Origin of the sequence: Alteromonas sp. Cnat3-28, assembly GCF_022348265.1 — a bacterium.
GTDB classification, from domain to species: Bacteria; Pseudomonadota; Gammaproteobacteria; order Enterobacterales; family Alteromonadaceae; genus Alteromonas; species Alteromonas macleodii.
Genome location: NZ_JAKREY010000012.1, coordinates 1 through 57671, shown reverse-complemented (window position 1 = coordinate 57671; position 57671 = coordinate 1). Strand labels below are relative to the sequence as shown.

Genomic DNA, 57671 nt, shown 5'->3' with positions numbered 1-57671 from the left:
CCTATTATTTTACCCATTTTTTTCGTCCCTACACTGGCGCAAGGCTGATTGCCTGTTGGAATGGTCATCAGCCCGCCTTAAATATGAATTTATTAAAACGGGCTCACTGTACAACATTCAATAGAAATGTCGAGATAAGCAGAGATGGCTAGACCTTTTGTACAGCTTGTACAGCGTACCTAAAGATAAACACTCGCTAATGACTCGCTGTGCTTCACAGTGCACTTTTCCACGCAGCCTCTGGTAGCAAGTACAAGCCTTTTTCGCTTTTTGCGCCTTCATTTACGATATAGCCGATACCCGCCGCCATAACGGCCAAAGTTACGTCGAAGGCATTGATGCTGTCACCATAGCCCGCAGTTAAGTTAAACATAGAGCCATCGGCTAGAAGATACAGTGTTTTATCGCCCAGTTTATAGGCATTTACATAAGGCATTGGCTCACTGTGAGTAGCGTTGTTTTTAAGATAAGGCACATCAATTTCTTGGGCTACATGGCCTACATTTAAAATAAATGTTCCGTCTTTCATGTTGTCTAGATGACTCGAATTCACCACGCCATACGCGCCAGTTGCAGTGGTAATAACGTCAGCTTGACTAGCCGCTTCATTTAAATCAACCACTGGCCAGCCGTCGTATTTCGCTTGAAGCGCTCTTGCTGGATCAAGTTCTGCAACTTGAACCTGTGCCCCAAACGCTTTAGCCGAGGCGGCAACGCCCTGCCCAACCAAGCCATAACCAATAACAACCACTACTTTTTCGTGCAGGGTTAGATGAGTGGTTTGGAAGAAGGTTTGCCATGCGCTTAAGCCCACCATGTGCCTGTTGTGAAGCCCTTCTTTTACCGGCAAATCATCCCAGTTAAATATTGGATAGTTTGGCGCCATACCATTTAAACGGTTAATGCCAGAGCCCGTTGCTTCTAAGCCCGATACAATGCTCGGTACTGGTTTATTTGCTTTTATATTTTCGTGAAGTCGAGTTGTCAGATCTGCGCCCATTTCACACAAATGGGTAGGCTGCCACGCCAGCGCTTTATCGAATGACTCAGACCAGTCAGCCTCGCTCATATCACGCCATGCATGGGCCGTTGCGCCTTTATCAACAAGGTAAGACACCACGTCATCTTGCACCGTAGTGGGGTTACACGTGGTAAGAAAAATGTCGCATCCTCGTGAAAGTAGCCCTTCAACCAAAGGCGCCATTTTCAAATCTAAATGCATGTTGCAAGCAAGTTTAACGTTCGACAGATTGGGAAGTGATGCAATGGCATTACGAGTGCGCGGCATATGAAGGCTAGCCCACGCCAACTCTGCTTGAAAATCTTGGTACATGAAAAGGATACTCTGAGAAAATGAAAAGCAGAATCATACGTGAGAATGCTGTATTTATAAATCAGCTAGATACTTCCCTTTATTTATCCTCTTGGTTATTTCCTCTTATTCTGAATCTTCCTCCCAAAGCACCACTTTGTTGCGACCTTTTGCTTTCGCTAGGTATAAGGCTTGGTCTGACTGTTTAATGAGAACATTTATATCCTCTTCGCCTGGCGAGGTTCCTGCCACACCTATACTTACTGTCACTCGTATGAATTTGTTAATGTCGTGGGTGAAAAGGTGTACGCGGAGATTCTCGGCAATTTGCTTGGCGTAATGCACCCGAGTATTGGGCAAAAATACCAAAAACTCTTCGCCGCCCCAGCGAAAGGTAATGTCAGAGCCCCTAACTTGCCCTTTAATTTCTTCAGCGACTTTTTTCAGCACCTTGTCACCCATGTCGTGACCATATTTATCGTTGATACCTTTAAACCAATCAATATCAATGAGCATAACCGACATGAACTTATTACTGCGCTTTCCCATCTCCCAAATAGGATAAACCAAGTCTTCAAAAGCTCGCCGATTATAAAGCGACGTAAGTGGATCGAGCCTTGCGTCACGCTCGGCGTTTCTGCGCGCTTGCTGTACTTGTTTGTAGTTAAATGCCAGTGAGATAGATAGTAAAGACATTTCCAACACCATGCCGATTTCAATGCCTCTAAATGCCCATTTCGAGTATGGAATAAGCCCCCATGTGGCTAGACTCGACACCATCGCACCGCCGGTTCCGCATAAAATGGCTGGAAGGAAAAATTTAGCTAATGTGTCGCCATTACGGTAGGCAAAAATTCCTATCAACAACATCCAAATCGCTATTGTTGTTAAAACGGCAAGCTGCGACATCACCGCGAAAGAGCGACTTCCAATCAACACAATGATGACAGCGAGTGCGCCCAATGCGCCATAGATATACTTCCGACACCGATAGAGCTTTGGTAGATAGAGTTGGGTATTAAGAAACTCGATGGTGAATCTTACCGCACTGAACAAATACAAAAACATTAGCGCGGGCAAAAGCCACTGTTGAAGGAATATCGATTCTGACCAAAGCCACCAGAAACCATGACCGGTATAAGTGAAGTTAAATAGCAAAAACGAGAGAAGGTATAAGGAATAAAGCAGGTAGCGCCGTTCTTTGAGATAGGAGTATAGAACCAAGTTGTAGACCAATAAAATAACGAGTGCGCCGTACAACGCGCCATAAAAATACGCATTTTCCGTTGTCTTGTTTTTGGCAACTACTGGTGGCCCTACATATATGGGGATCGTCATAGGATCTTCAGAGGAAAATCGAAAAACCACCAGCGTTTCAGGTTGGGTAAATCGATAGAATACGGAAGGCATTCTTGCGTCGTCAAAGCGAGCACTATGCACCTGATTATCACCAAGTTTTACATGACGCTTTCTTTGACCGTTTTCGAAAAAATAGAGGTCGATATCGTCTAGCCACGCATTATCTATTTCTATTTTCAGAGGAAGAAAAGGTACGTTTATTGGGCTATTTTTAGCAATACGAGTAACAAGAACACCATATGTATCTAATTCAACAGCCAACACACCCCAAACCGTGTTACCAGTGAACCCATAACTAACGCGCCCTTTAGTATTTTTTATAAGTGTATTCTGCTGATATTTAGTCAGGATGTCTTCAGCAGTAAGCTGACTACCTTCCTCGTAATACATCCACAGCTTGTCGTTAACTAACTGCATTTTATCTAAAGACGCAGTACTTTTAGCGTAAGCGTGAGAGAGCCCGCCCCACAAGCAATTAACTATTACAAAACCAATAAATAAAAGAAGTGCTTTCATACATCAATTCTTTTGAATAGGGGCTTTTGAACACAGGGCTAGCTTTTGTATCGGCACCCCTTTCTTATATAAATATTAAGTTACGCTTATCAAAACCGTTTGTGAATAGGTTAAATTCATCAATATTCTACAAATGCGTTTTTATGTTGTTTCGTTTCCACATGTAAAGGCTTACGTATCTTTTATGCTTAGTTTTATTACCAGCACGCTGATTCCTGTTTTGATCCTTCTGTTAATGGGATGGCTATTTTTTCGCATTAAATGGCTCAATGAAGGGTTTATAGAAGCTGGATCTAAACTGGTATTTAACGTTGCGCTCCCTGCGCTGTTATTTCTATCGATAGCGCGAGCAGACTTTTCTAAAGCCGCCAACCTATCGCTGATAGGCGTTGGGGTTATGGGCACGCTCATTGTTTTTGCCGCTCTGATGATTACCTCTCATCTGACCGTACATCCGTACAAAGCCAGAGGTGTGGTTGTACAAGGCGGTTTCAGAGCCAATATGGGCATTATTGGCCTTGCTTATTGTGCCAATACCTATGGGCAAGAAGGGCTTGCTGTAGCCTCGGTCTATATGGGGTGTATTACTATATTGTTTAACGTATTGTCTGTCTTTGTTCTTAATTTTTATCAAGGCACGTCGCGTTCTTTATTGGGTCAAGTTACTGGCATGGCGAAAAACCCGCTGATTCTTTCTATCGCGGCAGCGCTCCCCTTTTCTTACTTCGAATGGCAATTGCCCACCACCTTGATAAAAACCGGTGAATACTTTGCGCAGCTAACACTGCCACTTGCACTTATTTGTACCGGTGCTTCCCTACAGTTCCGCTCATTCTCCAGTGACTGGTTTAACATTGTGCTTAGCACAACCAGTAAATGCGTGGTTTATCCCACCATATTAGTCGCGTTTGCCTATGCTTTTGGATTTAGAGGTATGGAACTGGGCATTGTTCTTCTTCTCGCCATTTCACCTACTGCTGCAGCAAGCTATGTCATGGTTAGAAACTTAGGCGGTGATTATCGTTTGGCGGCAAGTATCATCGCAGTGAGCACATTGGCATCTCTGCCTATTACCGCCCTCGCCTTTGGAATATTAAGTAAACTACAGCTGGTGTGATGAAAATACGTCTTTGTTAAGCGCATTTTAAGTTTATAAACAGTGAAGAGTGAAGCTATTGATGTGTTGTTAGACGGTATTGGAAACTAAAAGCGCCGGGTAACTCGACGTTAACCCGGCGAAAAAGGCGTAACAGACGTCGCCCTAATCTGCTTCGATCTCACCCTCTTCAATGGCCACAACGCGACGTGCTTCAACGTAGGTTTTAATAGCCCAAAGTGTCTCTTGGTCTAAGATAGGATCGGTTTGACCTTCAGGAATACCGCCAAGTGCAGGCATGCCTTTCGCCGAGCCAAAACGCAAGCGCTCAACGAACCATTCGTCGTCTTCAAAACTTTCTGGGTCGAGTTCACGAAGGTCTGGGTTTATTCCGCCAGACTGCGCGTGCAAGCCGTGACAACCTGCACAGTTATTTGCATAAGCTGACTCACCAAACTTGATGACCTTCGTTTTGGTTTCTTCATCAAGGCTTCGATATGGGTTTTCAAACACCCAGCCATTTTCAGACTCATCGCCATCAGTGATTGGCGGCATAGCTGAGCTATCTGCTCCTTGAGGGATAACATTTCCATGTGCAAGCACGTGGCCAGACAAGCCAGTTACCACGAGTGCCGCAAACAACATCGATATTTTTGTTTTCATAATTCATACATCCTCAAAAGACTATGAATTAAGTATACGTACGAGGAAATAAGGGGTAACTCTACTTTGGTTTTGAAAGGCTCCTCCTTTGGTAGGAGGCCACAATGATAGCCACTGAAAGCGCAAGCTTTACAATTGCTGCTTCAACGTTAGTGCTAAAGTCAGAGTCGAAATAACGCCCATAAGAATGATGAAGACTTACCTTGCTAACAGGTAAATGAATAGGTGAAGAAAAAAAGGCCAGCGCACCTAGGCGCTGGCCATGTATTAATCACTATTTACTGCTCAGCTAAGGTTAGTTTTTTGCCACCTGCTGATAGCGCTTAGGCAATTTAAACGTCCACACGGTGCCGCCTTGGTTGAAGTGCTTCACGCGTTTTGCAACTTCACCGCCCCATAATGGCACTGCGCCGCCCCATCCAGATAGTACAGAGATGTACTGCTCACCATCCATCTCCCATGTCACTGGAGAGCCAACAATACCTGAGCCAGTTTGGAACTTGTAAACCATTTCGCCAGTTTTGTCGTCAAAGGCCATAAGATAACCTTCAGGGTTACCGGTCCAAACCAAACCACCACCTGTAGTTAACACGCCGCCCCAAAGTGGAGAGAAGTTGTTGTAGCGCCAAACGGTTTTACCTGTTTTAGGGTCAATCGCTTTAAGTACGCCGATAAAGTCCTCATTCACTGATTTGATGGTGAAACCCGCACCAAGGTACGCTGCACCTTTTTTGTAAGAGGTAGGCTCGTTCCAGATATCCATTTCCCATTCGTTTGAAGGCACATAGAAGAGTTCAGTATCCTTTGAATAGGCCATTGGCATCCAGTTTTTACCGCCTAAGAACGCAGGGCGAGCAACAACCTGTGCGCCTTGTTTACCATCAGCTGATTGCGCTGGGCTTCCTGGGCGATTTTCTTCAATGTAGATAGGTCGACCTTTTTCATCCAGTCCCTTTGCCCAGTTTAATTTATCAACAAACGGGAAGCCGCGGATAAAGTCACCGTTTTCGCGGTTAAGGACGTAGAAAAAGCCGTTTCTGTCGGCGGTTGCCGCCGCTTTCACTGTCTTGCCGTTTTCCTGGTAATCAAACGAGATAAGCTCGTTTACGCCATCGAAGTCCCAGCCATCGTGCGGCGTGGTTTGGAAGTGCCACACAATTTTTCCTGTATTAGGGTCGATAGCTAAGCGCGACGACGAGAAGTAGTTATCGCCCGGACGTAGGTGAGAGTTCCACGGTGCAGGGTTACCCGTACCGAAAAATAGCAAGCCTGTATCTGAGTCGTAAGTACCACCTAGCCACGTTGCTGCACCACCGGTTTTCCATAAATCAGCAGGCCATGTTTTACCTGGCGCGCCACCTGAAATACCATTTTCGGTTTTCTTACCGTCTTTCCATAAGTACCCCATGTGCCCTTCAACGGTAGGTCTAACCCATAGCTGTTTGCCAGACTTCGCGTCGTAAGCATACACTTTACCGACGATACCGAATTCACCACCGGAAATCCCTGTAATGACTTTTCCATCAACTACAATAGGCGCTGCAGTAATGGCGTAGCCCGCTCGATAGTCTTCAACCTTTTTCTTCCAAACGGTTTTGCCCGTGTCTTTATCCAGTGCTACTAACTTGGCATCCAAGGTGCCAAATATGACCAGATTATCGTAGAGCGCAACGCCACGGTTTATCACGTCACAGCAAGGCATAATGCCGTCTGGCAAACGCGCTTCATATTGCCATAGCTCTTCACCAGTTCTCGCATCAATGGCCCACACACGAGAGTAAGATCCGGTTACATACATCACACCATCTTTTACCAGAGGCTGCGATTCTTGACCCCGCTGCTTTTCACCACCTAATGAGAACGCCCACACAGGACGTACTTCTTCTACTGTATCGCGGTTAATGGCGGTTAGCGGGCTATAGCGCTGAGCTTTCAAGCCCATTCCATACGTCACTACGTCGTCAGTGGTAACGTGGTCATTTTGAATATCTTTGTCGGTGACAACAGCATGGACAGGAGTTAACGCACTTGCACAAACCAGCATAGATAAGGCAAGTTTTTTAATTGGCATATTATTATTCATAACGGTTCCTAGTTGCATGTAGGCCATAAATGGTCTGTTTCAGACTATTCGTTAGGATTAGCATAGCTAGGGGGGATGTCGATGCCTATGCAACAGCGGAGTGATTTGACTCCTCCTTTAGGAGGAGGAATGAAGGGCTATTTTCCCTTTTGTTTAACACCTTTACGCTTTCACGTCTTTTTAAACTAATGCGTGACTGATAACGGCGCTAGAGGTAAAAAGGCAATTGGCCATAGAGTTATTGCCTAATGTACTATCGCTCTGAACGCTATTGGTCACATGCTTTTATACTGAATTATCTTATTCTGAACTTTCATTCCCCGCAAAATAAGGCGGCATCTCGTAAATAGTTTTGTATTTCTCAAATAACCGTTGCATATCACCCTCTACCACCATTCGCGTAATTACATCACCAATTTCATAGCCAAGCGCGCGATAATTAGTATGAACAGCAAGTCCTATATCCCACTTTTGCTTTCCAATGAGCGGAAACGCGTTGCTTGCAAGGCGATATTGCTCATTATCAACAAACTGACTGAGGTAGGATATTTGCGAGCGCAATCCCATTACCGCTTCGACGGTTCCTGCTTTCATTGCGTCAAACGCTTCTGCGTTTGAGCCATAGTGCGATGTTTTTTCTCGCAATCGGCCGCCAAACGCTGACGTTAAGTAAAAGTGGGGAATGCTGTCTATTTCCGCACCAATCGTGTGATACTGAAACATGCCCATGGTTTCCACTTCGGGCAAAGTGTGCGTGTTGTGAATGATTTGCCAGCTTTCACGCTGATAAGGGGCAAACATATGAACAAGCTCATTAACCAACAAGCCCACATCGTCACGTTTTTGAGAAAAGCTTGGGTCGTAAGGCGCGCGCATCATCACATCAGCCTTAATGCGATGAATTATATGGCCCTTCCATAGGTAATTTCTGAAATCGTCCTCTGTCGTTTCACCTGGTGTCATCCATATCAGTTCTAGCTCAACACCAAGGGCGCTCGCGATTTCACGGGCGATATCAATATCAATACCTGTGGGGTTGTCGTTTTCAATAAATGAAAATGGAGGATAGTCGGTGTACACCGCAATTCTAATTAAACCGCTGTCTTTAATATCGTCTAACGATCTTGCTTCCCCGAACGCAGAAAGCGCAGAACCCGTTATCAGGCAGAGTAAAATGAAAATAACTCGAAAAGGTTTAACTAACTGCACAGCTTACCCGCTTATTCAATCGAACTTCTTAAGCATACTAAGGGGTTAGCGTGATTTTACTAATGCTACTTTAGCGCCATAGCATTCCTCCTTTAGGAGGATGTTCTTCGGGAAAATTGCCATATACCCTTATGTCAGACAAACAGATATCAGCAAAAGCATGCAGCTGAGCTCGGGGTGGTATATGGCAAAGGGTGTAAAAAGCACGGTTGAAAGACGATTAACCGGTAAGCGTTATCAAAAGTGTGTAGCGTCACTTTTTTGCTGCGTTCTGTTGTCGTTATTTAACAGCGCGCTCGCATTTAATGAAGCGCAATCTTCACAGGCTCAACAAGCTGCACCTCAGGCCTCTTTTGCCACTATTGTGGTCATTTACATAAAAGTTGCAGGCACATCTCCACCAGGCACACCAGACTATTTAAAGTCCCCCAGCAATGAGGGGACAGCTGGCGCAAGTGTGGCGATAGAAGATGCCAATATCACGGGAAAATTTCTTGGTTATCAGTTTGAGTTAACTGAAATCAGTGTGCCTTCTATCGGCGAACTGCAAGCTTCTTTAGCTAAAACACGCCAGCACTCTGGTTTAAGTGCTAACACAAATCACAAAGAAATAAGCAGCAATCGGCAAGGCAACATTGCACCCGTTGTACTACTGGACATGCGAAGCAGTGATAAGGTAAAGGCTGCCTCAATTGAGCCGTTGATTGCCACTATACAAAGCACGCTTCCTAATGCCGTATTTTTTAACGTAGCTAATAGCGATGATTTGCTGAGACAAAATTCATGTCGCCTGCCCTTGTTTCATACAATCCCCAGTTATCAGATGAAAGCCGACGCGCTAGCCCAGTGGTTTCGCACTAAGCGTATTGACGAGATATTTGCAGTTTACGGAAAAACCGCTGACGATGCTGCATACCTAGCCGCGTTCAAACGCAGCGCTAAGAAATTCAAGCTTTCACTTGTTGAAACTAAACAGTGGCAGGACAGTTTTGATTTACGCAGGGCTGCCTTTGCTGAAATTCCTCAATTTACGCGAACAACAGAAACCTATCAGGCTGTTTTTACCGCCGATAGCGCGGCGCAATTCGCGTATAGCCTACCCTTTAACACCTATTATCCCGTACCTGTGGTAGGCGCTGCCGGCCTAAAAGCACTAGGTTGGCACTTTACCCACGAACAATGGGGCGCACGTCAGCTTCAAAGCCGTTTTAACGATACGTTTAACAGACACATGAATGAAGTCGACTTCGCCGCGTATCTTGCGGTAACGGCGGTGGCAAATGCTGCGCAACAGGGAAGCAATTTAACGCAGCAGGGAATACTTAAAACCTTGCTTAGCGACCACTACACGCTGGGTGCCTATAAAGGTCGCCCTCTTTCTATTCGCCCCTACACCCACCAATTTCGTCAGCCTATTGCGCTGGCCCACGAAGACGCACTGGTGACTCATGCGCCCCTTGAAGGCTTTCTGCACCAAACCAACGAACTGGACACATTAGGCGCAACACACACTACCTGTAAGGACAAGTTATGAGCTATCGCTTTGCACTCTTGCTTGGCAGTTCAATGGCAGCCTTTGCCTTAGCACTTCCTCAAGCCTTTGCATTTCCTCAGGCGTATGTCACTAACGAAAAAGACAACACGCTATCTGTCATTGATATGACGACATTTGATGTGATTGAAACTATCGAGGTTGGAGAGCGCCCCCGAGGGTTTATTTTAAGTGCAGACCAGTCCCACGCGTATATTTGTGCCTCTGATGCTGATCGCATTCAAATTATGGATTTGTCTACCCATTCCATAGTCGGCGATCTTCCCTCAGGTGCAGATCCTGAAACCATAGCATTACATCCTAACGGCACCACTATTTACACAGCTAATGAAGACGATGCCCTTCTTACTGTTATCGACATTCCAACGGCTCAGGTCATTTCTCAGATAGATGTGGGCGTAGAGCCTGAGGGGCTGGCAGTGAGTCACGACGGCAGCATAATGGTCGTCACATCAGAAACCACTAACATGGTGCACTGGATAGATACCAAAACGCACGAAAATATTGCAAATAGCTTGGTTGATGCAAGACCCAGAGATGCTCACTTTACCAGAGATGACAAGTACCTTTGGGTAAGCTCTGAAATAGGTGGCACCGTCAGTATTTTCGATACTGCTACTAAGCAAAAAGTGAAGACCCTTTCCTTTGCCATTAAAGGCGTTTATCGCGACAAGGTTCAGCCAGTGGGTATTGTGCTTATGAAAGATAAGCCCTACGCCTTCGTGGCGCTTGGCCCAGCGAATCGCATAGCGGTCATCAATACCGATACCTTTGAAGTGGAAGACTACATTTTGGTTGGGCGACGAGTGTGGCAACTAGCGTTTAATCAAGATCAGTCCTTATTGCTGACCACTAACGGTGTGAGCGGTGATGTTTCTGTCATCAATACCCACACGTTAAACGTAGAGCATACGGTAAAAGTGGGGCGTTACCCTTGGGGCGTGGCGGTTAAATGGAAATAGCAGTTCAGGCGGTTTCACATCAGTACGGCGGCCATCACGCGCTGGACAATATAAGCCTTTGCCTAAAACCAGGCTTAACCATGCTGCTTGGGCCAAATGGCGCAGGCAAAAGTACCTTATTTGCGCTTATTACGGGCCTTCAAAAACTCACGCAAGGCAGCATTACCTTTGATGGTGCTACACTGTCTCAATCTCGCACAAGTATTATGGCGAAAATGGGCGTGGTATTTCAGCAAAGTACCTTAGATATCGACCTGTCGGTAAAACAAAATTTGTCCTACTTTGCTTCGCTCCACGGCATAACTACCACTAGCGCGCTATCTCATATTCAAGGCCTGCTCGACGAGCTCGATCTTACGAGTAAGCTCAACACAAAAATTAGAAACTTAAATGGCGGGCACAGACGTCGGGTCGAGTTAGCTCGCTGCCTTATTCACAAGCCATCCTTGCTGCTACTAGACGAGCCTACCGTTGGCTTAGACATAGAATCCCGTCATCTTATTTTGCGGGTAGTACAAGCACTCGCTCATTCCCAAAACGTAAGTGTACTATGGGCCACGCATTTATTTGAAGAAGTGAAGCACAACAACAACTTGATAGTCTTATCAAAAGGACGAGTGTTAGCCCACGACCAATGTGAAGCCTTGTTAGCCAAGTATCATCAACAAGATATTGAGCACCTTTGGCAGCATTTGATGCAGGAAGGCTCCTGATGTATTGGCGCTGTTTTGTGGGTGTACTTACCCGAGAGATGCTGAAGTTCTGGCAGCAACGTACACGCCTGTTAAGTGCATTGGTGCGCCCGCTGCTTTGGCTATTTGTTTTTGCCGCAGGGTTTCGTTCGGCCCTCGGTCTTTCAATGACCGAGCCTTACGAGAGTTATATTTTGTACGAAGAGTACATTGTACCTGGGCTTGCCGCCATGATTGTGCTTTTTAATAGTATGCAAAGTTCATTGTCCATGGTGTACGACAGAGAAATGGGCAGCATGAAAGTACTGCTGTTAAGCCCGTTTCCCCGCCCTTTTCTGCTAGGCAGCAAGCTTATAGCCAACACCTTGGTAAGCGCTATTCAGGTGTACATCTTCTTTGCCTTTGCGCTTTTACTGGATGTACGTCTATCTGTGTTGGGATACGTTTATGCGTTGCCTGTTATTGCGCTACTGTCATTGTTTTTAGGTTCGTTAGGATTATTACTGGCAAACTATATTAAGCAGCTAGAGAACTTTGCCGGGGTCATGAACTTTGTCATTTTCCCATTGTTCTTTCTATCAAGCGCCCTATACCCGCTTTGGAAAATGCGTGAGGCCAGCGAATGGCTGTATCAGATTTGCGCCTTTAACCCCTTTAGTAGCGGCGTAGAATTACTGCGATTTGCGCTCTATGAAAAACTCGAACACAACGCGCTAGCCGTTGTACTTTGTCTTACGGCTATCACTTTTATTTTCGCTGTGAGAAGCTTTCGCCCCAAAGCCTCAAAAGGGCGCTTCTCGTGATAAAATCAAACCTAATCTGGGCTAATGAAAGCAATAAAGTTAAAACGTTAGACGATAGTGACTGCTTACTTATTTTAACTACGCCCGAGTTATTAGCGAGCCAACTATTTCACTTTTCAACACCCGCTAAGACATACATTGAGCAGGTTTTTGACGATGAAGGTTTTGCAGGAAATAAAGGCCAATGTGTATTCGTACAAGGCCTTAAGGCGTTTAAAACAAGTTACATCCCAGACACTGAAAACAGCGGACAAAACAAAGTTAGCCAACAATTAGCTGAAGTAAAACGGGTGCTGTTTTATGGTGTCGATTTTGCGTTTTTTGAAGCGTCAGATGCACCCAACGTCTCTAGCCGTGCCTCGACTTTATCTAAAACTAATGACCCCTCCATGGTTAACCGCTCAAGCTACGCTAGCGATTCAAACTCCGCGTTTAATTCAAAAGGCACTAGTGACTTGAACCAAACTAACGCGCCAGCATTTCGCTACTTAGAACAGCAGTTCGATGCATTGTTTAAAAAGCTTAAAAGCGTGTCGGGAACCTTGGAAAAACTGTCGTTTATGGCGCTTTCTACCACTGAAACAGCAAGCAATGACCCTGTTAACACCATTGCAAGCCACTCACCATTTCTGAGTGCGCTACTTAGAAGCTATTTCAAGCACGGTTATCACTTTAAGGGCTATAAGACGAATAACCGTTCGGTTTCTAGCAGTCGAGCCCGCGATGGCAACAACAACGCAACTAGTGTTGAAAAAAACGCCGCAACTAATGAAGCAATTAACCAAGCAACTGATATTAGGGGCACGCTGTCTCTTGCATTAGATGCCAAGCATTTTAATAACGCGCAAAAGCGTCTCGTTTCACACACTATAAGCTATGAAACGGCCCTGAATGACGCGATGACCTGGACTAAAGATCTCGCCCACATGCCAGCCAACTTGTGTACGCCAAATTATCTGGCCGAACAAGCTCAGCATCTGGCGCAAACCTTTAGTACGGTGTCTTGCGATATTCTTAATGAAAATACGCTGAAGCAGCTAGGTATGAACGGCTATTTAGCGGTAAACGCAGGTTCACAGTTCGCTGCCACCATGCCTATTCTTCGCTACACAGCCAAAGGTTTAGAGAATTCACCGCCGGTCGTGTTAATCGGCAAAGGCGTAACGTTTGATAGCGGCGGCGTAACGTTAAAACGCAGCCCTGATATGCGCCATATGATTTACGACATGGCAGGCGCTGGCTGTGTATTGGGCGTCATTCAGGCGGTTGCCACACTGGGGTTAAATATAAATATTGTTGGTATTGTGGCGAGCGCTGATAATGCGATTGATGGCAAAGCCTATCGCCCGGGTGACATCATTACTATGCACTCAGGAAAAACCGTGGAAGTCATGAGCACCGATGCAGAAGGGCGTATGCTTATGGCCGATGCAATCAGCTACGCGAAACAGTTCTCCCCCTCGGTTATTATTGATATTGCAACCTTAACCGGCGCGGCTATTAGCGCACTGGGGCACAAAGCCACTGCACTTTTTAGCAACGCTCCAGCGCTTGAAAGTGCGTTAGTTGAAGCGGGTGAACAAGCTAACGACAGGTGCTGGCCTTTCCCACTTTGGCCAGAATATCAAGACGCTATTACCTCTCAGCACGCGGATATGATGAATACGGGTATAAACTCTCCCGGTGCTATTTCGGCAAGCTGCTTTCTCTCTCGCTTTGCTGACGGCACGCCGTGGGCTCACCTCGATGTGGCAGGAACCGCTTTTACCTACACCAAATCGTTATCGGCAACCGGCCGCCCTATTCCTTTGCTGTTATCTTACTTAAGCAGCTGCGCTATAAAAAATAATCAATAAATCATCAAAATTCATGACAGTTCTCCTCCCTTAGGAGGATATCTGTTAACACATATTCAACATATACTCAGTCATGCGTTTAATCATAAAGAAGAGGAACAATTATGTGGACTAAACCCCAATACACAGAAATGCGCCTTGGTTTTGAAGTAACTCTTTACATCAATAACCGCTAGGCAACGCCCTCTGGGATGATGAACAAAAAGGCTGCCAATGCAGCCTTTTTTTACTTGTAGTATGGAGTTGTTATGCACGTATTGATTCTTGGTGCTGCCGCCGGGGGTGGATTTCCGCAATGGAACTGCCACTGCCCAAATTGTAAGGGTTTACGCGAAGGTAAAATAAAGGCGAAAGGCAGAACACAGTCGAGCATTGCTGTCAGTAGCGATGGTAAAAATTGGGTGCTCATTAATGCCTCCCCCGATTTACGGGAGCAGATAAACAGCCACCCGCAGCTGTGGCCCGACGCCCATGTGTCTCGCGGCACACGCATAAGCGCAATTGTGCTTACCGACAGTCAAATAGACCATACTACAGGCCTGCTAACATTGCGCGAAGGCTTACCCCTACCCGTTTATTGTACCGATGTTGTGGCCGAAGACCTAACCTCCAGCTTCCCGCTTTTTACCGTATTAAAACACTGGCACGGCGGACTACAGCAGCATTCAATTATTACCGATTATCATCAACGCTTTGTACCAAAAGGGGCAGAAGGCCTGACTTTCCAACCGGTGGTATTAGAGTCTAATGCGCCCCCTTATTCGACGTATCGCGACAACATTGTGCCGGGTAACAATATCGGCCTGAAGATAACTGACGACACCACGGGCAACGTGCTTTTTTACGCGCCGGGATGTATGCAGGCAAACGACACAGTAAAACAGGTGATGCGCGAATCTCACTGCGTTCTATTTGACGGTACGCTGTGGGCCAATGAAGAAATGATAGATCACGGCTTTAGCAACAAGCTGGGCACTGATATGGGGCACATGCCGGTTAATGGAAAGGGCGGAGCCATTGCGCTGCTAAATGAATTTAACGTTGAGCGTAAAGTACTTATTCATATCAACAACACAAATCGCGTGCTTGACGAAGACTCCAGTGCTTATCACAGCCTGTGTGAGCAAGGTATTGAATTGGCTTACGACGGTATGGAAATTGAGGTGTAGTAATGACAGAACACGCATGGTCTAGACAAGAATTCGAACAAAAACTGAGAGAAAAAGGCGCTTACTACCATATTCATCACCCCTTTCATAAACGCATGAATGAAGGACACTGCAGCGTTGATGAGATTCAGGGCTGGGTGGCCAACCGACTGTATTATCAAATGGCGATACCGGTTAAAGACGCGGCAATTTTAGCGAATTGCGAAGATCAATCGGTACGCAGAACTTGGATCCAACGAATAATCGATCACGATGGACGGGAAGGTGAAGACGGACTGGGCGGCATAGAAGCCTGGCTGCGGTTGGGCGAAGCGGTAGGCTTGAACCGCAGTGAATTACTTGATGAAACCCACCTGTTGCCAGCGGTTAAGTTTGCAGTAAATGCCTATGTGAATTTTGCCCGCCGTGCGTCGTGGGAAGAGGCTGCCTGCTCATCGTTAACTGAAATGTTTGCCCCTGAAATACATCAAAGCCGATTAGATACTTGGCCTGGGCACTATACATGGATTGATAGTGAAGGCTTTACCTACTTTCAAATGCGGTTAAGTCAGGCGCGCCGTGATGTAGAGCATGGCCTGCAGATTACCCTTGACCACTTTGTTACCCGACAACAGCAAGAACATGCGCTCAATATACTGCAGTTCAAAATTGATATTTTGTGGAGCATTGCTGATGCCATTTGCTTTGCCTATGAATACAAGAGAAAGCCGTTTGACGGTATTGCCGACCAGCGGGTGTGCCATAAAGGGAGGTTTTAATGATGTCGAATTTACAATCGCAAACCGAACACCACTTAGATGCTGATAGCGTCGGTGCTGATAACGTGGAAGGTAACATTGAAAATAGCAGCAGTCACAACAACGAGGGTGGCCGCACAAGAGACAAAATAGCTTCTTTAAATCCGCTTTTTCGCATGCAGTACGAGAAAGCTCAGGGTTGTTATGTGTTGTTGTTCCCCGAAGGAATGATCAAACTTAATCCTTCTGCGGCAGAAATTCTTAAGCGAGTAGATGGCAGCAATACGGAAAATGCCATTTGTGCTGAGCTTCGCCAAGCGTTCCCTGATGCACCTGAAGATTTAGAAGAAGATGTTCATGCATTTCTACTTCATGCCGAGCAAAAGAAGTGGATCCGCTATGACGAATAATACAGACGTTGATTTACAAGCCGACGTACCAAATAGCATTTCGCCCCCGCTGTGGCTGCTAGCCGAAATTACTTATCAGTGCCCATTGCATTGCCCCTATTGCTCAAACCCAGTAAACATGGAAGAAACATTTAATGAGCTCTCTACTGAGCACTGGGAGCGTGTGCTGCGTGAAGCGAGGGAAATGGGCGCCGTGCAATTGGGCTTTTCTGGCGGAGAGCCATTGCTTCGAAAAGACTTAGAGCATTTAGTTGCTTATGCGCGAGCTTTGGGTTTTTACACCAACTTGATCACCTCTGGTATTGGCATGACAGAAAAACGTATTGCCAAACTCAAAGAAGCCGGCCTTGACCACATTCAGCTGAGCTTTCAGGCAGCCAATGCTGAAGTAAACGACTTAATAGGCAACAAGCGTCACTCATTTGAACAAAAACTTAAAATTGCGAAGCTGGTAAAACAATACAACTACCCTATGGTGCTTAACTTCTGTATTACCGCGCAGAACATTCACGAAATAGAAGACGTGATGGCGCTCAGCGAGCAGCTGAACGCTGATTTTGTCGAGCTAGCTACCGTGCAGTATTACGGCTGGGCCTATGAAAATAGAGACCATTTGCTGCCTACGTCACAGCAGCTACAGGAAGCTGAGGCCGCAGTGAACCGCTACCGCGCGCAACAAAACGGTAAAGGCCCAACCTTCATATTTGTGTCGCCCGACTACTACGAATCTCGCCCTAAGGCATGCATGAATGGCTGGGGCACAACGTTTTTAACCGTAACGCCAGATGGCAGTGCCCTTCCGTGTCACAGTGCAAAGATATTACCCCTTCGTTTTCCTAATGTGAAAGAACGCTCGTTGCACGATATTTGGCACCAAGACTTTAGCTTTAATCATTTCCGTGGCGATAGTTGGATGCCGTCGCCCTGTAGGGACTGCGATGAAAAAGACAAAGACTTTGGCGGCTGCCGATGTCAGGCCTACCTGCTAACAGGTGATATGTATAAGACGGATCCGGTTTGCAGCAAGTCGCCCGACCACCATTTGATGAAAGGCATTACCGATAAAGCAGGTACTGCACCGTCGAAGGCACTACAGTATCGGAAGGTGGAAAAGCCGATTCCCATCCTAGAAGTAAGTGCTACGAGGTAAGTACTAGGAAGTAAATGGGCTGCAATAAGTACGAAACAAAAAGAGATACCGTTAACCCGTAAAGATAAAAGTGTATGTCTGAATTTCATTTCATTGATGCCGGCTCTGGGTCAAAAGTGCATAGCGTTGTTTTTGCGCTAAAAACCCCTGCAGCAGGCCACACTGGGTTGTCTCATTTAGCAGAGCACATGAGCTTTCGACGCTCTCACCAATACCCTGCTGCCCACGAACTTTTTACGGCCAATACACTTCTGCCCGTCACTATTAACGCTACCACACTCGCCGAGTACACCTTCTTTTTCGCTTCGTCTGAAAAAGCGAACGTGCTGCTTGATGCTGTAAATTACCTGTACTGTGGCCTGCTTAACCGGGATTACGGTACCGATGAGGTTATCTTAGAGCGTGACGGGGTTATTTTTAACGAGCTCGCCATGCTAGAGGCAAACAGCGCCTATGCATTAAACGCCGCTATTCGATTAACTGATACCAATAAAAATGCCTATCAACACGCGGGTGGTTTTACACAAACCATAGGCAGCAACAGCATTCAAGCGCTTCAAGACTACAAACGCCAGTGGTATCAGCCAAGCAATATCACCACGCTGGTTTATAGTAATTCAGCCCACTTTTTTGAGCAGTGCAAGGAGGTTGTTACAGCCCTGTGCGAAAAAGAAGCCGTGAGCGCAATGAAAGCGCAGAGCGTGGAAACAGCCTTGAGCGCTGAAAAAACCTTGAGCGCGGAAACAGCCCTGAGCGAGAAAGCAGCTTTGAGCGAAGAATCAACACTGAACAGAAACGCCTCTCTGAGTCAGCACGCATCTCAACGCGAACACTCTCAATTAAGCAAAGAAGCCACTCTTGATGCGCAAACGACAAAAGGCAAGAACGAATCAATAAGGCATGTATTAACCTGGTGGTTTCCTCAGTGCTTTTTAAATGGTTTACTACAGCAAGAAGCAACACTTAGCACCGTAGTAGGCCTTGAAAACACTTTATTTATCGACCCCGAAATCAATCAACAAGGCAATTTTGCAATTCGCCTCGTCACAAACGAAGCGATGAAGGAAACAGCAAGCGAGCTTTCGATAGAAGCACTTCCAAAGCTTTCAAAAAAACTGACACACAAGCTCGTGAGCGATGATAATGATAAAAGGTTGCGACAACTAAAACATGTGGTATCCGCGTGTCTCGCCTCATTTGATATTAGGCCTTCAAAGTCGATGCCAGACACTGCTAAACACGCAGAAGGTGTGGGAGCGGCTATTCGCTATTTTGCGCAACTAAAAGATGCGTTGGACTCGAACAAGTGTACCGCCAAAGATTGTGCCACCAAAAGCGCTTATGTGGCGAGTGCTAATAAGGTATCACACTCCTATTTGCGTCCTCTACCTTCACCTGAAAAGTCAGTCGCTCGCGAGCGGATTAGAAAGACACGTAAGGGATTTTCCGCGCAGGCCAGCGCCTCCAATAGCGAACAGTTACGTTTAATGCCGCGTCTTACCTCTAAATACCGACATTTTATTGCGTTAGAGCACTTGCCTGCACTTCCACGTTTATTACGGCCTCTAGCCAACAATACCACCAATTTAAAACGCTTTAACGCTGAACACATTGCTTTGCACTTTACGCCGTTTTCCATCCAATCGCCCTCAAAAACTCTAGAGTCGGCTTCTCTAAATTCTGATTCTGGTTATTTGGCCTCGCACTGGGTGTATCGCATCGCGTTCTATCAACAGTCAAGACTACAAGCGGTGCTGGCACACCACCTTTTCTGGCAACCAAGAACCTCGGGAGAATGCTACGCACTAGGCGCTGCAACCTATGAAAATAATCTTTTTCTATTTGGTGCCAGCGATACAAATATCACAGAGCGTGAAAACTGGTGTCATAAGGTTTTATCGATTCTCTCGTAGGGAATTCGGGAAAAAACACTGCTACCAATTTATGATACTTCCTCCCACTTAAGGAGGATATTTTTAGGGAATGGTTAAGGCAATACTGAAAGTACAAATGATAACGAAGCAGTCAAGACCATGCCTACGCGAATTTCTACGAAAAGCTCAAGCCAAAACGTTGCACAATCCCCAACACATCAACTTGCCCGTTCACCATTTGCTCTTGCGATTATTGCAAGCGCTGTAACCTATGCGTTTAGCTCTGCTGCAGAAGCTAACGATGCAATGGACCACTACGAGGTCATAGAGGTACAAGGAGTCACCTCCCTTAATGCCAATGGCAATAACTCTGCCGTATTTGGTAACGTTCAGACACTCACTCAAGATGACATTGAAGGGAGCGTCAACCGTTCACTACCGGAGCTACTCAAAACTCAGCTGGCAAGCGTGAACCTAAACGATGTTCAAAACAATCCGTTCCAACCCGATCTGCAATACCGCGGGTTTACTGCCTCTCCGCTGCTTGGTCTACCTCAGGGCATTTCGGTGTACTTAAACGGCGGTCGGGTTAATGAAGCGTTTGGCGATACTGTGCATTGGGACCTAATGCCTCTAGATGCTATAGATACCGTTTCTTTGTACTCTGGTTCAAACCCTCTGTTTGGCCAAAACACGCTAGGCGGTGCCCTTGCGCTAAGAACGAAAACAGGGTTTAGCTTCAACGCCAATGAAATAGATTTACAGGCTGGACAATTCGGCCAGAAAGCCGCGTCTGTGGAATCGGGTGGTCATAACGATCATTGGTCGTATTATGTAAACCTGAATCACTATGAGGAAGATGGCTGGCGCGACTATTCGCCATCTGAAGTGCAGCAAGTATTTACATCGCTTGCCTATAAAAGTGACAAAATGCATATCGACATGAACCTGTTTATGGCCGATAACGAGTTACTCGGCAATGGTGCATCACCTATTGAACTGCTGGATATTGAAGGAAGAGAAGCGGTCTACACCCACCCCGATCAGACCAACAACGAACTTACGCACGTTAATATAACCGGTGATTTCGTTTTAACTGACACCTTATCGTTAACCGCCAATATGTTTTATCGCGACACACAAACTCAATCGATCAACGGCGATGACAGTGATTTTGGTGCCTGCCAGTTCGCTGATGGACGCGTAACACTGTGTGAATTTGAAGATGATGACGACGATGATGATGATGATGCTCCGCTTGATAGTGATGATGATGGCGACGACGATGATGACGATGATTTGCCTGTTGTAGGCGAAGGCGACGATATAGAAGCGGTTGAATTTATTGGCTTTGATGACGACACCGCACTTGCCGAAATATCAGATGTGGACGCAGATGAACTTGATGGAACATACAATACGGGCCGGACAGACGCCAAAGCTACTGGGTTATCTTTTCAGCTAGCAAAACAATATGCCTTAAGCGGCTTCAGTTCAGAGTTAATTGTTGGTGCCAGCTACACCAAGGGAGATGTTAACTACGCCGCTGATACTACATTTGGTATTTTGGAAAACGAATCTGCACAAGACTCACGCACCGTTTTACCCATCGACGGGCTCATGGCACAAGAAGCTAGGGTTAGTTTAGATGTAGACACCACCGCATGGTCGCTATTTTTCATGAATAGTACACAGCTCTCTTCAGCCGTATCACTCAATCTTGGTGGACGTTTTAACCGAGACCATATTGTTATGGAAGACCTGATTGATGACGGTGAAGGTTCATTGGACGGCAATCACCGTTTTACCCAATTTAACCCAGCGGTAGGGGTAGACATTACTATTGATGAGCAAAGCCAGTTGAATCTTGCAATCAGCCAGTCTTCAAGAACGCCAAGCCCAGCAGAGTTAAGCTGTGCAGATGAAGACGACCCGTGCCGCTTACCGAACGGTTTTGTGGCCGATCCTCCTCTTGATCAGGTGGTCACCCAAACTATTGAAGCGAACTACACCACACGCATTGATAACATCGACCTGATGCTAAATGTTTTTCACAGTAGAAGTAAGGATGACATTATCTTCCAACAAGCAGGCTCTGTTGCCTCTCGCGGATACTTTATTAACGTTGATGAAACCCAGCGTCAGGGCGTTGAATTCAGCGTAGGCTCAACGTGGGAAAAACTAACCTACCGGTTAAACTACAACTATCTTAACGCAACCTATGAATCGACATTCACGTCGTTTAGCCCCTTTAACCCTCAGGGTCCAGACAGACTCGTAACGCCAGGTGACAAAATTCCAGGCCAGCCAGAGCATTTAGTCAAGCTCTACGCAGATTACGCCTTAACGGATAAAGCGCGTTTGGGGGCAGAAGTTATTTCAGCATCTAGTCAGTACTTTAGGGGCGATGAGGCTAACGAAAATGAAAAGATTGACGGATACGTTATTGCAAACATTTATGCATCGTACCGTTTCAACGACACATTTACCGCATCGCTACGTGTGAACAATGTGTTCGACAAAGACTATGAAACCTTTGGCACGTATGGCGAGGCTGATGAGGTATTAGAAGACATTTATCCCGACGTAGAAGGTGCAGAGTTCGTGGGCCCCGCACAACCGCGAATGGTCAGTGTAAATCTAAAAGCGAGATTCTAATCAGATAGCAGTTGTTACCACACGCGCTTTTATCCACACAAAAGCTGCTAAAAAATAAAAAAACGCGACTTACTTTTTACAGTAGTCGCGTTTTTTATGATTTATACATTTAATTTTCCCGCTACTAAAGAAGGAGATTAACACGCCTTACGGCCGATGGTTCAAAATTCAATAGAACCTATTATCAATTTACTGGACACCGAAAGCATTAAAACCAGTCAAAAATAAAAATAAAAAGCCACTGTAATTAATCAACACTACCAATATTGGGACAGTAAAATGAAAAAGAATACATTTACAAAAACCTGTTTATCTATTGCCATTTTAAGCACAGTCAGTAGCCATAGTTTTGCCCAAGACGAGCCCTATTCATGGAATATCTCTGGATGGATAAATGAAGGCTTAACCTATTACGACGACGGTGTGGGTAGTGATGTGGCACAACTTTCAGACAACGGTACAACGCTAGGCAGCCGTATTACGCTTTCAGGGAATTATAAACTGGAAGAACAAGGCATGGACGTGGGCTTTGAGGTCATTATTGAACCTCTTTCAGGCGCACCGAACTACGCCGGTGGTGGCCATCAAACCCCGCTTTTGTTTGCGAATCAGGATAACTTAGACACCTTCAACGGCGGCGACATAGGCCTGTTGGGCAGTAGCCTCTACTTTGGTGGCGACTGGGGTAAAATCACCATTGGTTTACAAAGCCTTCCCACCGATAACATTGCCGTTCTAGCTGATCCTTCTGGCACAATCTGGTCGGGAATTTCTCCATTATTTAGAGCAAATGGCTTCTTTATTCGAGGCGTAGAAGAAGGTTCAACCAATGTCGCGTGGGGTCAATTTGCTCAGTGCTTAGCTACGCCTGGCTTGGGTATTGGTATTGACTGTAACGGTATATATCGCAACGGCGTGCGCTACGATCTCCCTCAAATGGGCAACGTGAGTATTGCAGTAGGTTATGCAAACGACGAAATTTACGATATTGCGGTTAAGTATGCGGCTGAGCACGAAGGCTTCAAAACTAACCTTCATGCAGGTTACTCTGTGAATAAAGATGGCGGTAGCAATGTTGGGGGCAACAGTTCAACTACGCTACAACTGCAAGCAGGGCTCATGCATATTGAGTCAGGTGTATTTGGGGTAGCCACTTATCAGATGGAAGAGGCTGACGACGCGATTGTTGGGTCGGGTGACGATACGGATGCCTATTACTTTAAAGCAGGTATTAGAAAACAGTTTAATCGCTTTGGTGATTCTGCTTTCTATGCTGAATATGCCAGTTATAACGACCAATACGGCATGGCTCATTTAGATGGCGTTACCGGCTCAGAGCTTAGTCAGTGGGGTGTTGCAGCAGAACAATATTTTGACTCGCGCTTCTTGGTGTACGCGAAATACGAAAACCTAAGTTTAGATATTGATGGTTCAGAATCTGCGCAAGGAATTTATAACAGCGCAGAAGACTTAACCCTAATTCAACTAGGTGGCACTGTGTTCTTTTAATTGAGAATTAAAAATCAGTCATATTTTAACATTGAACTTATATCTAATTGCTCTGAAATTTAAAATTACTCGACTCATTTAATTAATGATAAAAAACTGATTGATTTTACACTTAAATAAGAAATTAAAATTAAGCTAAAAGATATGACATAAAAAGCGAGATTCACTCTCGCTTTTCCTATTGAAAAAGGAAAGATCATGAAAAATATATCTCTATTTTCATTACGTTCAGCTCAACCCATTCTGTTAGCCCTACTCTTCATAACGACAGTACATATCGCAGACGCACAGGTCATATTTCAGGAGGACAAAAACAATTTTATTCGCCTTGTTGAAAAGCAAAACGAAACAGACAGTGACATGCGTGCCAACCAGCACCCCTTTACGCTGCAAGAGCAGGATGTATCCGCCATACTTAGCGCTATTCAGGTGGTTAAGAACAAAAATACGTCAACACCGCTTTTTTCCAACGAACAGGTTGCGTTACTTGCCGCCTATCTGCCTGAGGCGCTGCGAACAGCGACTGCTCAGCAAGACGTAATTTTTGCCCTTAGTAAAGAGAAGCGCTATTTGGCAGGCCTTAAAACCCAAACGTATTACGTTGCAGGCAGTATTTTCGTTGCAGACGACCAGCTCAATATTCTTATTGGCGAGTTCGATAAAGTAGCCAATAAAGCCTACGAAATGGCTTATGATCCTACTTCTCAGGGCTTGGTAAAATACGACTTTGATTTTGGTAATCGCAAACAAGCAAAGTTCTCATTCGATTCCCCACTCTCTTTTTCCGCACCTGGTATAGAACTGAAAACGAAAAATCGCTTCGATTGGGTGGTCGCACCGACTCAGCTGGCATTTGAAGCACCTGTAGAAAAGGAAACACTTTCCCCAGCGAATAGGGAAAACACACCCAGTAAGAAAGACGTAGCTGGCTCGGCCCCCTTACCAGCAGAGAACGATATCGTTGCTCGTTTTAAACGGTTAGACGCACTAAAAAAGGCAAACCTAATTAGCGAAACAGAATACGCCGAAAAAAGAAGGCAGTTACTTGACGAGTTATAGAACGAAAGTCCCGTCAGTACTGGTCTTACGTGCTTTTTTATTATAAGCCATTGGTCTTATTAGGCCTGATTTGATGTTATATTAATGTTAACATTGTAAACACGTGAAGTGACTGTTTAGCTTTTAATATTTCGGGGAACTTGGTCACTTTGAAGCGTTTCATTTACGCCATAATTTTGTCTTAATAAAAGGCTTATGTGTGAATAAAACGCCAGCCCAAATAAGTCACAAGGCCAGCGGCAAATGTCGCTTTTTTAGCTGAGGGAAAGACCATGCACCGTATCTTGATAATTGACGACCACCCTATTTTTCGTCACGCAATGATTACCATTTTAGGGAAAAAGTTTCCCGACTCAGAAACCCTCGAAGCCAATTCAATTTCTGAAGCGTTAACGTTGCTAGAGCAAGACGCGAAGTTCGACTTAATCATGCTTGATTTAAATATGCCGGAAACCTGTGGCCTAAACGGACTTTTAGAAATTCGAAACCAACACCCTAACGTACCTGTAGTGATTATTTCCGCTGAAACGGAAAAGCAAAATATACTGCAAACCATTTCTTATGGTGCCGTTGGCTTTATTTCAAAAAGCAGCAAGATTGAAGAAATAGCCACATCTATCGAGAGTATTTTTGAAGGGAACGTGTGTTTACCATCAGAGATATTGAGAACGCCGTCTACCAGAACACGCATGACCAATGACAACGGTATTTCGCCGGAGCAAATTCGTTCATTAACACGAAAAGAGCTGACTGTACTGAAATATCTAACTCAAGGGTTAGCCAATAAAGTGATTGCCTACGAGCTTAATATTTCTGAAACCACGGTTAAGTCTCACGTCTCATCTATTCTCAAAAAATTAGGCGCCAGCAACCGAGTAAAGGTTGTGGCCAGTGCCGCGAATATCGACTTTAACCAATACGTATTTAATTAAGACCTGTTGATCTTTGCTGTGCACCGAAGATTAACAGGCCCCATGTTCCTATACTTTTAGCCATTCAAGCTTGAGACTAGCGCCGCCTTAAGCACCGCGGAGTTAACAGGTTTGTGCAGCAGCTGAATGTCGGTGCCTTCAAGTTCATTCGCTAACGCTTTTGAGTGATTAGCGGTGCAAATCATAATGGGCATTGAAGGCGCGATTTTTCTTACGCGTTTCGCAATGTCTAAACCGGTTTCTTCTTCATCTAGGTGGTAATCGACAATAAGCATGTCGCACTCGTCAAAACTGCCATTATTTACAGCACTGCATTGTTCAAAACCTGAGAAAGTGTCTACTTCCATGTCCCAGTTTGCGAACAACGTTTGCATAGCAATGCGCATATTCGCATCGTTATCAATGTGCCATATATGCTTATCCAAAACGTAATCTGGTAACGATGGCTCCAAAGTATAAAGATAGTCTTGTTCCTGACTCGTATCACACACTTCGGTAATAGGAATGGTCACCGTGAAACATGCGCCTACGCCCTCTTTCGAGCGCACTCGAATATCGTGCTCTAGCAACTTACTCATTTTATCTACAATGTATAATCCCAGACCCAAACTGTAAGAGTAGTTAAAATCGTTTTCTAATCTGGAAAACTCTTTAAAAATAACTTTCTGATCGTCTTCGCTTATACCCACACCTTGATCATAGATGCTAATTTCCAGGTTTTCATTCACCTTTCGTGCTGCCAGTAACACCTTGCCGTTGGCACCGTATTTCATTGCATTTATTAATAAATTTCGCAATATTCGAGAAAGTAAGTTCACGTCTGTCACCACGAAGGCTTCTTTCAAGCGATAGCGAAAATCTACACTGTAGTCTTTACTGATATGCGTAAACTCTTCGGCTAGCTGCATAAGTAACGGCAATACATTTTCTTGCTGCTTATCGGGCTGTAACACCCCAGCGTCCAGTTTGGATGTTTCAATAAGCGTGCGAATAAGGCCATGTAAATCAGACAGTGAATTATCGAGGGCGGCAACAATGGGGCTGGATGAACTATCCACTTGATCTTTCAATGTTTCGTTGAACAAGATGGCAGCGCTAAGGGGCTGCATAAGATCGTGGCTAATAGCAGCCAAAAATTTGCTCTTTGAATCAATCGCTTCTTGAAGGGCGATGTTGGCGTGATTGAGTTCACGGGTACGCTTTTCTACATTCGATTCTAATTGGTCTTTAGCCGCTTTAAGCTGGAGTTGGCTTTCTACCTGCTGCGACACGTCTGTTGCCAAGACAAAGTGCCCGGTGATATCGCCAGATTCATTGAAATGAGGCAAATAAACTTTCTGTAAAAAGCCAACGTCGCCATGAGCATTTTTTTCTTTGCTTTGAAAGCTCACCACTTCGCCTTGGTTAACACGGCGCAAGTACTGAATAAGATTAGGGTAAACCTCTTTCAGGTGGCTTCTATCCATAGGCATATCATTAATGTCTTGCTCACTAACGCCATACCAATCGCGATAACCTTTATTGGTGTATTGAAACTTTTTATCGGTACCAATGTAAGCAATAAGCGCCGGTACATTATCGGTTATCATGCGGATCCAGCTTTCGTTTTGCTTCAGCGTTTCCGCGTAGTGATGCTGCGATGTAACATTGGTGAACGTGCACAGCGTATTGCCGTCGGGCAGTGTAGTGATGTTGCGTTCAACCACCAGTTGCTCGTGGATAATCTGTGTACTTGGCCCCACCGGGTTTAAGTTGAGCCCGCTCCAGTGACGGTTATTTTGAAGGGCATAAATATTCTTACTGTTTACCAGTACGTGCTGGGGCACGTTTGACTGGGTCAAAAACGTGTTATTCCAAAACGCAATGCCACCTTCTTTATCAATGAGCAATATTCCAACATCAATATTATCGATAAGGCTTTGCAACAGCTTGTTTTTCTCTTTAATGACTTGCTCGTAACGATTCGATTCAAGCAGTTTTACTTCAGTGATGTCGTTAAACAGAATAACGTTCCCGCCTTCTTGCGTGGGTCGATTGGTCAGCTGATACCATCGCCGGTTCGACAACTGATAGATCATCCTGCCTTCGACATCAGCAGGTAGGGCGCGGCGAATAACCCCGGAATGCTTGGCAGCTTGGGTGATATCGTAATAGTTATCGCCAATTTTAGGGGTAATGGAAAGGTCATCCCAAACAGTTTCAAAGTGCCGATTAAAGAAGATGATCCCGCCCAGTCTATCTAGCAACACCATCGCCTGATTAGTGCTATCAATGGCGTCGTGTAAACGCTGTTTAACCTGATGGGTTTCTTCGTGAGCCCGCACCAGTTCGGCGTTTGACTGCTCCAGCTTTTGCAGTACTGACTGCAGTTCTTCGGTTTTCTGACTCACTTTTTCAGAAAGTTGAACCGAATGTTCGAAGGCGCGGTAGCTGTGATGATTAAAACCGCCCTCTTCCATGCGATACATCAGCGCTGCGTTTATTTTTTCAAGCTTTTCGTTTTCACGCCGTTGCTCGTAAAGGGCCTTTTGGAGCGCTTCCACGTCGGTAAATTGATTATTGGGCTGCAAAATACACCCCCGTAAACGTTTGGTTCAAGTGAACCGAGTGAATATGCTCGCCATAGGCATTGAAGCCCGCGACATTGTACCTTTGCTGTAGCCGTCTTATTTCGTGGTCGTTTTTGCCCTGTTGAATTTCGAGCCTTCTCAAAAAGCAATCGCAAGCATAGACAAATTCGGGCTCGCCAAGCTGAGCGCGCAGCTTGTCTAGTTTACTTTCTAATGCTTCAATGCAGTCACCCAGCTGAACAAATGTAAGAATAATGCCAATATCTACCGCGCAGTAGAAGGTAATGGCGTTAGTGGCCAAATCTACTTTTTGAATAGAGCGGATGAAATATTTGCCCCCTACCATCACTGCAAGGGGAAACATGGAAAACACATCCGGCGTTAAGTCTTCAGCTTTCATTCCCAATAAACTGGCGTAATACTGCGCAGCAGGTTCACCGTTTATTTCATACACGGTTCGCGACTCAGGATCGGCGTGGGTGACCACCAGCTTCGATACGGGAGAGTTAATGTGATCAATGGAGAATACGGTGAAGGGCTTTCCCGTGCCAACAAGCAGCAGTACTGCTGCGTCTCGATGAAATTCACCGTTGTAAAACACATAGGTGGCTTCAAGCTTTAAATCGTCGCCAGCGCTACCACCTAAGTGTGGAATATTGCCAAATGCGGTCGCAAAGGTTTCTAGAAAATGTTCCTCATGGCGGGTAAGTCCATCGAGCACAGAAATAACGAAGTGCTGCTCTGTATCGTAACGACGCTCCCTCCCCTGTAAGGCTCGGCGCAAACCACTGGCAATATCGTGGGCTTCATCAAAGTTTACTTCGCCTAAATTAGGCACCAATGCTGTGGCAATAGAAAATTCGTTTTTCAAAAACGCGACGGCCAAGAGTTTTTCTGTTCCGTAGCCATTTTTATTAAATTCTCCAGCACTGGTGCAGCCAACAATATTCACGTGAGGAAAACGTGCGGAGATTTCCTTTGCTACGGTGTCTAAGTCAAACAGCGTGCTGGTATGAAAGAGTAATAGCTCTATTTCATCGCACTTAACGTTGGCTAAAATCTCATTGGCCACATCACGGCAGGCTTCTTTAGCACCGTATAAACTAGAATGGTTGTCATCGTTAACCTTGCTATTAGCAGGTTGACTAAGTGCGGACAGGATTGAGGTTTTTGACACGCGTTGGCACCTTTTTCTTTTTATATTTATCGATTTTGCACAAGTCAGGGTTATCTAACGTAACCACACACTCAAGGCACTGAATACATTCAGCATAGTCAATGCTGCCGTCTTGTTCTATAGCATCAATACCACATTTCTTTTGTTTGCACAGCTGACACGGATTACCACAGGCATCTTTACGTGTAAGCAATTTAACTAAAGGGAAACGCCCCAAAATGGCAAGCCCCGCTCCCAACGGACATAAATAGCGGCAGTACACTTTATGAATTTTTAAACTAAGTAGCAGCAATAAAACCGAATACAGTACAAAAGGCCAATATCGAACAAAGTGTAGGGTTATGGACGTTTTGAACGGCTCTATCTCAGCGAGCTTCTCTGCAAGGTTTAGCGAATAGAATGAGCACGCAACAAGCCCTATAAGCAACCCATATTTAATTTTTTGTGCCCGTTTGTGGTGCTGTGGCTTAATTCTAATTTGTTTTATCCTGAGCTTTTCAGCCAGTATTCCCATCATTTCCTGGAGTGCTCCGAAGGGGCAAAGCCAGCCGCAAAATAGTCCCCGCCCAACGATAAACAACGAGACAAATACAAAGCTCCACAAAATAAAAATGACCGGGTCGAGAAGATATACCTCTAAGGAAAATCCGTCGATAATATCCAGTAGCAGCGTGTATATGTTGACAACAGACAGTTGCCCTTGAGCGTAAAAGCCAATAAAAAACAGCACGAACACAAGGGAAAATGCCCGCACTGTATGCACAAACTTGGTGTAAGGGGTTAGCCTTTGCTGGAATGCAAAAAACAACGACAGCGCTACAAGATAAACAACGGTGATGCTTATCGTTAAGGTTCTGTCCCTCCAAATTTTCTGCCACAACGGAATGGGCTTCGCTAACTGAGCCTCAGGATTTTCCATAAATAGTTCACTAGGCAGTGTCACTTTCAAAGGGAACAGATGCTCATCTTGCTCGAAGAAACTCGGCTTAAACGGCACACTAATCGCTATTTCCATTTCTTGGTCAAGTGACAGCCCACCTTTCGATTTTACTCGAAGTACTTTGATCTCGTTGTAGTCGGGCAATGCTTGTGAAAATGCGGGGTCATAGAAGCTATAAAAATCGATATCGCGGATAGCTGTGGGAAAGCCGCCTTGAGATACCCGTAAATGCTCAGGAGTGGTTTGGGGAATAAACTCATCGCTGATAAAACTGAACCCTTTCGTATTCAGTACCATCAGTGCCATTTCACCCGGATTTAGATTTTCCTGTAACCGAGCAAATTCCTCTTCATCTAGCAGGTTTTTCCCCACAATAGGAAGACTTAAAAACGCATAGTAGTGTTCGGCAATGATGTCACCATCAAGAGCAAACTCGCTTTGAATATCGTCAACCGCCCGAACCACTTCTCTCGAAAGCCCTTCGGTATTTTGCTGAGTAATCTGGTGCTTTTGAATGTAGCCCTTGTCCACCAATTCGCTAAAAGTAAAAGGTTCGTAAAAGTCTGGATTGATAATATTGTTGCTAGGCGCAACAAAGCCATCGAGCTTAGCTCTGGCAACGGCTAATGCAGATGTCACGATGGTATCGTTGATAACCAGCACCGATACGGTGGCTTTCGTAACCCCATCAAAGTAGGTAGCGTCTTTGCCTACATTGCTTTTACCACCAATGATAAAACGTTCTTTGACACTATGCCCTTGATATTGAGCAACGAAATCAAACATGGATTTCTCGCCAAGCCCGTGCAAAAAAATCGGCTCGCTATGCTGCTTGACGAAAAGATCGACCACATTGCCTTGTGTGTCTAGCCCAATCACTACATTAACTGGTTTGCCTGAAAAGCCTATGAAGTCGACAAAGTCATTCGACTCAAAAACATATCCGAGTAGTTGCTGAAGCTGATAGACCGGGGTTACCTTGATGTCAGTGTGCATCTCCCCCACGCGTGTAGCGTTGGGAAATATTTTGTAAATGTCTTGTGGAATGTCTGTCGCGTCAGACTGCGCCAACACATTGGTGCTGAGAAACAGCAAGAAAATGATTGAGGAAAATGCGATGCGCATAAAAGTAGCGGGCGGCGGTAGGCGCCGCCCTCAGGTTTACTTAGAAGAAACCAAGTGGGTTGATGTCGTAGCTTACCAATAGATTTTTTGTCTGCTGGTAGTGATCTAGCATCATCTTGTGGGTTTCGCGGCCAATGCCCGATTTCTTGTAGCCGCCAAACGCAGCGTGAGCTGGATACAAGTGATAACAGTTCGTCCACACGCGACCTGCTTCAATCGCTCGACCTACGCGGAATGCTACATTCGCATCGCGGCTCCATACACCAGCGCCAAGTCCGAAGCTTGTATTATTGGCAATCTCAATCGCCTCTTCTTCGGTTTTGAAGGTTTGAACAGCGATTACCGGACCAAAAATCTCTTCCTGGAACACACGCATGTGGTTTTCACCCTTCAAGATAGTCGGCTGAATGTAGTAGCCTCCATCAAAGCCAGGTAGCTGCTCTTTCTCACCACCAGTGACAACCTGAGCCCCTTCTGACTTACCGATATCGATGTATTTAAGGATCTTTTCGAACTGCTCATTAGATGCCTGTGCACCTACCATGGTGTCTGTGTCTAGTGGGTTGCCACGTTTGATCTTCTGAATTTTTTCCAACACTTTTTCCATGAATGCATCATAGATGTCTTCGTGAATAATCGCTCGAGAAGGACACGTACATACTTCACCTTGGTTGAAGTATCCAAGCACTAAACCTTCCGCACACTTATCAATAAATTCAGGCTCGTGATTCATGATGTCTGGAAAGAATAAGTTTGGCGACTTGCCGCCAAGCTCAACGGTAGATGGAATAAGGTTTTCAGCAGCACAGCGAAGGATATGTCCGCCAACAGGTGTAGAGCCAGTAAATGCAATTTTTGCGATTCTTGTGCTTGTTGCAAGAGCCTGTCCGGCTTCTGCCCCGAACCCGTTAACGATGTTTAGTACACCCGGTGGTAGCAGGTCTTGGATTAGTTCGGCGAACAATAAGATAGATACTGGCGTTTGTTCTGCTGGCTTTAGCACCACTACGTTACCGGTAACAAGTGCTGGCGCAAGTTTCCATGCAGCCATAAGTAGCGGGAAGTTCCATGGAATGATTTGCCCAACAACACCATAAGGTTCATGGAAGTGATACGCCACCGTGTTTTTATCAATTTCACCGATGGTGCCTTCTTGGCTTCGAATACAGCCTGCGTAATAACGGAAGTGGTCTGCACACAGCGGAATATCTGCATTAAGCGTTTCGCGAACGGCTTTACCATTGTCCCATGTTTCCGCAACGGCAAGTAGCTCTAGGTTTTCTTCAATGCGATCGGCTATTTTCAGAAGAATGTTAGAACGCTCAGCTACTGACTTATCTGCCCAGCCCTTTTTCGCAGCGTGAGCTGCATCTAACGCAAGCTCAATGTCTTCAGATGTTGAGCGTGGGATTTGTGCGATGTCGCTGCCGTCTACTGGAGATGTTGCGGTGAAATACTCACCTTTAACCGGTGCAACCCATTCGCCATTGATAAAATTACCGTAGCTTTCTTTGAAGCTTACGACCGAACCTTCACTACCTGGCTTTGCATAAATCATAAGAAGTACCTTTTGATGACTTTGCGCGTAACTCGCGCAGTAACTTGGTTTGTTGTGTAGTTTGATAATGGTACTTTTACGTTGTACCTACCATGATGCGATAGACCGATTTGACTCCTACTTTAGGAGGGGAAACCTATGGCTACTTCTCACTCTTCTCGACAAAAGACACCGATTGAGACGCTGAAAGCTCTGCATCACCGATGTAACCGTGTTTAGCCGCAATGGCTGAAAACTGAGAGGGCACCGCGTCAAGCTTTCGCTTAATGACTGTGAGCGCGTTAGAGACAGTCTTAGCCGATAGACCCAACTCATCAGCAATATCAAAGCGGGATTTATTCATCGCTATCGCAATAAATATCTCGAACTCACGTTTTGTTAATTTGGCAGCAATGTCCACATTCGTATCGAGAAGTTGATTGGCTAAATTTACCGCCAGGCCTCGCTCAATATACTTTTGCCCTTTTGCGACGACCTTAATTGCCGAGATCAGTATTTCAGGCGAGCTACTTTTACTGATGTACCCCATAGCACCGGTTTGCATAGCGCGGTGCAATATGACGCTGTCTTCGAACATACTGAAAAAGATAATTTTTAAATCTGGATGTCGCTTCAAAAAAATCTTGGCTAAAACAAGGCCACTTTCATTTGAAAGGTTTATGTCGAGGATTAAGATCTCAATGTCACTACTGGCTAATAAACGATGGGTCTGTGCACCGTTTTCAGCATCAAAAATACGGCAGTCGGGCATCATCGCATTGAGTAAAGCTTTGTATCCTTCACGCACCACAGCATGGTCGTCGACAATTAGAATATTCATGCGACGTTAGCGCCCATAAGAGGAGGCATTTTTTTAAGGGTAAGGGACAGCGATACAGCAACGCCGCCATCATCGGGTGACGTTACACTGCAATTTGCTCCTATACAACGTGCTCGGCTGCGCATTGAAGACATGCCAATGTTTTCTACAATGTGGTTCCCCAATCCCCGGCCGTTGTCTTTGACCATCACAGAAACACGGTGAGTATCTCCATAAATTTGAATGCTAACCTTGGTGGCCTTCGCATGCTTAATCACGTTGTTAATGGCTTCTTGAGCAAATCGGTAAAGATGAATATCTCGCTCATTATCTTCTTGATAGCGCTTTAGATTAATTGACACGTCCCACTGCGTATCGGGCTGTGCTACTTCTTGTTCGTACACCAGTCGCTCAAGCGACGACTGAAGAGAGACTCTATCTAAAACAAGCGGGTGAAGGTGAGCAGTAAGCTTTCTAATTGCATCGCTTATTTGATGTGACATCACTTGAACCTTCTGCGCCGACAGTTCAACAACAGATCGCTCTTTTGCGTTAACCAAAATATAGGCGTGGGCTTTTATCGTGGTCAGCAACTGCCCCACATTATCGTGAAGCTCTCTGGCAAGGTAATTACGCTCTTGCTCTTGAAGGAGAGCTAACTGCTTATCTATTTTTATGAGCTGCTTTTCTTTTGATTTAAGTGCATTTTGTAGGTGCTTAAACTGGTCTAACACCCTGTTCATTTCGGTGATATCTGAGTGTGGCAGGGGCTGTGATTCCTTGCCTTCTCGTAGCTCAGATAATGCGTCAGCGAGCTGATTTAGCGGCACTAACCTTTGCTTAACTGCCACTTTTAACGTAAACAGCAACAGCACAAAGGTTGCGAAAAACAGTCCCGCCACCAAGGCAAAAAAAGTGAGATTCTGGGTGAGTTCAGTAGCATCAAAAGGCGTAACGATAAGATACTGATTTTCCTGAATTGGGATGATAACAGGTGTAAGTGCAGTGCGTTCAGTTGTCGACATTACTGAAGTCTGTTCTGCCTGAAGGCGACCCGTGAAATAGTGGGCGGATAAGTGAGGGCTAGGCTCAACAATCGCTTCGATATCAGCAACAGGGATATTGAGGTTGACCATTTCTCGCACTTGATTAAGCGCGCCCGTCATCTCTTCCTCAATGTTATCTTGAATGTGGAAGTAGACCAGACAGGTAAAAACCAAAAAGCAGCCAATGAATACGGCCACTATAGCTGTAGATATTTTCGTAAAACCTGACATAACCGCCCCTGCAAGCCTTTTATTACAGGGTTATGCTATACAGGCTACGTTAAAAAGCACATCCTGCAATAGGGGCGAATTCATCCTACCAAGGTAGGATGAATTCTGTTTTGAGCGATGTTTTATTTGGTAAGAACTTAGACTGTTTACACTTATCGGTAAGCCTGTTTCTCTGTGCTACTAACTTCCCAGTCGACTGCTGAATTGGCCTACTGCATCAACGACTTCTTTTGCACCGTCTTGAATTTGTTCGATAACTTCACCCGCCTCTCTGGCGTAATTGAGCCCTGATTGCGCCTTTTCATCACCTTCATTAACCAAGTTCACTGCGTCGGTGGCCAATGTCTGGTTGTGTTTAACCACATTGATGATTTCTTCTGTGGCTTCGGTTGTACGCGATGCTAATTGACGCACCTCGTCAGCAACTACAGCGAAACCTCGCCCCTGATCGCCAGCACGTGCCGCCTCAATCGCAGCATTTAGAGCAAGCAAGTTGGTTTGTTCGGCAATCGCACTGATACTTCCGATAATCGTGGCAATTTGTTGAGATTGAGCGTCCAACGCGTTAATTCCTTCTTTTGCCCTATCCATTTGTTGCGACAGCGAAGACATTTCAGAAAGCAGTTCGCTAATGACTTCCTTTCCTCGCGTGGCAATTTGATCCGTTGTGTTTGAAGAACGGTAGGCGATATCAGCGGCACTGGACACGGCATTTTCTCGTGCCACCTGCTCAGTAATATCAGTAGCCAGCTTAACCACTTTATACATACGACCGTGAGAATCACAAATCGGGTTATAGGTGGCTTCCAGCCAAATAGTGTTGCCGTGAGCGTCGAAACGTTCGAATCTTCCTGCTACGAATTCCCCCTGAGCAAGTCGTTCCCAAAACGTTTTATATTCGTGGGAATTCGCATACTCCGTATCACAGAAGATTCTATGATGCTGACCTTTAATGTCATTAAGGCTGTACTTAACGGCTTTTAGGAAAGCTTCGTTTGCGTCTTGAATATTGCCGTTCAAATCGAATTCAATCACCGCATTTGACTTATGTAATGCGGCCACCAAATCTTCGTGTTCTTTCGAGTTGGCTATAGTGCGCGTGAGGTCGTTGAGGTTGACTGAGAATTTGTGAATATTCCCTTTTCCGTCAAAAATAGGTTCAACTACGCCCCTTAACCACGCTTCTTCACCATTTTCTCGAAGAAACTCAATCGCCCCCCAGTAATGAACACGCTGCTCTATAGAATCTTTCAGCTTTTTAAAATGAGGCGTGTTTCTGGCAATCTCGGGAACAAATTCAAAGAAGCGATGCCCTTTCACTTGAGAGAGTGAGTAACCCAGCTCTTTCTCGAACACCTCGTTGACGGCTTCAATTTCACCACGCTCATTAAGATTGAGAAAGATCATTTCTTCGCGCAAGCCATCTCGCACTTGCTTGAGTATATGTAGCTCCTCGCGAAGCGCTTCGTTTTCTTTCACTAAGTGTTTATTGAACATAGGGCCTGCCCTGACAGAGAATTACAGTAATATGCCGTTTATCGGCAGTAACTAACCTTGCCTTAACAGTAATTTGATGAATCTACACAAGGTTTAGCAAACTATTCGCTAGACAATGTCTTTTTAACTAGCACGTGTCGGCCTAATTTATTAAAGCCTTAGAACACATTTAGCCACTTGTATCAGGGAGTGGCGAGTTTTTCGACGCTGCTACGCTACTTTTTACATATTTACCCTGCAAAAGACAGTAGATAAACGTCTAATTTTTTAGTCGAGAAATTTTGAATGGTATTGCGTAACTTTATCTGTAAGCCATTTTGTAAATACTTGAAAGCGTGCTTGAGAATGAGTTTCTTTGTGTGTGGCCAGCCAGAATGTACGCTTAATATGAATCTCGCTTTCAATGAGTCGAACTAAGCCTGGCTGAGTTTCCGCCATAAATTTAGGTAAAATGCCTACCCCTGCGCCATTTACAAGCATTTGATACTGCGCATTAATACTGGTGCTGCGAAGCGCACTTAATTGTGACAGAGCAGTCTCTTCAATGAACTTTAATTGGGGAGCGTAAACCAAATCGGGCACGTAACTCACTAAATTGAACGCGGTGAGCTCTTGTAATGTTCGTGGTTCGTTGTCGCTGATAAGGGACTGGTGGCTATAAAGATAAAGGTTATAGTCAGTCAATTTTTGTGTAACCAGCAAGCCTTTACTGGGCTTTTCTAACAAGATAGCCATATCGGCTTCTCGTTTATTCAGGTTTAAAAAGCCACTGGTTGCCACAAGCTCAATGCTGATCCCCGGATACTGCTTTTTAAAATCGGGTAGTAAAGGCGCCAAAAACCAGCTACCGAAACCTTCAGAAACACTCACTCTGATCGTACCTGCCAAATGCGAGCGTTCATCACCTAATTCATTTTGTGCCTCTAGAAAGTAATGCTCTGCTTTTTCAATATACGTAACTAGCTCACTGCCATGGGTGGTAAGCACATACCCCTTTTTAGTTAGCTCGAACAACTTGCAATTTAATGAGTCCTCCAGTTTTTTTACACGACGAATTAATGTCGTAGGGTCTACCTTCAAGCCTTTAGCTGCAATAGCTACACGACCATTTCTTGCCAAACCAATAAACAAACGCATGTCGTCCCAATTCACTTAAACACCTGCATTTTTACAGCACTATACTGCAAGTATATGTATTGTCTTTGCAAACACAAGGTTTCAATATTGTTAAAAATTACAGGAGCTATGTCATGAGAAAGATTGTTCACTTTATTGCAGGTAAAGATTTTGAGGATAGCAGCGAAAATACCGCGTCGGTATTTGCGCCCAACACAGGTGAAGTTCAGGCTGAAGTAAGCTTGGCTAACACTTCAACTTTGGCCTATGCAATTGAAACAGCCCAAGCTGCACAGGTTGAGTGGGCAGCAACAAATCCTCAACGACGCGCTCGTGTTATGTTCAAGTTTAAAGAGTTGGTTGAAGCAAACCGCGATCGCTTAGCGGCACTATTATCAAGCGAGCACGGTAAAGTGTTGGTTGATGCGCAAGGTGATATTCAGCGTGGCCTTGAAGTTATCGAGTTTGCCTGTGGTATCCCTCATGCGCAAAAAGGTGAGTATACCGAAGGCGCAGGCCCAGGAATCGATGTGTACTCCATGCGCCAAGCACTTGGTGTAGTGGCAGGTATTACGCCATTTAACTTCCCAGCCATGATCCCAATGTGGATGTTCGGTGTGGCAATTGCCTGCGGTAACGCGTTCATTTTAAAGCCATCAGAGCGCGATCCGTCAGTACCTGTTGAACTGGCAAAGCTTATGATTGAAGCAGGCCTTCCTGCAGGTGTACTTAACGTTGTACACGGTAACAAAGAAGTGGTTGATGGTATTTTAGATCATCAAACTATTAAGGCGGTGAGCTTTGTAGGCTCTTCTGATATCGCTAATTACGTGTACGAGCGTGGCGCTCGTGCAGGTAAGCGCGTTCAAGCTATGGGCGGCGCGAAAAACCATGGCATTGTAATGCCTGATGCAGATCTAGATCAGGTGGTAACCGACTTAGTTGGCGCTGCATACGGCAGTGCTGGTGAACGCTGTATGGCGCTACCGGTTGTCGTTCCAGTGGGCGATGAAACCGCTGAGAAACTGAAAGCCAAGCTTATTCCGGCTATTAAAGACATTATGGTAAGTCATAGTGAAGATCCTAACGCTCATTATGGCCCTGTGGTTACTGCTGCTCACAAAGAGCGCGTTGAAGGCTATATCGACCTTTGCATAGAAGAAGGTGCTGAGCTTGTTTACGACGGCAGAACCAGTCAGATCCCAGACGACAGTCAAGGCTACTTCATCGGCCCAACGTTCTTCGACCACGTGACCAAAGACATGCGCTCATACCAAGAGGAGATTTTTGGTCCAGTGCTTCAAATGGTGCGCGCGAAAGATTTCAACGAAGCGGTTAACTTAGCAAGTGATCATCAATACGGTAACGGTGTTGCTATGTACACCCGTAACGGCCATGCGGCGCGCGAATTTGCGCAACGTGTAAACGTGGGCATGGTAGGGATTAATGTACCTATTCCAGTGCCAGTTGCTTACCACACTTTTGGGGGCTGGAAGCGCTCTGCATTTGGTGATACCAACCAGCACGGTATGGAAGGGGTGAAATTCTGGACCAAGGTTAAGACCATTACGCAGCGCTGGCCTGATGGCTCAGATACGAACGACAACGCCTTTGTTATTCCAACCATGGGCTAAGTGAGGAGACTATTATGACCACAGTTGCATTTATTGGCCTAGGTAATATGGGCTCAGGGATGGCAGATAACCTAGTTAAGAACGATTACAACGTATTGGCTTTTGACTTAAGCGAAGCGGCACTGGCCAAAGCCAAAAAAGCAGGCTGCACTATTGCGCAAAGTACCGAGCAAGCTGCTGCTGAGGCCGACATCGTTATTACTATGTTACCAGCAGGCAAGCACGTAAAAGATATCTATTCAAATCAGATCTTAGCTTCTGTCCGCGAAGGCACCTTGCTTATTGATTGCTCCACCATCGACGTAGAAACGGCGAAGAGTGTGTCGGAACTGGCAGAGAAAAAAGGCCTTAAAATGCTGGATGCGCCGGTTTCTGGTGGTGTTGCAGCGGCTGCGGGCGGCACACTCACGTTTATGGTGGGTGGCGACGCTGATGCATTTGACAAAGCCCATGGTGTACTTAGCGCAATGGGCAAAAAAATCGTTCATGCGGGCGGCCATGGTGCGGGACAAGCAGCAAAGATTTGTAACAACATGTTACTTGGCGCGACCATGATTGCGACGTGTGAAAGCTTCGAGCTGGCACAAAAACTAGGCTTAGATGCGCAAGTGTTCTTCGATATCGCGTCAAATGCCTCGGGACAGACATGGTCAATGACCACCTACTGCCCTGTAAAAGGTGTGGGGCCACAAAGCCCTGCTGATAACGATTTTGCTGGCGGTTTCGCTTCTGCGCTTATGCTCAAAGATTTGGGGCTGGCCATGCAGGGCGCGAAGGGCGTCAACGCGCAAGTACCTATGGGTGAGCTTGCTGCAAAGTGGTTTGAAATGCATTGCGAAGAAGGCAATGCAGGGATGGATTTTTCTTCAATAATCAACCGATTAGCGTAAGAGAAAACCAACAGTTCTCCGACGGCTACTTTCCCTCAGAAGAGGTGGCCTTCTTACTGAGCGAGTAAAGGATTTTACTCGCTCTTTTTTTTAAACAAACTGCGTCTACGCTTTTTCTCTCCGATTTTCTTTTCTAAGCCATCCGCGGTTTAATCATTTCCCCTAGGCTGCGTCAACATGTCATCATACGCATCCATTTCCCAAGGCAGTTCGCCTGGGCTGGTATCGAGGAAGTGCAGATAACTTTCGAACTGATCTAAGATGTCCTTAGTAATACTCTCTTTGTCATATCCGTAAATATCGTAAGCTTGCCCTCCGCGGCGAAGGAACACTTCAGCGCGAAAATATTTTTCCGACTCGTCTTCTTCTGAACGCAGCTCTGCGTAGCTAAACCCTGGCACTAAATATTCAGTCATACGAATATCGTAGATAAAGTCCATATGATCGTGACGCTCAACAGTGAAGATGGCCCTTCCCGTTTCCTCATCAAGCTTAACGAACGCCTTCCACTCTCGCGCTTTCAAAGCAGCTTGTACGTCTTTCATCGCTGCAATCACAGTTTTATCAATAAACTCATGCACCTCATTTCGGCTGGGGTAATCGACCATTGCTGCGAGTCGGCCTTTTAGGCTAGTCGAGCGGCTGTGATTTCTATTAAGCGTATTCGCCTTCAAACTGTTATTTCGGTAGCCTTCAATAACAAGCGCACGCCATAGACCTGCTGCAGACGCTAGCATAATGAAGGCGAATGGTAACGCGCTCGCAATGGTCATCGTTTGTAGGGCATTCAGTCCACCAGCCAATAGCAACACTGCTGCAACGGTTCCTTCCAGACACGCCCAAAATATACGCTGCCAAACCGGGCTTTCTTCTTTACCACCAGAAGCAAGAGAATCGATAACCAGCGACCCAGAATCTGATGACGTCACAAAGAACGTAATGATCAATAACACGGTCAAGCCTGACATGATTGACGCGCCAGGTAGCAAGTCATAGAGCTTAAATAAGGCAACCGCTTCGTTTTCCTGCACATCGCTAATGAGTGTAATAACACCTTGGTTCATAATGGCATTTAGCGCGGTGTCGCCAAACACGGAAAACCAAAGGAAGGTGAACATGGTAGGCACAAGCATTACACCAAAAACAAACTGCCTAATGGTTCTGCCTCGACTTATTTTGGCGATAAACATGCCTACAAACGGCGCCCAAGCGATGGTCCAGCCAAAAATAAACAGCGTCCAGTTCCCAATCCAATCGCTGCGACTGTAGGCCTGAAGATTAAAGGTACGTTCAATGATGCCGTTGATATAACTCCCTGTGTTCTGTAAAAAGGTTTCTAAAATATGAACCGTTTCTCCGAAGATAAAAACGGTACTCATAAGCGATACAGCCAGAACCATATTAAGAATTGATAGCCTTTTAATGCCCTTATCCATGCCCGCGACAACCGATATTGTTGCGGCAATGGTTACGATAGCAATGGTGCCTACCTGCACCATGATATCAATGGGGATATCGCCGGAAAGATAATTTAGCCCCGCATTGATCTGTGTAACGGATAGCCCAAGGGTAGTGGCGATACCAAAAAGAGTACCTAGAATGGCGAATACATCTACTGCATGACCTATTGGGCCATAAATTTTATCCCCTATCAGCGGATACAAAGCTGAACGTATAGATAACGGCAAGCCATGTCGAAAAGCAAAATAGGCAAGAACCAAACCGACTAGCCCGTAGATCGCCCAGATGTGAAAGCCCCAATGAAAAAATGCGATTTGCATGGCTTGTTTCGCCGCATCAACAGTTTCAGCTGCTCCTGCAGGCGGTGAAGAATAGTGTAGAACAGGCTCTGCTACGCCAAAGTAGAGCAGCGCTACGCCGTAGCCTGCTGAGAACAACATAGAAAACCATTCAGGAAAGCTATATTGAGGCTCTGCATGATCGGGCCCCAACTTTATGTTTCCCCAGCTAGATGATGCTACCGATACAATGAATACCAAAAAAATAGCGACCGACAACATGTAAAACCAACCAAAGGTTTCTGTAATCCATGCCAATGTACTGTCGAAGGCGTCGCCGGCAAGTTCGGGGTTGCTGATGGTTCCGATCACCAGAAGCAAAATAATGACGACGGCGGGGAGAAATACAGGAAGAAGAATGGTGGAGTTGTTTACTTGGCCTTTCATAGCAAATCCCTTTTCACTGACAGGTAAGTTGAAACCCTGCGAAAACTTAAAAGCTGCTTTTTTCTACTAGTGAGGATTTGCTTTGGTTCAGATAATTACCCAGATATATTCTTTTCTTGGCGCTACAGACCGTGATTTCAATTAAATAAGGCGCTCTAAGCGGCAAGAACCTGCTCTGAAAAAAGAGATTAACGGGCGTGATTGCCTCTGGCTTATCAAAAATAATCAGACATAGATAGATAGCGCTGCCTGATATGTTCAATTAACAGCTTAATTTTTCGAGATGGCTGGCGGCTGTAAGGATAAACGGCATAAACGCCTAACACCTTACCTACCCGCTCTGGAAACAAATCGACCAGTGTTCCATTACATAAATCTTCGAATACCAAACATTTAGGTACGTAGGCAATACCTCTACCAGCAAGGGCTGCTTTGCGAAGCGCCCCTGCATTGTCACTTGAAAATGCGCCATCTACGGTGATGGTGTAACTGCCTTGAGACGACGTAAACTCCCACTCCCTTGCGCCGGATGTGTGGTAGGAATACAACAAACAGTTGTGAAAGCTCAAATCCTCTGGTGCTTTAGGCCTGCCCTTTCGTCTAATGTAATCCGGCGATGTGCAAACCACCCAATGGGAATCTAAAAAGTGCCGCGCAATCAGACTTGAGTCTTCCAAATATCCCGTTCGAATAACAAGATCAAACCCTTCCTCGACTAGATTTACAAATCGATTATCTAGAGACATATCAACGCTTAGCCCTGGATGAAGGGTACAAAACTCAGCTACCGCATCGGCTAACAGTAAATCGCCCGAAATCGTTGGAACCGACATTTTAATGTGTCCGGATATTTGTTCACTGTATCCAGAAATTGTGTCGATAGCTTCCTGCGTGGACGCCTTTACATTCATGGCGCCTTGCTTCAAAGCTTGACCCGCTTCGGTAAGCGTGAGTTTGCGAGTAGTGCGATACAAAAGCTGCGTTCCCAGCTCTTTTTCAAGCTTTGCTATTCGCTTACTGACTACCGAGTTGGTAATGTTGTTCGCCTCTGCCACTTTGCTAAAACTGCCCATCTCCGCAATTTGTGCAAAGAGAATTAAATCGTCTGCTCTCACGTTATTACTTCACTTTTGGAAAAGATAAATTTCATTGTTGCCGTATATCCCTAAGGCGAGAAACGTTATATTTTTATCAAGTTAATTACAATCGATTAAAGACATGATTATTTCATCGCCGACTGATTATAGACGCGCTGCGCAAAAAATATTACCGCCGTTCCTATTTCACTACATTGATGGTGGTGCCTATCGAGAGCATACACTTAAACGCAATGAAACTGACTTGGCTGACATTGCATTAAAGCAGCAAGTGCTGAGAAATATGTCGTCGCTTGACCTTTCTACAACGGTCTTTGGTGAACAATTGGCTTTACCTATTGCCCTTGCTCCAGTGGGATTAACCGGAATGTATGCGCGACGTGGCGAAGTGCAAGCCGCTAAAGCGGCTGCAAACAAAGGCATCCCGTTTACCATGTCGACGGTGTCAGTATGTCCTATTGAAGAAGTCGCACCAGCCATTGAACGTCCAATGTGGTTTCAGCTCTATGTGCTTCGCGATCGCGGCTTTATGAAGAATGTTCTGGAGCGCGCCAAAGCAGCGGGTGTAACAACGTTGGTCTTTACCGTAGATATGCCTGTACCAGGGGCTCGCTATCGCGATAAACACTCAGGTATGAGTGGGCCATTTGCTGCAAGCCGTCGCGTACTGCAAGCGATGACTCATCCTCGTTGGGCATTTGATGTAGGCGTATTCGGTAAGCCTCATGATCTTGGCAATATTTCTACTTATCGTGGCGAACCGACCCAGTTGGAAGACTATATTGGCTGGTTAGGCGCTAATTTCGATCCGTCTATCAGTTGGAAAGACTTAGAATGGATCAGAGAGTTTTGGGACGGCCCAATGATTATCAAAGGCATTTTAACTGAACAAGATGCCAAAGATGCGCTGAGTTTTGGCGCAGAAGGTATTGTAGTATCCAATCACGGCGGTCGTCAGCTAGATGGCGTGCTGTCTACCGCTAAAGCCCTTCCAGCGATTGCTAGCGCGGTGAAAGGCGATCTAAGTATTTTCGTAGACTCAGGTATTCGTAACGGCTTGGACGTGGTGAGAATGCTGGCACTAGGTGCCGATTGTACTTTACTAGGGCGCTCTTTTATTTATGCACTTGCTGCTGAAGGCCAACAAGGGGTAGAGAACTTACTCGATCTGTACAAACAGGAAATGCATGTCGCGATGACACTATGCGGTGCAAAATCAGTCAGTGAACTTAACCTCGACTCTCTCGCTTTTTAGTATCGCTGGCACCAAGGCCACTAAAAAGACCCCCAGTAATTGGATAGTCCAACTATTGGGGGTCACTTCATTTTTTATGGCTCTTTTATCAATGCACAAGTGGCTGGAAGCGTAATTTGCGCTTAATGATGCCCACCACAACAACTTCCATCATGCTCAGCCCAATTTTTAAGTTTGGTGGTTTTGCCTATTCCCGGGTTAAAACTATTGGTTGGGTCTAATTCTCGGTAAAAGTTTTTCAGCGCATCTTTTGCAAAGTACTCGTGTCCCACATTGTGCTCTGCTGGATATTCAGCGCTTCTCGCATCAAAAGTTTCCAGAATTTTACCCTTTAACAATTTGGCATCCGCCCCTTTTTTCAACACGTAATTCTGGTGCATTACGTGGCAGAATAAATGGCCGTAATACAGTTTTGTGTCTATCTGGTCGTCTATTTCTTTAGGCAGCACTTCAAACCAGTCGGGATCGTTGCGGCGAAGTGCAACATCGATGGTCATCATAGCGCCCACGTCTTTGCTGTGCATCACGTGGTAACGACCTATCGCGCCACCAGCAACAAAGCGATGCAAAATAGCCTTATCAGCTTCTTCTTCTGTACACTCAAAATAACTACCTTCATTGGTTTTAAAGAAAGCATCAAGGTAGGCTTTGGCCTCATCTACCCCGTCGTTGCTCATCTCCAATATCCAATGATGCTGATACTTGTCTCTGTACTCTTCCATTCGCTTAGGCAAGTGGTTAGGAAAAACGTAGCTCATATACTGCATAACGCGATCTGACATTTTGTTGGGTAAGAAGCCCAGCTTGTCAGTAAATGCGTCAAATTTGCGCTTAAATGCAAACAGCTTAGGAATAAATTTGGCGCCAAGCTTGCTGATAACGATAAACATATCTTTACCGTATTTCTTTGATACGTCGTAGCAGTCACGGTGAAGGTACTCACCCGAGTCAGGCAAGTTCTTGAAAGTAGAAAGTATGTCGCGACGCACTTTGGTAAACACAGCGGCGTCGTTAGACCCCACATAAAATACCTGTTTTTTCTCAGGAATAGGAAAGGTGTCTAGCCTCACTGCGAACACGGCAAGCTTACCCGCACAGCCTGAAGCTTCATGAAGTCTTCTGCCGTCATTGTTGAAGCGCGAAGGTGTGTCTGAATCAATGTCTCGAACTCGTTCATCATACTCGTTGTCTGATGCACGAGCGTCAGGGTGCTGAACATCAACTTCTTTGTAACGTTTGTTCTCAAGATTATTCAGAATTTCTTCTGGCTCACTACCTAGGTTAATCCCCAGATTGTTTACCAAAGATAGATTGCCATTGACGTCAATTTGGGCAAAAAGCGCTAGTTCAGTATAGGCAGGGCCTCGCTTGACCAAAGCGCCACCTGAATTGTTGCATATCCCCCCCACGATCGATGCGCCAATACATGAAGAACCTATCACAGAGTGAGGTTCGCGACCATAAGGCGCAAGCGTCTCTTCCAATCCAAACAAGGTGCTCCCAGCCAAGCCAACGACCTGCTTTCCGTTGTCAACTAACTGAATATCATCAATACGCATAGTACTGATAATAACGAGAGGCCTGTCGTAATCTTTACCATCTGGCGTAGAGCCGCCTGTTAACCCTGTATTGGCCGCCTGCATTATAACCGCAACATCGGCTCCAACACACAGCTTTAGCACTCGCCAAATTTCGACAAGCGTTCCTGGGCGCACTACCGCAAGCGCTTCGCCCACACCAAAACGAAACCCTTTAGTGTAAGGCTGCTTCTTCGCTTTATCAGTTAACAAATAGGCCTGCCCTACTACATCGCGCATTGATGCAATCAAAGACTGAGTGTCAACGTTTACGGTCATGGTTCTCTCTATGTGTTGAAATAATGGAAGGAATGACTTGGTGTTGAACTATACACTAACACCATTATTAACAAAGGGGGCAAGCCGCTTTTATCGAGATAATTTACTTATATTTAATTCATTGAACACTTAGAGGCTTTAGCATTTAAGCAAGAATTACAGGCGTTTTTCACTGTTACATTTTGTTACGCTTTGGCGGAGCAAGTTAGACCAGAGGAGTATTGTAAAGCCAATGTATAGTTCGTAAAGTTGATAGACTCGAAAAGGAGCTTTCATGTCACATCAAGCGTTCGTTTTAACAAGAAAAAGTTTTTCAGAAAATACTAGACAGGATGGGGCTCACGAACGATTCCTAAGTATTTTGCCGTCATGTGGATTTGTCGTCTCAACCGGTGCGATTCATCCACCTCGAAGCGTGCTTAATAACACCTATACCTTCTTTATCGATGCGCAGTATTGTGACTCTGCCGCTATGCTCAACTTGCCTGTAGTCAACGATAACCCAGAGTTGAACAAAGTCATTTTCAACGTGCCAGAGTCTGATGTCGATTTTCATTATGCGGCACTACAACATGGTATTAACGGTATTTTCCATATTGAAGATAGCTTAGAACTTCTGGTTCGCGGTGTTCAACAAGTTCAGGCGGGCAACAAATGGTTCAGTCGCGAGATTATGAGTCGCTATATTGATGCCAACCTAGTGTCTAAAGCAAAACCTGTTGCTGCACTTCAATCGTCACATACTGTGCTGACCAAGAGGGAATTATCCATCACACGCAAAATTGCAGATGGTGCCCAAAATCAGGAGATTGCAGACTGCTTACACATCAGCGTAAATACGGTGAAAACTCACGTTTACAGCATATTTAGAAAGACGGACTGCCGAAATCGCGTTGAGCTTATAAAGTGGTTCGATCATCAGTTTAGCCAACCACAACGAGTAAGTATCTAAACTGATAATCCATTGAATCTAATTGCGTATGGCGTCTACGCTTTCGCGCGCCATACGCCTTTCTCCATTCCTTGTAGCACCAACTCCGTCACCGCTTTTTCTATGCTTTGTTTAACGCACTCGAACATGGGTTCATTAGTCGTGTAGCCCGTTTCTGCTTCAAGCAAGCGCTTAAGCGAAACATACCTAAACAGGCCTGCTCTCACCTCCTGGCTTAGTACTTTCTTAGATGTTGAAACCGACACCAGTACTTGGCCTGTTCTCACATCAACTGCACGCATGTAAATGGAAATTTGATCTTCCCTAAACAGCTCACTCGCTCCAATGCCAAAGTACTCTACACCAGCGCCGCCGGTACGAATGTTGGTATCGTAGCTAATTATCCCACCTTCTATAATAATTCTAGCTGTAGTGAGTGGCGGTAAATCGCCTCCGCTGCTTTCGTCGGCTCTAATTATTTTGCGTTCGGTAAGAATGTTCTGCAGCCCTTCACGCTCAACAGGTAAAAACCACGATGTCTCGCTTAAAGTCTGAACAAGAATAGAGGTTGCGCCTTGAGTCACCGCAGTAGAAAACGAACTTGCCCCAGTGCTAGGTTTATATTGCCCGGTCTGGTCTCTAAACGCATATACAGAAACCGGAATTTGTCCCATAGGCGCTGGCAAGCTTTTTACTTCAGCCAATGTGGCACTGTCTTTAATTACATCAGCGGCCGTTGTATCAGGCGGCAGCGTATTAGTGATGGACTGGCATCCTGCAAGCGCCATGGCCACTATTAAAAAAACGGTACTTCTCATGTGTTTCCCTACCCAAACCGTGGAATTTCAACGACAGTAACCTCACCTGTCAGTAAGTTAGTAATGTTCACAACAATGCTGTCAGGATTACTCGTTATTAGTTCTACCTGAAAGTCACCACTAACAAAAATACTATCCTGATTGAATATGCTGTCTATCGGGTTTCCATCTTCATCATATTCTTGCTCGCCAAATGCGATGTCTGTGATTTCGCGGACTATACGATTGATATAGGCGCGTTCGAGTGATTCTTGAAGGCGTTCGTCATAGGAGCGCTCGCTATAAGGCGCTGTATGAGCGTTTTGTGAATTCGCCTTACTTAATAAAAATGATCCGTTAAGTGGATTACCACCGAATGACGGGTTGATCGGTTCATACACCAACTCTGTTGCTTTCACACTAGCTGAAGTCCACGAGCCAGTCGCGATTAAGGCTGCTATCAGTATCCCTTTTTTCATTACCATTCGTCCCCTGCTAAATCTGGGCTTCTACTGTCTATACTCGCGTTTGCCACCGCGTCTAAAACTAACATGATGGCTTGCTGTACTTTTTCATCTAACGGTACTTGTCTGCGCCCCATGTACGTTTGATAAACCACTCTATTGTCGTAAATCACCGAAAGAAGAGTACCCGCTTGTGGCACAATAATTTCTTTAACAACAAGGTTCTTACCCGAACTGTCTGGGACTTCTCGCCAGTATTGGCTAATGCGAGAGGCAAATTCGTGGCCTTGGCGGCTAATACTGTTATCGAGCAACAGTCCGCCTAGCCGAATTTCTTCTGCGTGAATCGGAGAAAAGAACACACTAAAAAGCAGTGTGATAAGAGAGAAACAATACAAGTACTTCATTTTACTGAATATAGCCGGGCAAATGCCCGGCTACTCACTTTTACATCTGTAGGTTTACATCTGAACAACGGTAGCTACGTTGTAGTCACCAACCTGCGTAACACTTACTGTGCCGCCGTTGCCAGTGATACTACCTGTAACTAAATTATCGTTACCCATTTGCGTGACTTCAAATGTATTCATATCACCAGAAATAACGAACTGACCACCCGCGTCGTCCGTTACCCAGTTTCCTACGCCTTCTTGCATAACACTAACAATATTGTCGTCACCGTTAACCAGTAGGTCTAGTAAGTTAAGCTCGCCTGTTTGCGAAACCATAATTTCGTTGTAGCTTGATGTAACGTCGCTTGCCAACTCAACTGATGCTGTATTTTCAACACCTTCTTGAGACATTTCGATGATGTTGCCATCAGCGTAGTAAGTTGCATCACCAATACCAGCTTGCGCTAACGCCAAGTTGGCATCGCCATCTTGCTCAATTTCGACGGTGTTAAACAGGCCATCGAAATTAACTGTGCTGATTTCGTTGGCATCACCTACTTGAGTTAAATCAAATTCGTTCAATAAGCCAATTACGCCAGCATAAGCCGTGTTGCCTTCGCCCACTTGGTTAATTTCGAACGTATTCGCTTGTCCGCCGATAGTTTCTACGGTAGCTAAGTTAACATCACCGATTTGATCGATATTAACTTCATTGCCAGAGCCTTCAAATACTCCTGTGGTAATCTCGTTGCCATCGCCATCTTGTTCAAACCCTAGCACATTACCGTCGCCAACCATACTCCAACCCACAGCGTTCCGGTCGCCATCTTGGTCAATTTCAACTTCGTTTTCTGAGCCGATAACGGTTAAATCAGACACGTTGTAATAGCCGTCTTGAATAACATCGATAACGTTAGCATCACCGCTTAGCTCGCGAACATACGATTCATGCCAGTCACCACTTTGATCAACAAATACCGTATTGTCGTTACCCGCAATGGCATTATTGGCCCAGTTACCACCATCGCCCTGATACACTGACAACATGTTTCCATTGCCCGAAATGCTGTTTATTGAGCGATTAAAAATAAAACCGAAAGGGCCGCCATCACCTAATTGAACAAGTGAAACCGTGTTATCGTCACCTTCGACAACCACATCGGCTGTACTATTTAAACTATCTTGCTCAGATTCTAAGAAGTTGCCGCTACCTGTAACACTTGCAAAGAAGGTGTTACCTGACTGCATTTGTGAAGCAAGTACTTCGTTTGCGTCACCCGTTACTTCTACAAAGATTGCATTTAAGTCACCTTCCTGACTTAAAATAGATTCATTACCTACCTCATTTCCCTCTGGTGCCGTTTGGATTAGCGTAATTTCATTGCCTTCAGCTGCAGCAATAAAATCTGCGGAAGCACTGAAATCAACTGTCTTACTCGCTGGAACTTCCTGAGCTGATGCCCACCCTGTCGCTGCTACTAAAAGCAATGCACTCGCTATTTTTGTTTTTTTCATTTTCACATTTGTCTCCCTATGGTAATTACATCATTCTTGATATTGTGTGATGTTAATCACCATTTCATTCCCTATCTGGTAAACAGTAAAAGACTGTTCACCCAATTGATTAACATTGGCTACATTGTCGAACCCATCTTGTATAATCTCGAAATAGTTATTGTTGTTTTGCTGCAATAAATTAACGACGTTCCCCTCACCCAACTGAGTGATAAGAGCTTCGTTATTACTGCCGTTTTGAACAACATTCGATAGGTTGGCGCCGTTGCCGCTTTGGATAATGTTAGTTATGTTATTTAACCCAAACTGACTAACAGCGATGAAGACCGTTTCATCGTCTATCGTTATAGCTTGAGCATTCAGACTCATTGAAAGAGAAGATTCCACCATGTCTGAGCTTGTTGATAAGTCGGACTGTTGCGCATAAACAGGAAGATTTACGGCTAGAAGACTGCACCCCGTAATGGCTGCCAACGCAACGGCTCTGCATGCCTTAGCGTTATTAGCAAACTGGCTCCTTTTAACCTTTAGCTTCTTGTCCATGCGAACGACTGTTTCCTTGATTACAACAAAGGTGACCCCTCTATAACACTCTTTAAGACGGCAAGAATCCATCACCAATAAGTTGTATTTATTACAGGTCAAATACAGTTAGCACACGTTAAATCAACAAGTTATTTATAATGATTAATACCATAGTGCTAGATTTGACGAAAACTCACGCACCGAGTAATTATTGGTAAGACCACCTAGTTTTTGTAGGGTCTTTTAACGGGTATTGCTATAGCGCGACTCTGAGACATAAAGACCTTAACTACATGTCAAAAATCATAGTAATTAAGTACCACTTCAGGCTTCTCTTTTCACTTTTTCCTAGTGTTTAAGTAGTATTTTTGAGTAAATTTTACTGTTAGGGGTGGCAGGTTTTTAAATTTGCGTTATAAGTTTTAACCGTTAGTTATATCAGACCGAACGAGAAGGTTCTGTGATTAAAGCATTATTGCTAATTATGGAATCTAATTATGAAAACAAAGCCTTTTAAAACAGGCCTTTCAGCACTTTCATTAGCCCTTCTACCGCTAATGGTATCTAGTCATGCACACGCCGCAAAAGCCGAAATTTTCGACGATAGCGTTATCGTTGTTTACAAAGAAAATGTAAGCAAAGCGGAAAAGATGCGCGCTCGCTCTTCGGTAGGTGCACGAATTAGTGACGCAAATCGTGATGAAGTAGATGATCGCTTCTCTAACCTTTTAAATGGTCGCATTGCCAAACTGGAACTTCGTGGCAAGTCTGTAAAAGACGCCATAGAAATCTTAAAGAAAAATCCTGCGGTTAAAATCGCCGAGCCAAACTTCTTGTACCGCAAAGCCCTGGTACCTAACGATCCTTCTTATGGTGACCTATGGGGTTTGAATAACACCGGTCAAGCCGGCGGTACTGCAGATGTGGATATTGACGCACCAGAAGCATGGGATATTACAACCGGTGATAGCGATGTGGTCATCGGTGTTATCGATACGGGTGTTGACTACAATCATGAAGACCTTGCAGATAACGCATGGGTTAACCCAGGTGAAATTGCTGGAAACGGTATTGATGATGATGGCAACGGTTATATTGACGATGTTTACGGTATCGATGCCTTTAACGGCGATTCTGATCCTATGGACGATGATTCTCACGGTACGCATGTGGCCGGGACAATTGGCGCTGTGGGCGGAAACGGAATTGGCGTAGTCGGTGTAAACCATGACGTGTCAATCGCTGCATGTAAATTCTTAGGTCCTGACGGCGGTTCAACCGCTGGCGCTATTGAATGTATCGATTACTTCACCGACCTTAAAGAGAACCGCGGCATCAATATTAAAGCTACCAACAACAGCTGGGGTGGCGGCGGCTATAGTGAAGCGCTAGAAACCGCTATTGAAGAAGCTGGCCAAGCGGGTATATTGTTTGTTGCTGCGGCAGGTAACTCTGGTTCAAACAACGACAACGTAGATAACTACCCGTCTAACTATGTCACTACAACAAACAGTCTGGTTGCAGTTGCTAGCCACACTCGTACTGACGGAGACAGCGGCTTCTCATACGGTATTGAAACTGTAGACATCGCGGCGCCGGGGACAGCTATCCTATCTACAGTACCAGGTAACGGCTATGCGGCATACTCAGGCACATCAATGGCAACGCCACATGTTACGGGTGCAGCAGCACTTGTGTGGTCGCTAAACCCAGAACTTACGCCATCTGAAATGAAAGAGCTGTTAATGTCTACAGGTGAAACTAGCCTATGGGCTGATGGTCGCACCGTGTCTGGCAACCGCCTAAATGTACTTAACGCACTTGAAGAAGCTGATCCTACTCCAGGTTTTAAACTGGGCATAACACCTGGTTCAGCTGAAATTGAAGCGGGTGAGACCTACGCCTTCACTATTGAAGTTGGTTCAATTGCTGGCTACGAAGAAGAAGTACAGCTATCGCTTGCAGAGCCAAGTGATATCGCGTCTTTAAGCGCAAGCTCGGCAATGCCTGGCGATACAGTAACACTGACCGTAGAGACATCTGAGGACACGCCTTGGGGTCCGTACAGCTTTACGGTTAACGGTGTAAGCGGTGATATTGAGAAATCTAAATCAGCGAACCTTTATGTTTACCCTCAAGGGCTAAACGAATTCCCTTACGCGTATTCTGGTGATGCAGTACCTACGTTACCGAATGAAGAAGATCCTGACGATGTTGGCGTGGACCTAGTGATTAACGTTCCTGACGACTTAACCGTATTCGGTATGCAGGCGTCGGTAAATATCACACACACCTATAGCGGAGATCTCGTACTATCACTGACCTCTCCTCAGGGTACGACCACCGTTCTTCGTCAGAATCAAGGTGGCGCTACAGATGATATCGTTGAGAGCTATAACTCTGATGCCTTTAACGGCGAAGTAGCAACAGGCGATTGGACCTTGAACGTGCTTGATACGTTCAACGGTGACAACGGCACTGTTAACACATGGAGCCTTGTGGTGACCGGTATTGGTGAAGTAGGCCCAACACCGCCTAACTCTGCGTTTACCTATGACGCTTCAGGCTTATCAGTAAGCTTTACTAATAGCAGTAACGACGTTAATGACGACATTGTCAGCTATAGCTGGGACTTTGGCGATGGCTCTACTTCAACGGAAGAGAACCCAACGCATGTTTACGCGAGCACTGGCGCCTATGACGTAACCCTTACGGTTACCGACTCTGAAGGCCAAACTGGCGTATCAACAGAAACCGTATCAGTTTCAGATAGCAACATTGTTGCCGAAATTGACCGCGCTATGCTGTCTCGATTCGGTTCGTTACGCGTAGATTTATCATATAGTGGCTCGATGGCCGATACTGTAATGATTTATCGCAACGGTGAGCTACTTGAAGAAGTAAGCAACACTGGACGTTATCGCGACAGAAGCAGAGGCGTTCAACCTGGTGAGTATACTTATATGGTTTGTGATGAAACCTCTGCATGCTCTGCACCAGTGTCTGTAAACCTTTAATGTAGTTTGCGTATCGCTGACGCGCTCTTCGTGACAGTTGGCGAATGATACGCTGAACAGTTAAGAGTTAAGCAATTGCCGGCCAAGGATAGGCCGGCTTTTTTATTCTGAGAATTAAAGAGAGCACCAATCTAAGCCATCGGCTTATTCACTATAAGCCAAATACAACGTACACTTGATGCATTAAGAAATAATAAGCATTTTTTCATGCACATACTCATTATTGACGATCACGAAATTGTAAGGGATGGCATTAAAACACTCATCGAGCAAGAGTATGGCTGGCATGTTTCTTACGCAGTAAGCTCTCTGGATGCTCTTCCCTCCTTCGCTACGTTAGACGATATTGACGTTGCCATTCTAGATATCTCATTAGCACAGGAAAGTGGTTTCGATACGCTAGTAAAAATCAAGAAAGACGCGCCGTTTATAAAGTGCTTAATGCTGAGCATGTATGATCATGTTGGCTATATCAGTAAAGCGCTTGAGCTCGGCGCCGATGGCTACGTTACAAAGAATGCCGCTACTAAAGAATTGATGGACGCGTTGGAAGCTCTAGAAAAAGACGAGAATTATCTAAGCACAGATATTAGTAAAAAGTTAGCTTTCGGTGATAAACAGCTAACCTCTATCCTTACTGAAAGGGAAAAGGAAATTTTCTTACTGTTAGCAAAAGGATTCCAGCCAAAACAGATTGCCTACTACATAGACACTGCCCCGAAAACAGTGATGGTTCACAGAACTAATATTTACAAGAAGCTCAATGTAACCTCCCAATTTGGTTTACTTAGAATTGCGTTAGAAACTGGGTACCTCGACGTTTCTGACGTTATCTACGACGACACGCTAGTCAAAGCAAATTGATGAATTTAACGCGGTATTTCAACGTTACCTATTTACTAATGGGATTAGGTTATACCGCGCTATTTCACGGCGTGTGGTTGTTCAGCACCCAATTTGAAATTATTTCAGGTACGGTGAGCTGGTATTTGCCTGCTGGAGTTCGCCTGGCGGCGTTTTTACTACTGCCAATTTACAGCTGGCCACTGCTACTCATCGCAGAAAAATCAACCCACTTCATTTTATTTCACCCCGGTGGCATGCTCGACAATACGGCGTTTTTAAGTGGAACCATAGGTTGGTACTTAGTCCATTTAGTGCTGTCACCCGCGGTAATTTGTACATGCGTTTATTTATTCAGACGTCGCTTTAGCGCACCTTATATAGACAATGTTTCCAGCACCCTTGCCACGTTGGCTTTTGGTGTTCTTATAAGTGTTGCTCTTGGGGCGGTATTTTTGGGCAGAAGGGCTATTGAACTGCAAACAGGCATAGAGGTTTTTCTTTCTATTTTGTTTGATTTTTCATTAGGTGACTTTGTAGGAATTGTTGTTCTTTGTCCTTTTCTTTTCGCATTATTTAAACGGCCATCTATCCCTAAGAGTCACTTAGTACTGTACCTTACAACAATCGCTTGGCTGGTTTTGCTGATACTGAGCAGCTATGCCTACTCCCAACAAATTAACATCAGCTATCAGGTTAAGTATCTAGCGGTTTTCCCCGCGCTGTTTTTATCGTATCGCTATGCCATAGTTGGCAGTGCGTTTTCGTGTTTACTCATAGGTATTACTGCGTTCGTGGTGGCAAGCCAAAGCGCACTTCCTCCCATTGAGCATCAGTTTTACATCTTAGCATCATGTACAAGTTGCCTCATTTTAGGTGCGTCAATTAACCAATCTACCTTGTTGAATGTGAAGCTTGCGAAGAAAAACGAGGATCTCGAAGTATCGGTGCAAAGCGCTCAAGCACTGGCCAGTCAATTAGTGGTAGTGCAAGAAGATGAACGAAAGCGCTTATCGCGGGATTTACACGATGACTTTGGTCACCGCATAGTCGATTTGAAACTTCAACTGTCGTTAGATAGCAGAGAAAGCGACAACGATATGATGCTCAATAAGATAGATGCTCTATACCACGCAATGAAGAAAAGCTTAGGGGGATTGCGTCCGTCCGGTATTGATACACTTCCCATTGAAAGCGTGATCCAACGTTCAGAGATTATTACCACGCTCAAGCGCGCAAACATAGATTATTCGTTTAACGTTAGCGGCACGCCAGTACCGTTCGATTCAAACCAGAAAATACACATCTATCGCATTGTGCAGGAAGCGGTGACAAACAGTATAAAATATGCCAATGCGACGTCGCTCAGCATTGATATCAACTATGCGCAACACAGTGCCGTATTTATCGTTACTGACGACGGCGGCGGCATCCCTGAGCATATTGCCCAACTAGCAAACGCTGAACCCACACTCGGTCTGCTGTCGATGAGAGAACGCGCAAAGTTGATAAATGGTGAGTTTGATATTTCCCAGAACAAACCATCAGGCACCCAAGTTTGCCTGACTTTGCCCTACAGTGCTTAAGTTACTCTACTGCGTTTTAGGTGCGTCGCTGCATCCTTTTTATGCTACATTGCTGTTGATTTAACTACTATTTTGATAACCGTATGCAAAAAAATTTCATTACTCGCCGAGCCCGTTTTTTTAGACAGTGCCTGAACATTGCTGTCCTAATTGCCACTTTCACCACGTTAAATGGCTGTGTAAGTACTCAAAATGAAAGTCCTTACACTTACGCTCCGTCTGCATCACCCTATCAAGATGTGGTCAATGCACAGCAGCGAGCTGTGGAACAAAGCAAATTACTTTTGGTTGTACTGGGTGCTCAGTGGTGCCACGACAGTACTGGCTTAGCTGAGCGTTTTGCGACAAAGGAAATGGACCTTATTCTACGCGCTCATTATGAAACCGTATTTGTTGATGTGGGAACACTTGAAGACAGAAGAAATATAACCGAGCGATTTGACTACCCCATTTATTACGCCACGCCAACAGTAATGGTGGTTGAACCTAAAACCAGCGCATTGTTAAACAGAACGTCAATGGATATATGGGGGCACGCTGACAGCATTCCCTTATCGGAGTATATTCAGTATTTCTCTCGCTTTCCTGCAATGACAACTGCGCAAAAAGCCCCGTTTATTAACTGGGAAGCGACAGATGAAGAAGAAGCTTACAATAAAGAGCAAGCACTCAGATTACAAAGCGCTTATGACAAACTCGGTCCGCTACTTGCGCTAGATTTACAAGGTAATACCCCACAAGGGCTTAACGAGCTATGGAAAGAGACCAAAGGGTTTCGCACTGAACTGCAAAAAACGCTGATAAAGCGCGCCGAGCTTACATTAGATTCTGAGAATGGCAACGGAGTCAACACCACGCCAGCATTGCGACACTACAATCCGTTTTCGTGGGAACATAATTAGGGCCTGTTGACCTTTGGTGTACGAATTTTGGTCTAAATGGAAGCCTTTTAATCGCGAAACAGTCCTGCAAGCCTAGCGGGCTAAGTTAAAGGACTGTGACAAAGAGTAAAAGGCTTCCATA

Annotated in this window: 45 protein-coding genes (1 of these 45 running past the window's edge); 23 read left to right on the top strand and 22 right to left on the bottom strand. The window is 45.2% G+C overall.

Annotated elements, in window-relative coordinates; translation table 11 throughout:
* From MHM87_RS13290 to MHM87_RS13280, 3 genes are all read right to left on the bottom strand, one after another.
* A protein-coding gene (locus MHM87_RS13290; RefSeq protein WP_239259618.1) for a Xaa-Pro peptidase family protein crosses the window boundary here: on the bottom strand, window positions 1-17 show its beginning. The gene continues 1189 nt to the left of window position 1, outside the view; only the first 17 of its 1206 coding nucleotides appear in the window; the start codon lies at window positions 15-17; the stop codon falls past the left edge of the window.
* Between the two features lie 197 nt (window positions 18-214).
* A complete protein-coding gene (locus tag MHM87_RS13285) occupies window positions 215-1333 on the bottom strand; it encodes an adenosylhomocysteinase (RefSeq protein ID WP_239259512.1) in 1119 nt (372 codons plus the stop codon).
* A 105-nt stretch (window positions 1334-1438) separates the two neighbouring features.
* On the bottom strand, window positions 1439-3187 hold the full coding sequence (locus MHM87_RS13280) for a diguanylate cyclase (RefSeq protein ID WP_239259510.1): 1749 nt from the start codon (window positions 3185-3187) through the stop codon (window positions 1439-1441).
* 184 nt (window positions 3188-3371) lie between these two features.
* Here MHM87_RS13280 and MHM87_RS13275 point away from each other — a divergent pair, with 184 nt between their 5' ends.
* Window positions 3372-4304 (top strand): AEC family transporter, encoded by a 933-nt coding sequence (locus MHM87_RS13275; protein ID WP_014950661.1) that lies wholly within the window; start codon window positions 3372-3374, stop codon window positions 4302-4304.
* A gap of 144 nt (window positions 4305-4448) precedes the next feature.
* On the opposite strand, the gene pedF is transcribed toward MHM87_RS13275, so the two are convergent.
* From pedF to MHM87_RS13260, 3 genes are all read right to left on the bottom strand, one after another.
* Window positions 4449-4946 carry a cytochrome c-550 PedF gene (gene pedF / locus MHM87_RS13270; protein WP_014950662.1) on the bottom strand — a complete coding sequence of 166 codons (498 nt, stop codon included), beginning with the start codon at window positions 4944-4946 and terminating at the stop codon, window positions 4449-4451.
* A 295-nt stretch (window positions 4947-5241) separates the two neighbouring features.
* Window positions 5242-7029 carry a PQQ-dependent methanol/ethanol family dehydrogenase gene (locus MHM87_RS13265; RefSeq protein WP_014977357.1) on the bottom strand — a complete coding sequence of 596 codons (1788 nt, stop codon included), beginning with the start codon at window positions 7027-7029 and terminating at the stop codon, window positions 5242-5244.
* Between the two features lie 300 nt (window positions 7030-7329).
* Window positions 7330-8238: an ABC transporter substrate-binding protein gene (locus MHM87_RS13260; RefSeq protein WP_239259508.1), complete on the bottom strand. Its 909-nt coding sequence runs from the start codon at window positions 8236-8238 to the stop codon at window positions 7330-7332.
* Between the two features lie 184 nt (window positions 8239-8422).
* Between MHM87_RS13260 and MHM87_RS13255 the strand changes: the two genes are divergently transcribed.
* The 14 genes from MHM87_RS13255 (at window position 8423) to MHM87_RS13190 (ending at window position 25601) form a co-directional block, all read left to right on the top strand.
* Window positions 8423-9772: an ABC transporter substrate-binding protein gene (locus MHM87_RS13255; RefSeq protein ID WP_239259506.1), complete on the top strand. Its 1350-nt coding sequence runs from the start codon at window positions 8423-8425 to the stop codon at window positions 9770-9772.
* Window positions 9769-10752 carry a PQQ-dependent catabolism-associated beta-propeller protein gene (locus MHM87_RS13250; protein ID WP_239259504.1) on the top strand — a complete coding sequence of 328 codons (984 nt, stop codon included), beginning with the start codon at window positions 9769-9771 and terminating at the stop codon, window positions 10750-10752. Before MHM87_RS13255 ends, MHM87_RS13250 begins: the two co-directional genes overlap by 4 nt.
* Entirely contained in the window at window positions 10743-11465 is a 723-nt protein-coding gene (locus MHM87_RS13245) for an ATP-binding cassette domain-containing protein (protein WP_239259502.1), read from the top strand. The genes MHM87_RS13250 and MHM87_RS13245 overlap by 10 nt, the downstream gene beginning before the upstream one ends.
* Entirely contained in the window at window positions 11465-12247 is a 783-nt protein-coding gene (locus MHM87_RS13240; protein ID WP_239259499.1) for an ABC transporter permease, read from the top strand. Before MHM87_RS13245 ends, MHM87_RS13240 begins: the two co-directional genes overlap by 1 nt.
* Window positions 12244-14103, top strand: a complete 1860-nt coding sequence (locus tag MHM87_RS13235; RefSeq protein ID WP_239259496.1) for a leucyl aminopeptidase — start codon at window positions 12244-12246, stop codon at window positions 14101-14103. Before MHM87_RS13240 ends, MHM87_RS13235 begins: the two co-directional genes overlap by 4 nt.
* 248 nt (window positions 14104-14351) lie before the next feature.
* On the top strand, window positions 14352-15272 hold the full coding sequence (pqqB, locus tag MHM87_RS13230) for a pyrroloquinoline quinone biosynthesis protein PqqB (protein WP_239259493.1): 921 nt from the start codon (window positions 14352-14354) through the stop codon (window positions 15270-15272).
* 2 nt (window positions 15273-15274) lie between these two features.
* Window positions 15275-16030, top strand: a complete 756-nt coding sequence (pqqC, locus tag MHM87_RS13225) for a pyrroloquinoline-quinone synthase PqqC (RefSeq protein ID WP_049588479.1) — start codon at window positions 15275-15277, stop codon at window positions 16028-16030.
* Window positions 16030-16419: a pyrroloquinoline quinone biosynthesis peptide chaperone PqqD gene (gene pqqD, locus MHM87_RS13220; protein ID WP_239259491.1), complete on the top strand. Its 390-nt coding sequence runs from the start codon at window positions 16030-16032 to the stop codon at window positions 16417-16419. Before pqqC ends, pqqD begins: the two co-directional genes overlap by 1 nt.
* On the top strand, window positions 16409-17569 hold the full coding sequence (gene pqqE / locus MHM87_RS13215; RefSeq protein WP_239259489.1) for a pyrroloquinoline quinone biosynthesis protein PqqE: 1161 nt from the start codon (window positions 16409-16411) through the stop codon (window positions 17567-17569). Before pqqD ends, pqqE begins: the two co-directional genes overlap by 11 nt.
* A 74-nt stretch (window positions 17570-17643) precedes the next feature.
* Window positions 17644-19482, top strand: a complete 1839-nt coding sequence (locus tag MHM87_RS13210) for an insulinase family protein (protein WP_239259487.1) — start codon at window positions 17644-17646, stop codon at window positions 19480-19482.
* 120 nt (window positions 19483-19602) lie between these two features.
* The gene (locus MHM87_RS13205) at window positions 19603-22101 is read left to right on the top strand and encodes a TonB-dependent receptor (RefSeq protein WP_239259485.1); all 2499 of its coding nucleotides are present in this window, start codon (window positions 19603-19605) and stop codon (window positions 22099-22101) included.
* 279 nt (window positions 22102-22380) lie between these two features.
* Complete coding sequence (locus MHM87_RS13200) at window positions 22381-23610, top strand: porin (protein ID WP_239259483.1); 1230 nt, start codon at window positions 22381-22383, stop codon at window positions 23608-23610.
* Between the two features lie 198 nt (window positions 23611-23808).
* The gene (locus MHM87_RS13195) at window positions 23809-24669 is read left to right on the top strand and encodes a hypothetical protein (protein ID WP_014980251.1); all 861 of its coding nucleotides are present in this window, start codon (window positions 23809-23811) and stop codon (window positions 24667-24669) included.
* Between the two features lie 272 nt (window positions 24670-24941).
* Complete coding sequence (locus MHM87_RS13190) at window positions 24942-25601, top strand: response regulator transcription factor (RefSeq protein WP_014950680.1); 660 nt, start codon at window positions 24942-24944, stop codon at window positions 25599-25601.
* A gap of 56 nt (window positions 25602-25657) precedes the next feature.
* Here the strand turns inward: MHM87_RS13190 and MHM87_RS13185 are convergent, their stop codons facing one another.
* The 8 genes from MHM87_RS13185 to MHM87_RS13150 all read right to left on the bottom strand — a co-directional run bounded on the left by MHM87_RS13185 (window position 25658) and on the right by MHM87_RS13150 (window position 37696).
* A complete protein-coding gene (locus MHM87_RS13185; protein WP_239259481.1) occupies window positions 25658-28171 on the bottom strand; it encodes an ATP-binding protein in 2514 nt (837 codons plus the stop codon).
* Window positions 28158-29348: a nitric oxide-sensing protein NosP gene (gene nosP, locus MHM87_RS13180; protein ID WP_014980253.1), complete on the bottom strand. Its 1191-nt coding sequence runs from the start codon at window positions 29346-29348 to the stop codon at window positions 28158-28160. Before nosP ends, MHM87_RS13185 begins: the two co-directional genes overlap by 14 nt.
* Window positions 29317-31413 carry a 4Fe-4S binding protein gene (locus MHM87_RS13175; protein WP_061486527.1) on the bottom strand — a complete coding sequence of 699 codons (2097 nt, stop codon included), beginning with the start codon at window positions 31411-31413 and terminating at the stop codon, window positions 29317-29319. The genes nosP and MHM87_RS13175 overlap by 32 nt, the downstream gene beginning before the upstream one ends.
* A gap of 40 nt (window positions 31414-31453) precedes the next feature.
* A complete protein-coding gene (locus tag MHM87_RS13170) occupies window positions 31454-32971 on the bottom strand; it encodes an aldehyde dehydrogenase family protein (protein ID WP_239259479.1) in 1518 nt (505 codons plus the stop codon).
* A 142-nt stretch (window positions 32972-33113) separates the two neighbouring features.
* Window positions 33114-33791, bottom strand: a complete 678-nt coding sequence (locus tag MHM87_RS13165; RefSeq protein ID WP_014950685.1) for a response regulator transcription factor — start codon at window positions 33789-33791, stop codon at window positions 33114-33116.
* On the bottom strand, window positions 33788-35047 hold the full coding sequence (locus MHM87_RS13160) for a histidine kinase (protein ID WP_061486528.1): 1260 nt from the start codon (window positions 35045-35047) through the stop codon (window positions 33788-33790). The genes MHM87_RS13165 and MHM87_RS13160 overlap by 4 nt, the downstream gene beginning before the upstream one ends.
* A 180-nt stretch (window positions 35048-35227) precedes the next feature.
* On the bottom strand, window positions 35228-36544 hold the full coding sequence (locus tag MHM87_RS13155) for a PAS domain-containing methyl-accepting chemotaxis protein (RefSeq protein WP_239259477.1): 1317 nt from the start codon (window positions 36542-36544) through the stop codon (window positions 35228-35230).
* A 267-nt stretch (window positions 36545-36811) separates the two neighbouring features.
* Window positions 36812-37696, bottom strand: a complete 885-nt coding sequence (locus MHM87_RS13150) for a LysR family transcriptional regulator (RefSeq protein ID WP_239259473.1) — start codon at window positions 37694-37696, stop codon at window positions 36812-36814.
* A 98-nt stretch (window positions 37697-37794) separates the two neighbouring features.
* On the opposite strand from MHM87_RS13150, the gene MHM87_RS13145 reads away from it, so the two are divergent.
* A complete protein-coding gene (locus tag MHM87_RS13145; RefSeq protein ID WP_020744244.1) occupies window positions 37795-39294 on the top strand; it encodes a CoA-acylating methylmalonate-semialdehyde dehydrogenase in 1500 nt (499 codons plus the stop codon).
* Window positions 39295-39308: 14 nt separating this feature from the next.
* Complete coding sequence (gene mmsB / locus MHM87_RS13140; RefSeq protein WP_239259470.1) at window positions 39309-40184, top strand: 3-hydroxyisobutyrate dehydrogenase; 876 nt, start codon at window positions 39309-39311, stop codon at window positions 40182-40184.
* A gap of 149 nt (window positions 40185-40333) precedes the next feature.
* Here the strand turns inward: mmsB and MHM87_RS13135 are convergent, their stop codons facing one another.
* Both MHM87_RS13135 and MHM87_RS13130 read right to left on the bottom strand, forming a co-directional pair.
* On the bottom strand, window positions 40334-42370 hold the full coding sequence (locus MHM87_RS13135) for a BCCT family transporter (RefSeq protein WP_239259468.1): 2037 nt from the start codon (window positions 42368-42370) through the stop codon (window positions 40334-40336).
* Between the two features lie 215 nt (window positions 42371-42585).
* Window positions 42586-43485, bottom strand: a complete 900-nt coding sequence (locus MHM87_RS13130) for a LysR family transcriptional regulator (RefSeq protein WP_014950694.1) — start codon at window positions 43483-43485, stop codon at window positions 42586-42588.
* A gap of 103 nt (window positions 43486-43588) precedes the next feature.
* Here MHM87_RS13130 and lldD point away from each other — a divergent pair, with 103 nt between their 5' ends.
* The gene (gene lldD / locus MHM87_RS13125; RefSeq protein WP_015068029.1) at window positions 43589-44722 is read left to right on the top strand and encodes an FMN-dependent L-lactate dehydrogenase LldD; all 1134 of its coding nucleotides are present in this window, start codon (window positions 43589-43591) and stop codon (window positions 44720-44722) included.
* 122 nt (window positions 44723-44844) lie between these two features.
* Here the strand turns inward: lldD and dld are convergent, their stop codons facing one another.
* The gene (gene dld, locus MHM87_RS13120) at window positions 44845-46578 is read right to left on the bottom strand and encodes a D-lactate dehydrogenase (protein WP_239259466.1); all 1734 of its coding nucleotides are present in this window, start codon (window positions 46576-46578) and stop codon (window positions 44845-44847) included.
* Between the two features lie 274 nt (window positions 46579-46852).
* Between dld and MHM87_RS13115 the strand changes: the two genes are divergently transcribed.
* Entirely contained in the window at window positions 46853-47530 is a 678-nt protein-coding gene (locus MHM87_RS13115; protein ID WP_239259464.1) for a response regulator transcription factor, read from the top strand.
* 35 nt (window positions 47531-47565) lie between these two features.
* On the opposite strand, the gene MHM87_RS13110 is transcribed toward MHM87_RS13115, so the two are convergent.
* Genes MHM87_RS13110 through MHM87_RS13090 form a run of 5 tightly spaced genes read right to left on the bottom strand, consistent with a single transcriptional unit; the run spans window position 47566 to window position 51220 of the window.
* On the bottom strand, window positions 47566-48327 hold the full coding sequence (locus MHM87_RS13110; protein ID WP_239259462.1) for a CsgG/HfaB family protein: 762 nt from the start codon (window positions 48325-48327) through the stop codon (window positions 47566-47568).
* Window positions 48328-48335: 8 nt separating this feature from the next.
* Entirely contained in the window at window positions 48336-48785 is a 450-nt protein-coding gene (locus MHM87_RS13105) for a curli assembly protein CsgF (protein WP_014950699.1), read from the bottom strand.
* Window positions 48785-49177 carry a CsgE family curli-type amyloid fiber assembly protein gene (locus MHM87_RS13100; RefSeq protein ID WP_014950700.1) on the bottom strand — a complete coding sequence of 131 codons (393 nt, stop codon included), beginning with the start codon at window positions 49175-49177 and terminating at the stop codon, window positions 48785-48787. The genes MHM87_RS13105 and MHM87_RS13100 overlap by 1 nt, the downstream gene beginning before the upstream one ends.
* 54 nt (window positions 49178-49231) lie before the next feature.
* Window positions 49232-50677 carry a curlin gene (locus MHM87_RS13095; RefSeq protein WP_239259460.1) on the bottom strand — a complete coding sequence of 482 codons (1446 nt, stop codon included), beginning with the start codon at window positions 50675-50677 and terminating at the stop codon, window positions 49232-49234.
* A gap of 30 nt (window positions 50678-50707) precedes the next feature.
* On the bottom strand, window positions 50708-51220 hold the full coding sequence (locus MHM87_RS13090; protein WP_239259458.1) for a curlin subunit CsgB: 513 nt from the start codon (window positions 51218-51220) through the stop codon (window positions 50708-50710).
* Window positions 51221-51699: 479 nt separating this feature from the next.
* Between MHM87_RS13090 and MHM87_RS13085 the strand changes: the two genes are divergently transcribed.
* The 4 genes from MHM87_RS13085 (at window position 51700) to MHM87_RS13070 (ending at window position 57550) form a co-directional block, all read left to right on the top strand.
* Window positions 51700-54219 (top strand): S8 family serine peptidase, encoded by a 2520-nt coding sequence (locus MHM87_RS13085; RefSeq protein ID WP_239259456.1) that lies wholly within the window; start codon window positions 51700-51702, stop codon window positions 54217-54219.
* Between the two features lie 207 nt (window positions 54220-54426).
* Window positions 54427-55083 (top strand): response regulator transcription factor, encoded by a 657-nt coding sequence (locus tag MHM87_RS13080; protein ID WP_014950704.1) that lies wholly within the window; start codon window positions 54427-54429, stop codon window positions 55081-55083.
* Complete coding sequence (locus MHM87_RS13075; RefSeq protein WP_239259454.1) at window positions 55083-56648, top strand: ATP-binding protein; 1566 nt, start codon at window positions 55083-55085, stop codon at window positions 56646-56648. Before MHM87_RS13080 ends, MHM87_RS13075 begins: the two co-directional genes overlap by 1 nt.
* Window positions 56649-56731: 83 nt before the next feature.
* On the top strand, window positions 56732-57550 hold the full coding sequence (locus MHM87_RS13070; RefSeq protein WP_239259452.1) for a thioredoxin family protein: 819 nt from the start codon (window positions 56732-56734) through the stop codon (window positions 57548-57550).
* Window positions 57551-57671 lie beyond the last annotated feature (121 nt).

Coding starts and splice junctions, on each gene's coding strand:
- MHM87_RS13285 (WP_239259512.1), bottom strand. CDS start 1,333: ATGTACCAAGATTTTCAAGCAGAGTTGGCGTGGGCTAGCCTTCATATG.
- MHM87_RS13280 (WP_239259510.1), bottom strand. CDS start 3,187: ATGAAAGCACTTCTTTTATTTATTGGTTTTGTAATAGTTAATTGCTTG.
- MHM87_RS13275 (WP_014950661.1), top strand. CDS start 3,372: ATGCTTAGTTTTATTACCAGCACGCTGATTCCTGTTTTGATCCTTCTG.
- pedF (WP_014950662.1), bottom strand. CDS start 4,946: ATGAAAACAAAAATATCGATGTTGTTTGCGGCACTCGTGGTAACTGGC.
- MHM87_RS13265 (WP_014977357.1), bottom strand. CDS start 7,029: ATGAATAATAATATGCCAATTAAAAAACTTGCCTTATCTATGCTGGTT.
- MHM87_RS13255 (WP_239259506.1), top strand. CDS start 8,423: ATGGCAAAGGGTGTAAAAAGCACGGTTGAAAGACGATTAACCGGTAAG.
- MHM87_RS13250 (WP_239259504.1), top strand. CDS start 9,769: ATGAGCTATCGCTTTGCACTCTTGCTTGGCAGTTCAATGGCAGCCTTT.
- MHM87_RS13245 (WP_239259502.1), top strand. CDS start 10,743: ATGGAAATAGCAGTTCAGGCGGTTTCACATCAGTACGGCGGCCATCAC.
- MHM87_RS13240 (WP_239259499.1), top strand. CDS start 11,465: ATGTATTGGCGCTGTTTTGTGGGTGTACTTACCCGAGAGATGCTGAAG.
- pqqB (WP_239259493.1), top strand. CDS start 14,352: ATGCACGTATTGATTCTTGGTGCTGCCGCCGGGGGTGGATTTCCGCAA.
- pqqC (WP_049588479.1), top strand. CDS start 15,275: ATGACAGAACACGCATGGTCTAGACAAGAATTCGAACAAAAACTGAGA.
- pqqD (WP_239259491.1), top strand. CDS start 16,030: ATGATGTCGAATTTACAATCGCAAACCGAACACCACTTAGATGCTGAT.
- pqqE (WP_239259489.1), top strand. CDS start 16,409: ATGACGAATAATACAGACGTTGATTTACAAGCCGACGTACCAAATAGC.
- MHM87_RS13210 (WP_239259487.1), top strand. CDS start 17,644: ATGTCTGAATTTCATTTCATTGATGCCGGCTCTGGGTCAAAAGTGCAT.
- MHM87_RS13205 (WP_239259485.1), top strand. CDS start 19,603: ATGCCTACGCGAATTTCTACGAAAAGCTCAAGCCAAAACGTTGCACAA.
- MHM87_RS13200 (WP_239259483.1), top strand. CDS start 22,381: ATGAAAAAGAATACATTTACAAAAACCTGTTTATCTATTGCCATTTTA.
- MHM87_RS13195 (WP_014980251.1), top strand. CDS start 23,809: ATGAAAAATATATCTCTATTTTCATTACGTTCAGCTCAACCCATTCTG.
- MHM87_RS13190 (WP_014950680.1), top strand. CDS start 24,942: ATGCACCGTATCTTGATAATTGACGACCACCCTATTTTTCGTCACGCA.
- MHM87_RS13175 (WP_061486527.1), bottom strand. CDS start 31,413: ATGCGCATCGCATTTTCCTCAATCATTTTCTTGCTGTTTCTCAGCACC.
- MHM87_RS13170 (WP_239259479.1), bottom strand. CDS start 32,971: ATGATTTATGCAAAGCCAGGTAGTGAAGGTTCGGTCGTAAGCTTCAAA.
- MHM87_RS13165 (WP_014950685.1), bottom strand. CDS start 33,791: ATGAATATTCTAATTGTCGACGACCATGCTGTGGTGCGTGAAGGATAC.
- MHM87_RS13160 (WP_061486528.1), bottom strand. CDS start 35,047: ATGTCAGGTTTTACGAAAATATCTACAGCTATAGTGGCCGTATTCATT.
- MHM87_RS13155 (WP_239259477.1), bottom strand. CDS start 36,544: ATGTTCAATAAACACTTAGTGAAAGAAAACGAAGCGCTTCGCGAGGAG.
- MHM87_RS13145 (WP_020744244.1), top strand. CDS start 37,795: ATGAGAAAGATTGTTCACTTTATTGCAGGTAAAGATTTTGAGGATAGC.
- mmsB (WP_239259470.1), top strand. CDS start 39,309: ATGACCACAGTTGCATTTATTGGCCTAGGTAATATGGGCTCAGGGATG.
- MHM87_RS13135 (WP_239259468.1), bottom strand. CDS start 42,370: ATGAAAGGCCAAGTAAACAACTCCACCATTCTTCTTCCTGTATTTCTC.
- lldD (WP_015068029.1), top strand. CDS start 43,589: ATGATTATTTCATCGCCGACTGATTATAGACGCGCTGCGCAAAAAATA.
- dld (WP_239259466.1), bottom strand. CDS start 46,578: ATGACCGTAAACGTTGACACTCAGTCTTTGATTGCATCAATGCGCGAT.
- MHM87_RS13115 (WP_239259464.1), top strand. CDS start 46,853: ATGTCACATCAAGCGTTCGTTTTAACAAGAAAAAGTTTTTCAGAAAAT.
- MHM87_RS13110 (WP_239259462.1), bottom strand. CDS start 48,327: ATGAGAAGTACCGTTTTTTTAATAGTGGCCATGGCGCTTGCAGGATGC.
- MHM87_RS13105 (WP_014950699.1), bottom strand. CDS start 48,785: ATGAAAAAAGGGATACTGATAGCAGCCTTAATCGCGACTGGCTCGTGG.
- MHM87_RS13100 (WP_014950700.1), bottom strand. CDS start 49,177: ATGAAGTACTTGTATTGTTTCTCTCTTATCACACTGCTTTTTAGTGTG.
- MHM87_RS13095 (WP_239259460.1), bottom strand. CDS start 50,677: ATGAAAAAAACAAAAATAGCGAGTGCATTGCTTTTAGTAGCAGCGACA.
- MHM87_RS13090 (WP_239259458.1), bottom strand. CDS start 51,220: ATGGACAAGAAGCTAAAGGTTAAAAGGAGCCAGTTTGCTAATAACGCT.
- MHM87_RS13085 (WP_239259456.1), top strand. CDS start 51,700: ATGAAAACAAAGCCTTTTAAAACAGGCCTTTCAGCACTTTCATTAGCC.
- MHM87_RS13080 (WP_014950704.1), top strand. CDS start 54,427: ATGCACATACTCATTATTGACGATCACGAAATTGTAAGGGATGGCATT.
- MHM87_RS13075 (WP_239259454.1), top strand. CDS start 55,083: ATGAATTTAACGCGGTATTTCAACGTTACCTATTTACTAATGGGATTA.
- MHM87_RS13070 (WP_239259452.1), top strand. CDS start 56,732: ATGCAAAAAAATTTCATTACTCGCCGAGCCCGTTTTTTTAGACAGTGC.